The sequence below is a fragment of the Sphingobium cupriresistens LL01 genome, assembly GCF_001046645.1.
Lineage (GTDB): Bacteria > Pseudomonadota > Alphaproteobacteria > Sphingomonadales > Sphingomonadaceae > Sphingobium > Sphingobium cupriresistens.
Genome location: NZ_KQ130435.1, coordinates 177,280 through 231,405, shown reverse-complemented (window position 1 = coordinate 231,405; position 54,126 = coordinate 177,280). Strand labels below are relative to the sequence as shown.

Here is a 54,126-nt window from a genome sequence, read left to right as displayed (position 1 = left end):
AATGCCGAACAGCCGGACGCGGCCGGCGTAACCGTTGGCGGTGGGTTCAAAGATATTGGCGGGCATTGTCAGTCTCCTTGTGATTGGTTGGGTAAGCGCGAAGTCAGTGCGTCGGCGCGCGCCACTCGAAGCGGCCGACGCCTTCCTCATCGGTCCAGAGCGGGACCGCTCGGCCGATGACGAAGCTTGCGGGGATGGGTCCGAAGTAACGGCCGTCCAGGCTGTCGCGGACATCCCAATTCATGAGGAAGATTTCGCCGGGCGCGATGACGCGGCAGCCCTGCCAGGCAGGCAGTTCACGGCCGATCCGGTCGCGCTCCAGCGCCTCGCCCATCTCGATCCCGTCAACCGTGATCGTGCGGCCGGCGCGGCAAACCCGCTGCCCTGGAAGGCCGACGACGCGCTTCAACAACGGCACGCCGCGTCCGACATAGCCGCGCTGCACCATGAAGGCGGCGAGCGGTTCGGGCGGCATGACCGCGACCAGCTCGGGCACCTCGATCCGGTCGGCCGGCTCGACGGTGTAGAAGCCTACCGGCGCGCTGGCCGTGGCGTTCCAAATGAGTTTCGTCGGCGTCTCGATGGCGCTTGCGACGGCAACGCCCATCGCGGCCAGCGCCGTGACGGCGAGATAGCGGCGGCGCGTCACGGGTCGATCCTCCGACGCCCAATCCACGCCGCATGTCGTTCCGGCGTGTAGTCGCTCGGCTCCAGATTGGCGGCTAGGCGGTTGTGCGCGTGTCGCCAGTAGTCCGGCGACACGTCGGCCGGGTCGAGGCCCAGCGCCTCCACGGCGTCGATGACGGCAAGTGCGCGCTGCACTTTCGGCCAGCCGTCCAGGCGTAACAGGATGTCGCCCCCAGGCCGGACGAAGGGCAATGTCTGGAACGGCTCGCCCCGACCGGTGGCCCGCGCGATGTCGATGCGTGAAATGATCGTGCCGTGCTCGCCGGCCGCCCAGCGGACGAAGGCGAAGATGTTGTTCGGCGCGAAGCCGACGACGCTTCGGCGACGGTCGATGATCTGTTCGTAGCTCTTGCGGCCGAAGCGTATCCAGTGCTCGACCTTGCGTTTCTCGAAAGTCAATTCGACAAGCGTGGTGAAGGGCGCGGGTCCGTCCGGCAGCGGACGGTCGTGCGCGCTGCGATGGGCGCGACGGGTCATTGTTCGTCTCCGGTGATGGCTTGGGGGTTGCGCGGGCGCACCGCGTCGAGCGCGGGCGTCATGGTTCGCCTCGCTCGGCGGCACCGGCACCACGCCTCGCGTGTGCGCGCGTCAAAGAAGAAAAGTTAGATTCTCTGTTAGACTCTAAGTTAGCGGTCGGATTGCGCGTTTCAGGCCAAAGCGTTAGCTGGGGTTCATGCGCCTGATCTGCCGATAGGGTTGCGCCTGATGTGCCGATACCCCGTGCGCCTGATGTGCCGATGGCATTCACACCGTTATCAACAGGCACTGTGGACAGGTTTACCGGGCGGATGCGAAGCAGCTCACGGCCGTCTTCCCGCTCGATCTGGAGTCGATAGCCAGGAAGCGGCTGGCGGGCCGCGATGCGGCGCAAGTCGAGCGCGAAATCGGACGGCCGTGCGAGGCTGCCGGATTTCTGATGAAGGTGCGCAAACTCGAACAGCCAGCCATGGCGCTGGCGGCCGGCGTGCTTACGGGCGACGCGGTAAAGCCAACGCTCGATGCCGCCTGTCAGCCGGAAATAGGCCGGGTCGATGGTCAGGACCAACGAGCGGTCGATGACGCTGTTGTAGAACCATTCGGGCAGGACAAATTCCATGCCCTCGACGCGGCCGGCGCGCGTCGTCATTTCCTCCCACTCGTTGATCCATGAAAATTGCCGGCGACGCCAATGCGGGCCGTTGCGGATGGTAGTGGCGATGACGGTCGATTGCAGTCGCGCGAGCGCGGCTTTCAGGAGCAGGTATTGATGGTTTCCGGTCGGCCGCCCGATGGCGCGCAGTAGATGGTAAGGCGTGAAGCGGACGAAGCGTGACGTGGTGAGGCCGTTGTTTTCGGCCGCGACGATCTGCGAGGCCGCCCATATCAGCACGTCGGCGTCCCATATGGTCGCCATGCCGTGCTCGGGCATCCCGAACACCTGCACCTCGACATCGGCGGCTTTGTAGAAAATCGGCTTGGTGCGCGGCGTCTTCGCCAGGGAGAAGAACGGCCGCTCCATCAAATCGCGCTGGTCGCGCGGTGCGGCGTCGCCGGTCGCGACCACGAAGGGGTCGAGTCGGCTGCGTTCGCTGGCGTCGGCCGGCTGCGCGGGGCTATGGTCGTCCTCGCGCAACATTCAGCAATCGCCCAGCTCTTTGGGCGTGAGCGGGCGCGCGGGAAAAACCGTGCCGGCGTTCTTGTCGCGCGTGGATTTGCGGGTGCCGACTGCGCTCCAGGCTTCAAGGTCGCGGACGGTGTAGAGGACGCGGCCGCCAATCTTGCGATAGGTCGGGCCGGTGCCGTATGTGCGATGCTTCTCAAGGGTGCGGACGGACAGGCCGAGAAAGCGCGCGGCTTCCTGTGTGCGAAGCAGGCGCGGCGGCAGGTCCGCATTGCGGCGGATGGCCATAAGATCACCTCTGGTTCGTCGGTTGATGTGGCCGCCGAAAACTTCGGCGGGCTGTGGCGAACCATGGCGAGGGATCGGCGGCGCGTAGCGTGCCGCATTTGCGTCTATGCGCTGACGGCACCCCTGCGGGAGCGACGGCAAGCTGAAAAGACGATGGATTTCAGCGCGTCATTGCCTGTCGCCCTGATTAGGGAAAGACATCCCGGCGCGGTTCGGCTAGACATGGAAGTGGAGCAGACGCGCTGCTCCGGGGCGTCGAAACCCCTGGTTAGCGGTTGGTGCCGGCCGTGACGGCACCGAACTCCTTGACCTTATGGTCGGGGAGCCTGTGGCGTATACAACAGGCTCTCCGAGCTAAAGGCCATAGGGCCGTCTAACCACGGTTTCGAACTCCCCGATCACCAAGAGTCAGAGAGAATCGTTTGCGGGGGCGCACCGCAAACAAACCCTCTCGGACACGGGGAACGGCCATGCGAGTGCCTGTCGAACTCGATCCCGATGTGGACGACGAAGCGCCAGCGGGAAACGACATAACGCCTTATGACGAACGGCATTACGTCACCTATTTGCGCCTTCTCGACGCGAAGGCCGAAGGGGCGGACTGGATGGAAGTCGCGCGAATCGTGCTGCATCGCGATCCGGTCGGCGATGAAGCGCGGACGCGGCAATGCTGGGAAAGCCACCTTGCCCGCGCCCAATGGCTTTCACGCGAAGGCTATCGGCGAATCTTGGAACAGGCGGTCGCGGCCGGACGCTGACCATTGCCGGCACTTCGCTAAGCGGGCCGTTTGATCGGATAGTGCAGCAATAGGCGGTAGCCGCCCCTCATCATTCTCAGGCCGTGCGCGACCAATCGGCGGGCCTGGTTCTTGCGGGGGTCGGCTTCCCAATCCTCCTTGGTCCCGCGAAAGCCAAGCAGGACTTCCGCGATGGTGCGATAGCTTTCGCCTCGCAAGCGGGCGTCGAGCGCGCGCAGGGACAGGATATGAAACTTGCGGAGCTGCGCCGGCATGGTGCGGAAGTCCGCGCCGGGCGCTCGCCCATTGAGGGACCGCCAAAGTCGGCGGGCGGCATGGGCGCGAAGCTCCATGAAAGAATCCATCGGAAGGGATACGGCATAGAAGGCCGCTACGTCGGGCACGGCCTGGGGCAGCCAGAATTGATGCGCGACGCCATCCACATTCCAGATGCCATGCCACCCATCCGCCGCGTGCCGTAGGTCGAGGTCGGACAGGTGCGCCAGCGTCACTATAGGTTCCGTCGCCCCGTCACGGTGCTGCACCGGGGACAAGAGAACCGCTTGCGGCTGGAGACTTGGAATCCAGAACAGGGATTGCCGATCAGGCGGCGTTTCGGGATCGCACGGGAAATCGCAAACCCCAACGCTGCGAGAATCCATCAAGCTGGTCGCCGGCTGGCTCCTTCACCTGGGATATTGTTTGGAAGTCGCGATGATAGTCCTCATGGCGACGAAGATACTCCCAGGCGAAACCGGCGGGGGGAATAGCTTTCGCGTGCCCGTAAGCCGCCGGCGCACGCCAATCAATGCTAAGCATGGCGTCACCTCCCTATGCCGGGCGGCGCAGGGCAACGCCCGGATAGAGAGTTTCCGAAATCGCCAACACTGGATATAGCTGGAGTTATACGGAATGTTGTTCGTGCAGGCCGCACATTTATAGTTATTTTCTTCTTAACAACATTTCTGTGATTTTACTAGTCTGCGAGGTCGTGCGTGTTGCCTTGCCCGCTGGCGCAGGCAAGGCAACCCAAGTCTCACCTGTTGGAAAAAATATGCACCTCGTCACGAGCGGTTTCTATCGTGAAGAACTCGCCGCCCATTTCGGCGTCGCGGGCCATTGCCTCCCAATCGACATAGTAGCGTAGGGCTTCGGGGATCGTGACGCTCTCGGCGGTCAGCTCCTCCATATAGTCCGCAAGGCTGGTGAACTGGCCGTGATAGCAGTCCTGCAAGGTGCTCTCGGCCTGGTCGATGTCGCCTATGAACTGCTCCAGCAATCCAGCGCCTAGCGCGCCATGCTCGGCGATGAAAGCACCCATCCGCGCCACGCTCTCGATGCCGGCATATTCCTTGATAATGACGCCCTCAAAACCTTCATAGTCGTGGATGGCATAATCCTCCGCGCCCTTGATCGGCGAGCGCGCAAGCATCGCGGCAATCTCGTCCCTGATCTCGTCGGCGTCCTGATCCGCGTCGATCCAGGCACCATGCAGATAGCCGTTGTTGTAGGCTGCGAGGCAGGCGACATAGATGCGGGGATTGCTGTCGGTTGCGCTGGTCATGTCTCTGTTCCTTCGGGTGTTGGGTTCAGAGCAGCGAAGCGCCGCTCCTGAACCCTTGCCCGGCGGCGAGCCACGGGTAGCAAGGCGCAGGAGAAGTCTTTGGCACCGTGGAATAAATGGAGGGGACCCGCTTGCGGGGAGCGGGCCGTTTATGCCGCGAAAGGGCAAAGAGTTTTCTTGCGCCGCGCGAGGGCAACGCCCTTAGCAATCTCTCGAAAAAGAAAATCAGCAGGCCGGACTACCATGCGTCCGGTTCTCCATATTTCCAGGCGGTAGGTGTCGAACGACGCGGCGACAGCCGCGCCGACCCGGAGGTGAACGCGCTTCCAAATTGCGCCGTAGTGAGCCGGAGGGTCGCCAGTGACAAAGCCCCGGCGTTTTAGCGCCGGGTCAATTTGATATTACGCCGTTGGATTAGCGAACGGGCGTGGGTCCGCTGGCCGAAGGTGCTGCCAGTCGCAGCAAGGCCGAAATCCCGACAAAGCCGCCACCGATGATGCAGAAGATTTGCCGCCAGATTTCGGACGGGACCGATTCCTTGGTGACGCCGTGGACCAGCGCATAGCCGGCCACGGCAGCGGGTGCAGCGAAGATCAGCGCCACAGCGAGGCGCAGGATCGGGGAGCGTAGCGAGTCAAAGAGAAGCGCCAGGACGCCGAAGGCTGCACCGGCCGCGACCAACCCGACCAAGCCTGCGCCGATCAAGCCGGAGCCGGTCTGATAGGCGAACTGCGCAGCCGTCAATCCGAGCATGAAGGGCAGCGCATAGACCGCGAGCGTATAGGCTGCGACGCAAAGCATTGCGATCAATACAACGCTCATTATCATTACGACGGCCATGGCTCTGCTCCTTTACGACTGGCGCGGTTCGCTCTTTCTTGCTCCTTCGCGTGGCGATGCGCCTATGATGACGGTCCTCGTTTATTCTGTCGACCGTGAACATGGCTTTCTCGCGCAAGCCGGCGAAACAAGCGTGATTAAACAGAAGCGGCCGGAAACCTGCTGAGATTTCAGCAGATTCCGGCCGATTTTCATGGTTCATTTTGGAGGGCTATGGAGTAAACGTAGTGCTCATCGGTATCCCGCACGTCCCGCCAATTTTCTCCCCGAAATCATGAGATTGCAAGCTGTCGTCCTGATTGCGCTCTGGCGTCGTGCGACGCCGGAATGGAGCGATGTCCGCGGGCGACCGCGCCCGATGGCGTTCGGGCGCGTATCACCTGTCCCCGACTACTATCCTTGCCCGTCCCTGCTGCGGCATGGCGCATGGGCCGGGCGATGGGCGCATTTCGCTCTGGCCTGGCGCTGGCCTTCGTCGCCGTCATGCTGGCCCGCGAAGCCAAGGGCCTGCTGATCGGAGAGAGCGCCGACCCGGCCTTGATCGAACAGATGTGGCGCGCGATCGAGCGTAGGCCGGAAATCATGGCGGTCAATCCTGTCAAACCTTCCACACCGCGCCCGACGCCGTCTTCGTCGCGATCAGCGCCGATTTCGAGGATGCGCTGACCATGGGCGCGGGTGAAATATTGATCGAAGCGATCGAAGCGGGACTCAAACGCGCCATGCCGGAACTGACATCCATCTATGACCGGCCGGAAAAACAGTAGAAAGCCGTTCGACCTAACCAAAAAGGGACGGCAGACAGGCATTGCGACGCCAGGTCGCGCAGGCGGCGGTCGCGCGACGCTCAAAATTTTCTGTCGCACGCCTGAGCATTGCTTGCAGGACGCTTCTCTATAAGATCGATAGATAAGACGCATGGGTCGGCGCGGAGCAGTTATGCAGGACAGGCGGGAGCAGGATGGCCAGGTGGCCGACAATATGTTCGGGCGCTGGCGCGCGCGTCTGGCGCAGGCCCTGTTGCGCGAACCGTTGGTCGTGCTGATCGAGGGGCACGCCGACGCGCTGCTCCCATTGTCCGGTCTGGACGACAATGCTGTGCCTTTGCGCGAAACGGTGAATTGACGGATCGATCATTTCGCGATCGCGAAAGACGGCCTAGATCGGCGTCTCATTCCTTTTCGCCCCTTTCCCAGGAGTTAGCATGGCCACCAACCCCCGCGCCGTAACCCGCGCCGTCGACAGCCTGTTTCTGGAGCGCTGGTCGCCGCGCGCTTTCGATTCCTCCGCAATTGCGCAGGACGATCTCGACACCATCTTTGATGCAGCCCGCTGGGCGCCGTCGGCGTTCAACTATCAGCCCTGGCGCTTCCTCTATGCTCATCGCGACAGCGCCGACTGGTCGCGCTTCCTGCGCTTGCTGCTGCCCTTCAACCAGGCCTGGGTGCAAAATGCGGGCGCAATCGTCTTCATTCTGTCCGACACGCTGATGGCGGCGCCGGGGTCGGAGGATTATAAACCCTCGCACAGCCATAGTTTCGATGCGGGCGCGGCCTGGGCGCTGCTGGCGTTGCAGGCGACGCGGCTGGGCTATCACACCCATGGCATGACCGGCGTCGATTTCGACAAGGCGCGCGCCGAACTGGCGGTGCCGGAGCGTTTCCGCATCGAGGCGGCGGTCGCGATCGGCCGGCAGGGCGACAAGGCGGTGCTGCCCGAAGCGTTGCAGGCGCGCGAGGAGCCCAGCGACCGCAAACCGATCGAGGCGTTCGCCCATTCGGGCAATTTCGCGGGCTGACATAGGATATCGCTCGCTCGCCTTGCGGTGAGTGGGGTATTTGAGGCACGATGGCGAAGGGCGTCGCATCGGCGGCGCGCCTTTGTCCCATGAGTGCCTGTCGTCCATGTCCCTGTCCGCAATGATCGCCGAAAGCGCCGTCCCCGCCGTCGTGACGAATCCACGATTGCCCGACAATCCGATCGTCGACTGCAACGACGCCTTCATGGCGCTGACGGGCTATGCCCGCGACGAAATTGTCGGCCGCAATTGCCGTTTCCTGCGGGGGGCGGACACGGACGGTGCGAGCACCGACATGATCCGCGCCGCTATCCGCGACAACCGACCGGCGCTGGTCGAACTGCTCAATTATCGCAAGGACGGCACCCCTTTTCGCAATGCGCTGATGATCGCGCCGATTTTCGGCGCGGACGGGACGCTTAACTATTTTCTGGGATCGCAGATGGCGGTCGAAGCGGCGGCGAGTCAGCGCGCGGACGACGCCATCGCGCTGATCGGCACGCTGACCCAGCGCCAGCGCGCGGTGCTGGTCGGCATGGCGCAAGGGCGCCTGAACAAGCAGATCGCCTATGATCTGGGCCTGACCGAACGCACGGTGAAGATGCACCGGGCCGCGATGCTGCGCGCGCTGAACGTGCGCACCGCGGCGGAGGGCATCAGGCTGGCGATCGAGGCGGGGCTGTAGGATGGCGCGGGCGCATCGCTGATGGTGTTGCTGGGCATTGCGATCATCGTGGCCGGCTTCCTGCTGCGTTTCCATCCGCTGCTGGTGATCCTGGCGTCGGCGATCGTCACAGGCCTTGCCGCGGGCCTCGATCCGGTGGCGATCCTGGCGGCGTTCGGCAAGGCGTTCAACGAGGCGCGCTATGTCAGCATCATCTGGATCGTGCTGCCGGTCGTCGGCCTGCTGGAGGCGCATGGGTTGCAGGAGCGCGCGCGCGGGCTGATCGCGAAGATGCGCGGGGCGACGGTCGGGCGATTCCTGACCTTCTACCTGATCCTGCGGCAGGTGCTGGCTGCGGTCGGGCTGACGTCGGTCGCGGGGCATCCCCAGACTGTGCGCCCGCTGGTCGCGCCGATCGCCGAGGCGGCGGCGGAAACCCAGGCGGGTCAACTGCATGAGGATGAGCGCGAGAAGATTAAGGCCTGGGCCGCGGCGACCGACAATGTCGGGCTGTTCTTTGGCGAGGATATTTTCCTGGCGATCGGTTCCATCCTGCTGATCAAGGGGCTGCTGGAGCAATATGGCATCAGCCTGGAGCCGCTCCAGCTCTCGGTCTGGGCGATCCCGACGGCGATCGCCGCGCTGCTGATCCACGGCTTTCGCCTGTGGCGGCTCGACAAGCGACTGGCCCGCATCCGGGCGGAGCGCGCGCCATGATCACGCTGCACTGGGTCTATGCGCTGGCGGGCGCGGTGTTCGCCGCTTTTGCGCTGCTGGGCGTGGCCGATCGGGGGAACCCGCGCCGCTGGACGACGTCCGCTTTCTGGGCATTGCTCGCGACATCCATGTGGGCGGGCGACGCGCTGGGCGACCTGGGCAATGGCGTGCTGGTGCTGGGCCTGGTCGCGCTGGGCGCACTGGGGCTTGGCCGGGGCGATGGCGTGGTGCCGCCGGAGGTGCGGCAGGCGCGGGCCGATCGCTTCGGCAACCGGTTGTTCGCCATCGCGCTCATCATCCCGGTGACGGCGCTGGCCGGCACCTTCCTGTTCAAGGCCGCGCCCGGCTGGTTCGACCCGAAGCAGGCGACGCTGATCGCGCTGGCGCTGGGGGTGGCTGTAGCGATGACGGCGGGGTGCCTGTGGCTGCGGGCCGGGCCACTGGTGCCGTTGCAGCAGGGGCGGCGGCTGATGGATTGTGTCGGCTGGGCCGCGATCCTGCCGCAGATGCTGGCCAGCCTGGGCGCGGTGTTTGCGCTGGCGGGGGTCGGTGATGTCGTGGGCAGCATCGTGCAACAGGCGATCCCGCAGGGCAGCCTGATCGGTGCGGTGATCGCCTATGGCGTCGGCATGGCTCTGTTCACCATGGTCATGGGCAACGCCTTCGCCGCCTTTCCGGTGATGACTGCGGCGATCGGCATCCCGCTGCTGATCCGCACCTATCATGGCGATCCGGCGATCGTGTGCGCCATCGGGATGTTGGCGGGTTTCTGCGGCACGTTGCTGACGCCGATGGCGGCCAATTTCAACCTGGTCCCCGCCGCGCTGCTGGAACTGAAGGACAAGCATGGCGTCATCAAGCGGCAGGTCGGCACCGCCGTGCCGCTGCTGATCGTCAACATCGCTCTTATCTATTGGCTGGCTTTCCCATGACGCTTCTGACGCCCGATATCGCCGATCGTTTCGCGACTTTGACCCTGTCGCATCTGGGGCGGCGCTACCCCTACAAGATGGACCTGGTGATGGCCGGGCCGGAGGATGCGCGGCCGCCAGAAGAGCATCACCCGATCTTCCATGGCAGTTTCGACTGGCACAGCTGCGTCCATGGCTGGTGGCAGGTGGTGCGTTTGATGCGCCTGTTCCCCGGCATGGCGCAGGCCGGCGCGATCCGGGCGCGGGCCGACGCGATGCTGGTGCGGGACAAGGTTGCGGGGGAGCTGGCCTTTCTGCACCGGCCGCTGAGCGCCGGGTTCGAGCGGCCCTATGGCTGGGCCTGGGCGCTGGCGCTGCACGATGAACTGGCGCGGCATGACGCGCCCTGGGCGGAAGCCTTCGCGCCGCTGGCGGGGGCTTTTGCCGCGCGTTTCCATGCTTTCCTGCCCAAGCTGACCTATCCGCTGCGGGTCGGCACCCATTTCAACATCGCCTTCGCGCTGACGCTGACGCTGGACTGGGCGGAGACGCGCGATCCGGCGCTGGTCTCGCTGATCCGCGACAAGGCGCTGGGCTGGTTCGGGCGGGACCGGGGATGCCAGGCGTGGGAGCCGGGCGGTGACGAATTTCTCTCGCCCGCGCTGTGCGAGGCGCTGCTGATGAGCCGGTTGCTGGACCGCCCGGCCTTTGCCGACTGGTTCCACGGCTTCCTGCCCGACCTGGCGCAGGGCGAACCGGCCACTTTGTTCACGCCCGCCACCGTGTCGGACCGCAGCGACGGCAAGATCGCGCATCTCGACGGTCTGAACCTCAGCCGCGCCTGGTGCTGGCGGGCGATCGCCGCCGCGCTGGGGCCGGACGATGCGGTGGCCCTGTTGGCGCAGGACGCCACGCGGGTGCATGTCGCCGCCAGCCTGCCCCATGTCGCGGGCGATTATATGGGCGAACATTGGCTCGCCACCTTCGCCCTGCTGGCGCTGGAATAGGGGTCAGTTCGTCACGGCATGGACGAACATATAGCCTTCGTTGCGGATGGTGCGGATGACCGGGCCTTTCAGGCCGCAGGCGGACAGTTTGCGGCGCAGGCGGCAAAGCTGGACATCGATCGACCGGTCATAATGGTCGGCGGTCGCGCCATGGACGCGGTCGAGCAGGCGGCTGCGGTCCAGCACCTGGCGCGGATGTTCGACAAAGACGCGCAATAGCTGAAATTCGCCGTCCGAGAGGGACACGGCCGTTCCTTTCGGATCGAATAGCTGGCCGGTGGTCATGTCCACGCGCCAGCCGTCGAACGAGGCGAAGCTGCGTGCGGTAGCGGCGGCGTTCAGGGGCGCGCCCGGCGCCATCCGGCCGCGTAGCGCGGCGCGGATGCGGGCCAGCAGTTCGCGCGGGTTGGCGGGTTTGCACAGGCAATCCTCCGCGCCCAGTTCCAGCGCGGCGATCCGGTCCGCTTCGCCGCAGGCGGCGCTATGGACGATCACCGGCAGGTGGCGCTCGATCGCCAGTTCGTGCAGCAGCGCCGCCCCCTTTTCCGGGGCGATGGCGGGGTCGAGCACCACCAGCGCATAATCATGCTGCGCCAGCGCCGCGCGCATCTGCAACGGGGTTTCCACGCCTACCACGATCAGGCCGTAGCGGGCGAAATTATCGGCCAGCTGGGCGAGCTGGGCGCTGTCGTTATCGACGATGAGAAGGCGACTGTGCGAGATCGTCATGCCCGCAAGGACGCTGCCGCCAGCGCAAAACCGTCCCGTCCTGATTGTCCACGCGCAGTTGCCATTGCAGTCGCGCCGCCAGCAATTGCTCGCCCGGTGCGAAATGGGCGCGCAGCCGGTCGCCCAGCGCAGCGTCCAGCAGGTCGTGCGTCGCCAGCGGACGGCCGAACCGGCCGGACGCATTGGCGCGGCGCAGCAGGCGGCGACTGACGCCGTACCAGCCGGGAATGTCGATCAGCCAGCTTTTGTCGGCGACGGCGCGGCGGGTGAACAGGTTCATCGCCCGCGCCAGCCAGAGCAGCGGGCGGCTGAGCGAAGGGTTGCGCGCGCGCCAGTCGATATGGGCAAGGTCCACGTCCAGCCCGAAGCGCGCGGCATAGGCGGCGGCGAAGCCGCGCGGATCGGCGCGGAAATCCTCATAGCGAAAGACATGGACGCGGTCCGGCCCGAACAGCGCGTCATAATGGGCGATCAGGCGGATCGTGTCGAAATGGTCGAGGCGGAAGCCCGGCGCCTCGTCGCGTTCGGGCGCCACCGGGCTGAGCGAATCGCGGCCGAACAGATAGCGTTTGAGGCCGAAGGTGCCGCCGCCCTTCACATATTGCAGCCAGGCCGACACGATCGCCGACAGCGGATCGCGCACGAAGATGACGATCTGCGCATCGGGCAGGGTGCGGCGGATGCGATCGGCGACATCCTTGCTGAGGTTGCCGGCCAGGCCGCCATTATGCAGCCCGCCGGTCAGATTTTCCTCGCACAAGATCATATCGTCAGGCGCGTCGCCCAGCCGCCGCCGCGCCGCCGTCGGATCGAAATGCAGCGCGCCGGCGTCGAGGAAGGCGGCGCGCACGGTGGCGCGCGGGATGTAGCGACGGTTGCGGATGGCCGGGTAGAAGCTGTCCTGGAACCAGGTCGTGCCGGTCTTGTGATAGCCGATATGGACGATCGCAGCCATCAGGCGGCTTTCGCCAGGGTTGCAGACATGACCACATCCGCATCGCTTTCGCCCAGGCACAGGCGGCAATGCCGGTCCCATGAGAGGCTTTCCGCCGCCCAGGCCCGCGCCCTGTCGCCGATGCGGCGGCACAAGGCCGGATCGGCGACCAGCCGGTCGATCGCGGTGCGGATCGCGTCGATCGACTGGCCATCGACGACGAGGCCGGTCACGCCGTCGCGGACGAATTCGGCCGGACCGCCGTCGCGGCCGACGATGCATACCAGCCCCTGCGCCATGGCGTCGGCGACCGACAGGCCGAATCCCTCGATTTCCGCGCCATCCTCCATCGCGATCTGGGGGTGCAGGAAGATGTCGGCGGCCGCATAGGCGTCGGCCAGGTCGGCGGTCGATACATAGCCGGCCATGGTGACCACGCCGTCGAGGCCGCAATGGCGGATCGTCTCGCGCACCCGCACCGTATCGACGCCGCGGCCGATGATGACATGGCGCAGATGCGCGCCGTCCTGAACACAGCCGGCGACCGCCCGCACGGCGGCGGCGATATTCTTGCGCGCGACGAGGCGGCAGACGGTGAGCAATTGCGCGCCGCCCGCGCCCCGCGCAAAGGCGGTGGGCGCGCGATCGGCCGGCATGACCACGCCGTTCCAGGCGGTGATGGTGCGGGCCGCCAGATGGGGCAGGCGACCCAGCAACAGCGTGCGCGTCACGTCGCTGACCGCGACGATCCGCCGCGCGCGATGCAGCACCAGCCGCAACAGCAGCAGCGCGATTCCGCGTGGCCGCCCGACCTCCCGGCCGTGGACGGTGACGACCAGCGGACGCGGGAAGAGGAGGGCGGGCAGCGCCGCGCGCCAGGTGCAGGCATGGATCAGGGCAGGGCGATCGCCGCCGATCCAGGCGCCGAGCATCGCTCGGAACAGCCGGGCATAGACCGCCAGCATGGCCGCCACGCCGACGTCGATCAGATCGATCCCGTCCTGTCGCACCCGGCGTGGGCCGGCGGAGGATTTGGCGAAGATGGTGACGCGGCGTCCCTGCGCGGCATAGGCGCGGGCGACTTCGCGCGCATAGGTCTGCACGCCGCCCTCATCGGGTGCGTAGACGCGGGCGACGATCCAGAGTGATGCAGGCGAGTCAGACATGGGCGGCCCGCTCCAGCCGGGGGAGGCCATCCAGGGCGGGGCGCGCCACCGACTGGCTGCGCGCGAGATAATGGGTCAGCGCCCGCGCCGCGCGGACGCTGGCGGCGTCGCCAAGAGCGTCGCCAAGCGCGTCGAACGTGCGGGCGACGCCTTGCCGCTGCGCCTCCGCATAGGCGGTGTGGCTGGCGATGGCGTCGGCCGCCGCATCGGCGATGCCCTGCGCCGACTCCAGCACCGGACCGTAACGCCAATGGCCATAGCTGCGGTCCTCCTGCCAATCTGCGCGATGGCCGTTCAGGAACAGGCAGGGGCGGGGGCGGGCGAGATATTCGTAGATCTGGCTGGAGACGTCGCCCAGATAGAGCGAGGCCATGTGGACATAGCGCATGTCGATGCTGGCCCGGCTGCCCAGGTCGATATGGACATGGGGCAGGCGCCCGATATCGGCGAGGCGGCGCTCCATCGCGGCGCGGCGTCGCCGATTGTCGAACAGGCGGATGTGCGGCGCGACGATCAGGTTGAACCGGTCGTCCTGCGCGAACTGGCGGATGACATCCTCCCCCATGGCCGGCCAGGAGGAGAGGCGGGGCGAGAAATGCGGATTGTAGAGAATGACCGGCCGGTCCTGCGCGAACAGGCGCTGGCGGTCGCTTTTGGGACCGGTCAGGTCGAACTTGCTGTAGCCGGTGATGGCGTAATGGCCTTCGCGGATCAGCCCTTCGTCCAGCATCCGCCGCCGCTGCTTTTCGCCGGCCAGCAGGACGAAGTCGAACCGGGCGATGCGCCGGTCATAGCCGACCGCCCGGTCGCCTGCGCCATGGCAGGTGTGGATGAAGCGGGTGCGCGACAGGCCCAGCCGCTTGAGCAGCAATGATGTGCGTTCGGGCAGGACGATCGCGTCATAATGCGCCAGGCGCCGCCGCGCGGCGAGCAAGGCGGGCAGCTTGGGCGGGATCGTGCCGCCGGTCAGACCAGCGAGCGCGTCCAGCCAGCGCCCGCCGCAACGCAGGAAGCGGATCGGCCCGGCGCCGCGGGTGGCGGCGATGTCGCGCGCCAGCGCCAGATGATCGTCGGTCGCGGCCATGACGTCCACGGCGAAGGCGGGGTCGCGCGACAGTTCGATCGCGACCGGCAGGGCGTGGAATAGCTGGTGGATTTGCGCGTTGAAGAAGAAGCACAGCCGTTGTGGCGGGGCCAACGCCGCAGCATCGCTCCGGTCGAACCAGTCGCGTCCCATGATAAACTCCATTCGATCAGACCCGAATGGAGGGATGGCGGACTTTTATCGCGGAGGAATTTCAGCGTGCGTCAGGGCGTGGACGGCTTGCAACATTCGCGCGACGTCACGGCCGGGCAACGTCATGAACGCCGCCCGGCCGCCAGGATTTAGTGGCGCAGCAACTCGTTGATGCCGGTCTTGGACCGCGTCTGGGCATCCACGCGCTTGACGATCACGGCGCAATAGAGGCTGGGGCCGGGCGTGCCGTCGGGCAACGGCTTGCCGGGGAGCGAGCCGGGGACGATCACCGAATAGGGCGGCACTTCGCCCATGAAGACCTCCCCGGTGGCGCGGTCGATGATCTTGGTCGACTGGCCGATGAACACGCCCATCGACAGGACCGACCCCTTGCCGATACGCACGCCTTCGACCACTTCGGATCGCGCGCCGATGAAGCAGTCATCCTCGATGATCACAGGATCGGCCTGGAGCGGTTCCAGCACGCCGCCGATGCCGACGCCGCCCGACAGATGGACATTCTTGCCGATCTGGGCGCAGCTGCCGACCGTCACCCAGGCGTCGACCATCGTGCCTTCATCGACGAACGCGCCGATGTTGACGAAGCTGGGCATCAGGATCGCGTTCTTGGCGATATGCGCGCCGGCGCGGGCGAAGGCGCCGGGCACCGCGCGGAAACCGGCTGCGCGGAACTCCGCCTCGCCCCAGCCCGCGAACTTGCTGGGCACCTTGTCCCACCAGAAACCGCCGCCGGGGCCGTTGTCGATCAGGGCGTTGTCGTTCAGGCGGAAGGAGAGCAGTACCGCCTTTTTGAGCCACTGGTTGACCTGCCAGCCATCGGCGGTGGGTTCGGCGACGCGGCCCTTGCCGCTGTCGAGCAGGGCCAGCGCTGCATTGACGGCGTCGCGGATGGCGCCCTGCGTGGTCAGGCTGACATTGGCGCGGTCTTCCCACGCGGCGTCGATGGTGGCTTGCAGGTCTTGGCTCATGGATGCTCCCCAAGGATGGCGGCCAGAAATGGCGTCAGATGGTTGGTTTCATAATCGATGAAGTCGGGATGATGGTCGTGATTGCCCGCTTCCGAGCCATTATTGACCCAGATGGTGGTCATGCCGATCGCCTTGGCGGGCCGCAGGTTGCGGGCCATGTCTTCGAAAAAGGCGGCGCGGGTGGGATCGACCGCATGGATGCGGCACAGGTCCGCATAGCCCGCGGGGTCAGGCTTGGGCACATATTGGCAGGCGTGGATGTCGTGGATCAATTCGAACGCTTGCGCCAAGCCGAGCTTGTCGAGCACGCGCGCGGCATAGGCGGCGTCGCCATTGGTGAAGATCAGGCGGCGGCCCGGCAGCGCGGCGATCCGGGCGTTGAGCGCAGGATCGACCGCCAGCCGATCCATCGAAATGTCATGGACATAGTCGAGAAATTCGCGCGGTTCGATGCCATGATGGCGCATCAGCCCGGACAGGGTGGTGCCATGATCGATAAAATAGCGTTTCTGGACCGCCCGCGCCTCGACCGGGTCGCAGCCGAGCAACCCCTGGATAAACTCGCCCATCTTCACGTCGATCAGCGCGAACAGGTCCGCTTTCGCCGGGTAGAGCGTATTGTCCAGATCGAAGATCCAGCTGTCGATATGGGCCATATCCGCGCGCATGGCCGCGCCCTAAAGCGGCAAGCGGCGGAGGGCAAGCCACTAACCCTTCTAACCGCAGGGAAGAAGGATATGGAGCTTTGCCGGCGCCGCCGGTCAGGCGGAGTTGGAAGAGGGGAAGGAGGGGTACGCGGCCCCTCTCCGGCTGCGACTAGGCGGCAAAGCCGCCAAGTCTCGCTCCCCTCTCAGGGGAGAGGGTTTCAGCCGCAGGCCAACGATTCACTGTCCTCATAGAAAGCCTGCACCGCAGTCCAGGCGTCCTCCGCCGTTTCGACCCAAGTCAGCAGGTTGAGGTCGCTGTGCGCAATCACGCCTTCGTCCGCCAGCGCCTCGAAATCCACCACCCGGTTCCAGAAATCCTTGCCGAACAGCAAGATGGGGATCGGCTTCATCTTGCCGGTCTGGATCAGGGTCAGCAGTTCGAACATCTCGTCGAACGTGCCGAAGCCGCCGGGGAAGACTGCGAGCGCGCGGGCGCGCAACAGGAAATGCATCTTGCGCAGCGCGAAATAGTGGAATTGGAAGCTCAGCTCCGGCGTCACGAAGCGGTTGGGCGCCTGTTCATGCGGCAGGACGATGTTCATGCCGATCGTGGTCTGGCCGACGTCCTGCGCGCCGCGATTGGCGGCTTCCATGATCGATGGGCCGCCGCCCGAACAGACGACGAAGTGGCGGCATCCTTCCGCATTGACCGGATATTGGGCGGCGATCCGGGCGAGTTTGCGCGCTTCTTCATAATAGCGGGCCTTGGCGCCCAGATTTTCCGCGATCCGCTTCTGCTCCGGGGTCGTGGCGGCGTCGATCCGCGCCTGCGCCTGATCGGGTTCGGGGATGCGTGCCGAGCCGTAGAAGACGAAGGTCGATTCGATCTGCGCCTCGTCCATCAGCAATTGGGGCTTCAATAATTCCAGCTGGAAACGGACCGGGCGCAGGTCTTCGCGCAGCAGAAATTCGCTGTCCTGAAAGGCGAGTCTATAGGCAGCGCTCTGCGTCTGGGGGGTGCCGACCTGCTTCTTCGCGTCATCGGCCTCTTCGCGGGCTGGGCGGAATTTACGTTCTTCAATGTCTTTTTTCGTCATTGGCGCCAACTTAGTGCGCGTCCGCGACAAATCCAAGTCTGCATCGTTCCAATAAAGGCGCGGGGCAGCCACGGTGCGTGTTCCCGTGCAGGCGGGAACACGCAGCCCATTATTCTAACGGCAGAACCCCCCACGCCCGCCCATGTCGAAATGGAAATGGTCGTGATGCGCAGCATTGTAGTCGGGACTGAGGACGGTGTTGAACCGCTTGCAGGCGCTGGCGTGGACGAGCGTCAGGAACTGGCGGGTCTGCCGGTCGCCGTTCCAGTCCTTCTGGATGCTGATGCGCCGGCCATCGCTCAGGATGAAGGCGGACACGTCGATCGCATTGCTGTGCGCATGTTCGGACAATTTGCCGCTGCCCGCGATCGGGCGGCAATTATAGGTGCCGAACGTCTCGATCTTCTCGATCTCCGCGCCGAAGATCACCCGCGCAGCCGGCTGCACGCCATAGCGCGCCCAGGCGGCGAAATTGGCGGCCAGATCGCACGTCATCGCGCCGATGCCGGTTGTCGGCACGCCTATGTCGATCAATTTAACACTGTTCACCGCGCTGCACCCGCCGCCGAAATTGCGGTCGGGCAGGGGGGTGAAAGCCACCGCCTGCGATTGGAGTTTGGCGAAACATTGGCGCGTTTCCAGCGCGGGTTGCGCCGGGGCGCGGGCTGGCGGGGGCTTGGATATGTTCGCTACGCGGCCACGCGGGACCAGGTCGCCGCCACATGCGTTCAGCATGATTGCGCAAAGCACGGCCAGGGCCGCGCCGCGCAAAAATCCCGTTTCTGTCGCCCGCTCTTCCATGAATCAGGTGTTTACCATCGTGAATCTTTACGAAAGTTAACCGCTCGCACCGTTCGTCGCATTTCGACAAACGGCTTGACTCTTTTTTCGCGGCGACTAGTGCCGCCGACGGGCCACGCGGTCCCAACGCCGCGCTGCTCTCTGTAAGGAGACGCTACATGACTGATATGACTGCCGTTGACGCCACCCTTGCGCCTGCCGCAAAGCCCGCAACTCGTCCGGCCCGCCCCTTTTTCTCTTCCGGTCCCTGCGCCAAGCCGCCTGGCTGGAGCGCCGACAAGCTGGCCACCGACTCGCTCGGCCGCTCGCATCGCGCCAAGATCGGCAAGACTCGCCTCGCTTACAGCATCGACCTGATGCGCGAGCTGCTGAACCTGCCCGACACCCACCGCATCGGCATCGTGCCGGGGTCCGACACCGGCGCGTTCGAAATGGCGATGTGGACGATGCTGGGCGCCCGCCCCGTCACCACCATCGCGTGGGAAAGTTTCGGTGAAGGCTGGGTGACCGACGCCGCCAAGCAGTTGAAGCTGGACCCGACCGTCATCCGCGCCGATTATGGCCAGTTGCCCGATCTGAGCGCCGTCGATTTCAGCAACGACGTGCTGTTCACCTGGAACGGCACCACGTCGGGCGTGCGCGTGCCGAATGCGGACTTCATTCCCGCCGATCGCGAGGGCCTGACCTTTGCCGACGCCACCAGCGCGGTGTTCGCCTATGACATCGACTGGGCGAAGATCGACGTCGCCACCTTCTCCTGGCAAAAGGTGCTGGGCGGCGAGGGCGGCCATGGCGTGCTGATCCTTGGCCCGCGCGCGGTCGAACGCCTCGAAACCTACACCCCCGCCTGGCCGCTGCCCAAGGTGTTCCGCCTGGTGTCGAAGGGCAAGCTGGCCGAAGGCGTGTTCAAGGGCGAAACCATCAACACGCCGTCCATGCTGGCGGTTGAAGATGCGATCTTCGCGCTGGAATGGGGCAAGTCGCTGGGCGGTTCGGCCGGCCTGATCGCGCGCAGCGACGCCAATGCCGCCGCGCTGGGCAAGATCGTCGCGGAGCGCGACTGGCTCGGCCATCTCGCCGTCGACGAAGCGTCGCGGTCGAAGACCAGCGTCTGCCTGACCGTCGAAGGCGCCGACGAAGCCTTCATCAAGGCCTTCGCCGCCCTCCTCGAAAAGGAAGGCGCCGCCTTTGACATCGCCGGTTATCGCGATGCCCCGGCCGGCCTGCGCATCTGGTGCGGCGCGACCGTCGAAACGGCGGATATCGAAGCGCTGGGGCCGTGGCTCGACTGGGCCTATGCCCAGACCAAGGCTGCCGCTTAACTCTCATAATTGTCGTCATTCCCGCGAAGGCGGGAGTCCATCTCCAGCCCTATCGATAGGTGCAACGTCGAGAGATGGATCCCCGCCTTCGCGGGGATGACGAATATATTTCCAAAGGAAACACACATGCCCAAAGTCCTTATTTCCGACAAGATGGACCCCCGCGCAGCCGCGATCTTCCGTGAGCGCGGCGTGGAAGTCGACGAAATCACCGGCAAGACGCCCGAAGAACTGATCGCCATCATCGGCGACTATGATGGTCTGGCCATCCGCTCCTCGACCAAGGTGACGAAGGCGATCCTCGACGCCGCCACCAACCTGAAGGTGATCGGCCGCGCCGGCATCGGCGTCGACAATGTCGACATCCCCTATGCCTCGGCCAAGGGCGTGATCGTCATGAACACGCCGTTCGGCAACTCCATCACCACCGCCGAACACGCCATCGCGCTGATGTTCGCACTGGCCCGCCAGTTGCCAGAGGCCAATGCCCAGACGCAGCAGGGCCTGTGGCCCAAGAACGGCTTCATGGGCGTGGAAGTCACCGGCAAGACGCTGGGCCTGATCGGCGCGGGCAATATCGGGTCGATCGTCGCCAGCCGCGCACTGGGCCTCAAGATGAAGGTCGTCGCCTTCGATCCGTTCCTGACGCCCGAACGCGCCATCGAAATGGGCGTGGAAAAGGCCGATCTCGACACGCTGCTGGCGAAAGCCGACTTCATCACCCTGCACACGCCGCTGACCGACCAGACCCGCAACATCCTGAGCAAGGAAAACCTCGCCAAGACCAAGAAGGGCGTGCGCATCATCAACTGCGCGCGTGGCGGGCTGATCGATGAAGCCGCGCTCAAGGAGGCGATGGATTCGGGCCATGTCGCGGGCGCCGCGCTCGACGTGTTCGTGCAGGAACCGGCGAAGGAATCGCCTTTGTTCGGCACGCCCAACTTCATCTGCACCCCGCATCTGGGCGCGTCGACCGACGAAGCGCAGGTCAATGTGGCGCTCCAGGTCGCCGACCAGTTGTCCGACTATCTGCTCGACGGCGGCATCACCAACGCGCTCAACGTCCCCTCGCTCAGCGCCGAAGAAGCCCCCAAGCTCAAGCCCTATATGGCGATCGCCGAAAAGCTGGGCAGCCTGGTCGGCCAGCTGGAAGGCGACGCGATCACCGGCGTTGCGGTGGAAGTCGAAGGCCATGCCGCCGAACTGAACCAGAAGCCGATCACCGCCGCCGTGCTGGCGGGCCTGATGCGCGTCTATTCGGACACGGTGAACATGGTCAACGCGCCTTTCCTGGCCAAGGAACGCGGGCTGGACGTGCGCGAAGTGCGCCACGACCGCGAAGGCGACTACCAGACTTTGGTGCGCGTTACCGTGACCACCGAAAATGGCGAGCGCTCGGTCGCCGGCACGCTGTTCGGCCATGCGTCGCCACGCCTGGTCGAACTGTTCGGCATCAAGGTGGAAGCCGATCTGGACGGCACGATGCTCTATATCGTCAACCAGGACGCGCCGGGCTTCATCGGTCGCCTGGGGAGCAAGCTGGGCGAATCGGATGTCAACATCGGCACCTTCCACCTGGGCCGTCGCAACCAGGGCGGTGAAGCCGTTCTCCTGTTGTCGGTCGACGGCACCGTCACCGAACCGCTGCGCTGGGAAATCTGCAATCTGACCGGCGTGAAGCAGGTCAAGTTGCTGCGGTTTGCTTAAACTCTAAAGACCCTCTCCCCCAGGGGAGAGGGAGTAAAGGTGCCTGCCGTGATTCCGCCCAGCCTCTTGCCCGAAGGCCTATCCGATCGCCTGCCGCCCCAGGCCGAAGCCTCCGCGCGCCTGGCGCGCCGCGTGCTCGATACGGTGGCGACCCATGGCTATGAACGGGTCATGCCGCCGCTTGCGGAGTTTGAGGATACGCTGACCCAGCGTCTCAAATCGATGCGTGCGCAGGATCTGGTCCGCGTGGTCGATCCCGTGTCGCAGCGCAGCCTGGCCTTTCGCCCGGACATGACCGCGCAGGTCGGCCGCATCGCCGCTACGCGGATGGCCGCCGCGCCGCGTCCGCTGCGCCTCTCCTATGCCGGTCCGGTCATCCGCCAGAAGGCCAGCCAGTTGCGCCCCGAACGCGAGAAATTGCAGCTCGGCGCTGAATTGATCGGCAGCGACGGCACGGCCGCCGCGGTGGAGATCGTGAATATCGCGATCGAGGCGCTGACCGCCGCGGGCGTGACCGGCATCACCATCGACTTCACCTTGCCCGACCTGATCGACGCGCTGGCCGCCGGCCCGCTGCCGCTCGGCGCGCAGGAGATAGAGGCGGTCCGCGCCGGGCTGGACGCCAAGGATGCGGGCGCATTGGTCGCCATCAGCCCGGCTGCCGCCGCCTATCTGCCGCTGATCGAAGCGACCGGCCCTTTCCATGCCGCGATGGACCGGCTCGAAGCGTTTAACGCGCAACTGGGCGGCGCGATCGACAGCCGCATCGCGGGTCTGCGCGCCATCGCCAAGCCGATCGGCTGGGACATCACGCTGACACTCGATCCGACCGAACGGCACGGTTTCGAATTTCAGAACTGGTTCGGCTTCTCCATCTTCGCCGAGGGTTTCATTGGCGAGATCGGTCGCGGCGGCAGCTACGCCATCGCGCGAGCGGATGGCGCGGATGAACCGGCTATGGGCTTCTCCCTCTATCCCGACCCGCTGATCGACGCGGGTTTCGGCGGGGAAGCGCCCCGGCGCCTGTTCCTGCCGCTGGGCCATGACGCAGGCCGCGCGAACGCGCTGCGCGCCGAGGGCTGGCAAACCGTCGCGGCGCTGTCCGGCGACGAAGATGGCGCGGCCCAGCGCTGTTCGCACTGGCTGGATGGCGCGGAGCCGTGCGCCTATTGACTTGACTTGACCGGGGTAGCGCGGCTAACGCGCGCCCCGAAACAGGGCGTCATACGCGCCTGCTTGATCCCACCGGCATGCCGAGTCCCGTCGAAGGGCATGGCCGGTCCGCGCGGCGGGCGGAGGACTGTATCTGTGGCAAATGTAACCGTGATCGGCGCTCAGTGGGGCGACGAAGGCAAGGGCAAGATCGTCGACTGGCTGTCGGAGCGCGCCGACGTCGTCGCCCGTTTCCAGGGCGGCCATAATGCCGGCCATACGCTGGTCGTGGGCGAGAAGGTCTATAAGCTCTCGTTGCTGCCGTCGGGCATCGTGCGCGGCACGCTGTCGGTCATCGGCAATGGCGTGGTGCTGGACCCCTGGCATTTCCGCGATGAAGTGGCGAAGCTGAAGGGGCAGGGCGTCACCATCACGCCCGACAATCTCCAGATCGCGGAAACCTGCCCGCTGATCCTGCCCTTCCACCGCGACCTTGATGGCCTGCGCGAAGACGCATCGGGCGCGGGCAAGATCGGCACCACCCGCCGCGGCATCGGCCCGGCTTATGAGGACAAGGTCGGCCGCCGCGCCATCCGCGTCTGCGACCTGGCGCATCTGGACGACCTGGACCTCCAGATCGACCGGCTGACCGCCCATCATGACGCGCTGCGCGCCGGTTTCGGCGAAGCGCCGATCGACCGCGCCGCGCTGATGGCGGAGCTGACCGAGATTGCGGCCTTCATCCTGCCCTTCGTCAAGCCGGTCTGGCTAACGCTCAACAAGGCGAAGGCGGCGGGCAAGCGTATATTGTTCGAAGGCGCGCAGGGCACCTTGCTCGACATCGATCACGGCACCTATCCCTTCGTCACATCGTCCAACACGGTGGCGGGCACGGCGGCGAGCGGCACCGGCCTTGGCCCCAATGCGGCGGGCTTCGTGCTGGGCATCGTCAAGGCCTATACCACCCGCGTGGGTTCCGGCCCGTTCCCGACCGAATTGGAGGATGAAACCGGCCAGCGGCTGGGCGAACGCGGCCATGAATTCGGCACCGTCACCGGCCGTAAGCGCCGCTGCGGCTGGTTCGACGCGGTGCTGGTGCGCCAGTCGATCGCGGTGTCGGGCGTCACCGGCGTCGCGCTCACCAAGCTGGACGTGCTGGACGGCTTCGATGAACTGAAGATCTGCGTCGGCTATCAGATCGGCGACCAGAGGTTCGACTATCTGCCCGCCCATGCGCAGGACCAAGCGAAGGCGCAGCCGATCTATGAAACGATCGAGGGTTGGCACGACACCACCGCCGGCGCGCGCAGTTGGGCCGAACTCCCGGCGCAGGCGGTCAAATATATCCGCCGGATCGAGGAACTGATCGGTTGCCCGGTCACGCTCGTTTCGACCAGTCCTGAGCGCGAGGACACCATCCTCGTGCGCGATCCCTTCGCGGATTAAGAGCGATGGCCGAACAACGCTTCGAGCGTCACAAGCAGGCCTGGACCCAGGACGAGATCCAGAAACTGCACATGTTGGCGAAGAAGGGCATGGGCCTGAAAGCCATCGCCAAGGCGCTGACCCGCACCGAAGAATCGGTCAAGGCGCGCGCCAAGGAAGACAGTGTGAATATCGCCAAGCTGCGGTAGATACATGGTGCTCCCGCGCAGGGGGGCGGTCCTGCCGTCGATTCCGTGCGATAGGGCGGAACTGGGCTCCGGCCTGCGCCGGAGCATTGACTGTCTGGACCCCGCCACACAGCCATGCGAAGACCACGCCTTACCAACAGGGAAGGCTTCGCATGGCGCTCGACATTCTCGTCCTTTATGGCTCCTATCGCCGTGGCCGGCTCGGTATCCGGCTCGCCGACTATCTGGTTCGCGGGTTTGAGGGGCTGGGCCACAAAGCCGAACTGGTCGATGCCAAGGCGGTCGACCTGCCCATGCTGGACCTGCGCTACAGCGATTATCCCGCCGGGGAAGCGCCCGCCGCGATGGCGCAACTGTCGGATCGTCTGTCCGCCGCCGATGCCTTCGTGTTCGTCGCGGGCGAATATAATCGCGGGATGCAGCCGGGCCTCAAAAATCTGGTCGATCATTATCTCAAAGAGTTCGACCGCCGTCCTGCCGCCATCGCCAGCTATTCGATGGGGCGTTTCGCGGGGGTCAACAGCCACGCCGACTGGACGGTGACGCTGGCGGCGATGGGCATGGCCGTGGTGCCGGAGCGGCTGAGCGTCGGCCAGATTGGCCAGGCGCTGGACGAACAGGCCCAGTCGCAGGGCGAGGGTGGCGCGGCGCTGGAGCGCGGCTTTGCCGGGTTCGCCAACAACCTCATCTGGTGGGCGGAGGCGGCTAAGGCCGCGCGCTAAATCGCCGGTCGATCCACACCAGCGCATAGCCCGCGGCGACGAAGCCTGCCGCCATCAGCGTGGCGTTGAGCGCCACCTGGCCGATGCCCAGCTTCGCGACATTGATGAAGGGATAGGCATAGCTTCCCTCCATCATGCCGTGCAGCAGGGCGTAGGGCAGATAGAGCGCGGGAAAAATTGCCCAGACCCAGGGATCGCGCCAGCCAAGCCGTCCCTTGCGCGCAAAGGCGATCCACCAGAGCGGCGTGATCAGGGGCGTGACCTTGTGCAGCAGCGTATCGGCCAACAGCGCGCCACCGCTCAGGGACAGCAGGCCGCGCAGCAGCAGGCCATAGACAATGCCGACAAGCAGGATCGCCAGCAGCATCCCGCCGACCAGCCGGGGTGAAACCCGCACGCTGATCGCGACCGCCGCCAGCGTCCCTGCAACCAGGATATTGGCCAGCACGGTGAAGAAGCGGATCAGCGTCCAGAGCGTTTCACCAACCGACCAGGTCTGCGCCAGGGTGGCGTCGAACTGGACCGCGAGGCCCGCGATCGCGACCAGCGCCACGATCCCGGCGCCCGCTCTTTCCCCGATCCTGCTCATGCCGCTATGCGCTCCCGTCCATCCTCTTCGCCTGCTGCTATCACGGTTGCGGCCACCAGGTCGCCCGTCACGTTCAGGCTGGTGCGGCACATGTCGAGGAAACGATCGACGCCCAGCACCAGCCCGATTCCTTCGGGCGGCACGCCGACCATGCCCAGGATCATCGCGACGACCGGCAGCGATCCGGCGGGCACCCCCGCAGTGCCGACCCCGCCCAATATGCACACCAGCATCACCATCAACTGCTGCGTCAGACTGAGGTCGACGCCGAAAAACTGGGCGAGGAAGAGGACGGTGATGCCTTCGAACATCGCCGTGCCATTCTGGTTGGCGGTCGCGCCGATGGTGAGGACGAAGCGGGCGATGCGGCGCGGCAGGTGCAACTTGTCCTCCGCCACGCGAATGGCGGTGGGCAGGGTGGCGTTGGAGGAGGCGGTGGCGAAGGCCATGACGCTGGCCTCCTGCACCGCCGCGAAGAAGGCGAGGGGGGAACGGCGCGCAAGCAGGGCGATGAGTAGCGGATAAACGACGAACATCTGGATCGCCAATGCCAGCAGCACGACGCCGACATAGGCGGACAGGCGGATCAGCAAGTCCCAGCCGAACTGCGCAGCCAGATTGAACATGAAGCAGGCGATGGCGATCGGGGCGAGGCGGATGACGATGCCGATCAGCCGCATCGTCACGTCGAACAGCCCCTCCATCGCATTGAGCAACATCTTCGACTGTTCGGTCTGCACCAGCACGAGGCCAATGCCGAAGAAGAGCGCAAAGACCATCACCGCCAATATGTCATTATCGGCCATCGCGCCGATAATGTTGTCGGGGATGATCGCGATCAGCGCCTGCATCCCCGTCGGCGTGTCGCCGCTGCGGACGAGAATCGCTTTGGCCCCCGCGCCCGCATCGGCCAGCATCGCCTGCGCCTGGGCGGGATCCACTCCGCCGCCCGGCCGCAGCAGATTGACCAGCAGCAGGCTGATGACGACGGCGATGCCCGATACGATCAGCGTGTAGACAAGCGTGCGCAGGCCGATCCGCCGCAGCGATCGCATCTCGCCCATTTCGGCGATGCCCACGATCAGCGCCGACACCAGCAGCGGGATGATCAGCATGAACAGCAGTCGTAGGAAAATCTGCCCGATCGGCCCGGTGACATAGGTGGTGATGGCATCGACCCAGCGCGCGTCGGGCACCGTCATATAGACGCCCAGGCCCAGGATCAGGCCGATCAGGAAGCCGGCCAGCATCTGCCACTGAAGCGAGAGCGCCGCCGTCTGGCCGCTGCTGTCGGGCGCGTCGCTGGTCACAGGCTTCTCCGTTCGCTTCTCGGTTCAACGAGCCGCGGCGGTACGAGTTGCGTCGGCCGGGATATTTCGTTTCGCTATGGCATCAAGGGAGCATTACCGCGACGCTGGCGTTACCGCAGTCGATTATTTTCGGAGACCTGCATGATCATCGATCCTGTCCCCAGCATGCGCCGGATGGCGTCCGAAGTCTGGAAGCCGCTGACCGCGCTGTTCATATGGGATTGCGCCGTGACACTCACTTATTATGTTCTGCCTTTCAAGGCGCCGTCGCTGCCGCTCACCATTTTTGGTACGGCGCTGGCGCTGTTTCTGGGCTTCCGGTCCAACAGCGCCTATCAACGCTGGTGGGAAGGGCGGGTTCTGTGGGGCGCGATGATCAATGCGTCGCGCAGCCTGGCGCGCGCCACGCGCAATTTCCTGCCCGATCCGGAGGCGCGCGACCTGAAGCGCGAGATCGTGATGCGCCAGATCGCCTATGTGAATGCGCTGCGTTGCCAGTTGCGCCGCCAGCCGATCGGCACGGACGTCACGACCTTCCTGCGAGAAGAGGATAAGGGCAAGGCGCTGGCTCGCGCGAACCCGGCCAACGGCCTGCTCGACAGCACCGGGCGACGGATCGACATCGCCCGGCGCGAAGGGTGGATCGACACGATCCAGCAAACGCAGATGGAGGCGGTGCTGATCGACATCGCCAATGCGCAGGGTGGAATGGAACGCCTGAAAAACACGCCGCTGCCGGTGCAGTATCGTTATCTACCGACCATCTTCACGCATCTTTTCTGTCTGTTCCTGCCGATCGGCCTGGTTGAAACGCTGGGCTTGGCCACGCCGCTCGGCTCCACGGTGGCGGGGCTGATGTTCGTCGCGGTCCTGCGGATCGGCGATGACCTGACCGATCCCTTTGGCGATACCGTGCATGACGTGCCTTTGACGGCGATGTGCCGAACAATCGAGATCGACCTGCTCCAGTCGATCGGCGACCCCGCGCCAGAGCCGGCTAAGCCGGTGCGCGGGGTGCTATGGTGAAGGAGGATCGGGTCCCGCCTGCGCGGGAGCACATGCTATCCTTGATTACTCCTTGTGCCGGTCGTCCACCATGTCGGACGCGAGTTCCAGTCCCGCGCGGCCATGAGCGGCGCCATGCGCCGGCGCCTTGGGATGGGGCACGTCGATCGGCTCCTCGACCTCCAGCATCCCTTCCCATTTGGTGATGACCGACGTGGCGATGGCGTTGCCCAGCACGTTGGTTGCGGTGCGGCCCATGTCCATGAAGTGATCGACCGCCAGGATGAAGGCGATGCCTTCGACCGGCAGGTCGAACTGGCCCAGCGTCGCGGCGACCACCACGAGGCTGGCGCGCGGAACCGCGGCGATGCCCTTGCTGGTGACCATCAGCACGAGCAGGATGGTGATCTGCGTCGCGATCGGCAGGTCGATGCCATAGGCCTGGGCGATGAAGATCGTCGCGAAGGTCGAATACATCATCGACCCGTCGAGGTTGAAGCTGTAGCCCAGGGGCAGCACGAAGCTGTAGATACGGCGCGGGATGCCGAAGCGGTCGAGCTGCTCCAGCATCTTGGGATAGGCGGCTTCGGACGAGGCGGTGGAGAAGGCGATCAGGATCGGTTCGCGGACATAGCGGATCAGCTTGAACATCCGCTTGCCGAGGAAAATCGATCCGGCGCCGAACAGCAGCAGCCACAAGCAGAACAGCGCGATGTAGAATTCGCCGACCAGTTCGCCATAGGTTTTGAGCACGCCCAGCCCCTGCACCGTGACGGACGAGGCCAGCGCGCCGAACACCGCGAACGGGGCTACGCGCATGACATAGCCGGTCACTTGCAGCATCAGTTCGACCATCGCCTCGATCATGGTGACGATCGGCTTGCCCTTGTCGCCGATGGCGGTGAGCGCCACGCCCACGAACAGCGAGAAGACGACGATCTGCAGGATCTGGTTGTCCGCCATCGCCCCGATCATGGAGGTCGGGAAGACATGGAGGATGAAGTCGCGGAAGTTGAGCGCTTCGGTATTGACGCCCGCATCCGCGCCGGAGCGGACCAGGTTGAGGCCCTCGCCCGGTGCGAAGAAGTTGACGAAGATCAGGCCCAGCGTCAGCGAAATCAGGCTGGCGATGATGAACCAGGCGAGCGCCCGCCCGCCGATCCGCCCCAGCGCCGCGCTGTCGCCCATATGGGCGATGCCCGCGACCAGCGTGGAAAAGACTAAAGGCGCGATGATCATCTTGATCAGGTGCAGGAATATGTCGGCCAGAAGGTGGAAATAGCCCGCCACATCCTTTGCCAGCGTTTCGTCGCCGCCGACCCAAAGATTGGCCACGAAGCCCGTGATCACCCCCAGGACCATGCCGATGAGGATGAAGACTGTCAGTCTGTTTCGCATCAAATCCCTTTAGGCTGCCCGTGCGCAGCCCCCGCCTATTGTACGTCTGTCAGGCCGACACCTAACAGGCGCATGGGCCACCCGCAATCGCGGCGCGTCCAGTCGCATCAGGGAAGACGAAGCAGTCGCGCCTTTCCACGCCCTTGGATATACGGGTCAGGGGTAGAGCAGTCCTTCGATCCAACTATCGCCGACCCGTTCGAACAGGCGGCGTTCGTGCAGCCGGTGTTCGCGATCCTGCCAATATTCGATCCGTTCGGGGGTGAGGCGGAAGCCCGACCAATGCGGCGGGCGCGGCACCGGGCCGCCCTCGAACCGGGCGCTGGCCGCCTCGAACCGGTCCATGAAGGTCTGCCGGTCGGGCAGGGGGCGGGACTGGTCTGATGCCCAGGCGCCCAGTTGGCTGTCGCGGCTGCGGGTCGCGAAATAGACGTCGGCGGTGGCGTCGTCTACAGGGCCTACCGCCCCTTCGACACGAATCTGGCGGCGCAGCGATTTCCAGTGGAAGAGCAGCGCGGCGTGGGGATTTTCCAGCAGATCGCCCGCCTTGCGTCCTTCGAAATTGGTGTAGAAGACGAAGCCGTCGGGACCATGGCCCTTGAGCAGCACCATGCGCACGGACGGCCGCCCGCGCGCATCGGCTGTGGCCAGCGCCATGGCGTTGCTATCGTTGATTTCGGTGTCGCGCGCCTGCGCGTACCACTCGTCGAACAGGGCGAAGGGATCGGTCATGGCGCATTCTTACGGGAGGGGAGCAAAAGTGTCGATAAGGGGAAGTCCGGTCGCCCCTTGCGCCATCCCCGGCTTGAATGTGGGCGCGGCATCGTCCACATAGTCGGGAAGTGATGCTTTTGTGCAACAGGTAGAATGATGGCCGATCCCTATTCCCTTTTGGGTGTGACGCGCAGCGCGACCGATGCGGAGATTAAATCCGCCTATCGCAAGCTCGCCAAGGAACTGCACCCCGACAAGAACAAGGATAACCCCAGGGCGGCGGACAAATTTTCCGCCGTGACCAACGCCTATGACCTGCTGTCCGACAAGGATAAGCGCGCCCGTTTCGACCGGGGGGAGATTGACGGCGACGGCAATCCGGCCGCGCCCTTTGGCTATGGCGGCGGGGGCGGCGGCGGTTTTCGCGGCCAGCCGGGCGGCGGCTTCGATCAGGGCGGCGCGGATTTCGGCGATATTTTCGAAGGGCTGTTCGGCGGCGCCGGGCGTCGTGCGGGCGGTGGCGGCGGTTTCGGGCGGCAGGCGCCACCGCCAAAGGGCGCCAATGTCGCCTATCGGCTGGCGGTCCAGTTCACCGACGCGGCCACCCTCGCGCCGCAGCGGATCACTTTGCAGGATGGCAAGACCATCGACCTGAAGCTGCCCGCTGGGGTGGAAAGCGGGACGCAGATGCGCCTGTCGGGCAAGGGGCAGGCCGGGCCGGGCGGGGCGGGCGATGCGATCGTCACGATCGAGGTGAAGCCGCACCCCTTCTTCATCCGCGACGGCGACAATGTGCTGCTGGACCTGCCCATCACGCTCGATGAGGCGGTGAAGGGCGGGAAGGTCAAGGCGCCGACGGTGGACGGCCCGGTGATGCTGGGCGTGGCGGCTGGCGCGACGTCGGGCAAGACGCTGCGGCTGCGCGGCAAGGGCTTTACCGGCAAAAGCGGCCAGCGCGGCGACCAGTTGGTCACGCTCCAGATCGACGTGCCGGCCGACGACCCGGCGATCCAGGCGCTGGTGGAAAGCTGGCAGGACGAACGGCCGGTGCGCGCCCATATGGGCGTATGATGCGTTAGTCCATATATGCCGATGCCATCGCCCCTGTCGCCCGAATCCCGCCGCCAGGTGACGCATGAAGCGCGGGCGCATTTTCATCGGCAAATGGACCGGGTGCGGCCTGGCTCCCATCTGTTCGAGGTGATGAAGCGGGTGGCGGTCGGCACCTATAGCGACGGCTTCATCCATGCCGGCAATCTGGCCTATCTGTCGCTGATGACGCTGTTTCCCTTTTTCATCGTCGCGGCGGCTGTGGCCAGCATCTTTGGCCGCACGCAGGACGGCGTGCAGGCGGTCAACGCCTTTCTCTATACCGTGCCGCGCGGCGTCGCCGATGTGGTGCGCCAGCCGATCAGCGACGTGCTGACCGCGCGCAGCGGTCCTCTGCTGTGGTTGGGCGGCCTGGTCGGGCTGTGGACCGTGGGCAGCCTCATAGAAACGATCCGCGACATTCTCCGCCGCGCCTATGGCACCAAGAGCACCAAGCCTTTCTGGCGCTATCGGCTGGGCGCGATCGGCATCACGCTGGTCAGCGTCTTCGCGCTGATGTTCGCTTTTTCGTTGCAGGTGGCGATCACCGGCCTCGACCAGTTCCTCCACAATATCCTGCCCTGGGCGGACGACGCCATCGGCCTGGTCGCGTCGGCGAAGCTGGTGCCGATGGCGATAACCTGCCTTGCCTTATGGTCGCTGTTCGCGGCCTTGACGCCTACCGCTTACAAGCCGCGCCGTTTCCCCAAATGGCCCGGCGCGGTGGCGACGTCGCTCTGGTGGTATGGGACGGTGCTGCTGTTGCCGCCCACCCTGTCGCTGCTGGGCGGCTATGGCCGGACCTATGGCAGTCTGGCGGGTGTCATGATCACCCTCATTTTTTTCTTTCTCGTCGGGCTTGGCGTGGTAATTGGCGCGGAATTAAATGCGGCGCTGGCGGAATTTCCCGAAGAGGAACTGGACGCGGCGGCGAAGGACCAAGGGAACGGAACGACGATATGAACGGCTTGATGGCAGGAAAGCGCGGGCTCATCATGGGGCTGGCGAACGACAAGTCGCTCGCCTGGGGCATTGCGCAGCAATTGCACGCGCATGGCGCGGAACTGGCCTTTTCCTACCAGGGCGATGCGCTGGCCAAGCGGGTGCGGCCGCTCGCGGAGCAGGTCGGCTCCGATTTCCTGATCGACTGCGACGTCACCGACATGGACAAGCTGGATGCGGCGTTCGCCGAGCTGGAAGCGCGCTGGGGCACGATCGATTTCGTGGTCCACGCGATCGGCTTTTCCGACAAGAACGAGCTGCGCGGCCTCTATGTCGACACCAGCCTGGAGAATTTCCTGCTGACCATGAACGTGTCTGCTTACAGTTTTGTGGCAGTCACGAAGCGCGCGCGCGCTTTGATGCCTAATGGCGGCAGTATCTTGACGCTGAGCTATTATGGCGCGGAAAAGGTCATCCCCCATTATAACGTCATGGGCGTGGCGAAGGCGGCGCTGGAAACCAGCGTCAAATATCTGGCGATGGACCTCGGCCCGGAAAATATCCGCGTCAACGCCATTTCCGCCGGCCCGATCAAGACGCTGGCGGCCAGCGGCATCGGCGATTTCCGCTATATCCTGAAATGGAACGAGTTGAACTCGCCGCTGCGCCGCAACGTCACGATCGAGGATGTCGGCGGCGCGGGCCTGTATCTGTTGTCCGATCTGGCGTCGGGCGTGACCGGCGAAATCCACCATGTCGATGCGGGCTATAACGTCATCGGGATGAAGGCCGAAGACGCGCCGGACATCGCGCTGGATAAGTAAGGTCAAACCCCTCTCCCCTTGGGGGGAGAGGGAGGGGCCCATCGCGAAGCGATGGGCGGGTGAGGGGGATATGAAGCGGCCCGATCCTGAAACACCCGAATCCCTGAAGCAGGGGGCGAAGCTGCGCAACCGACAGTTGGACGGCATCAAGTTTCGCCGACAGGTCTGGCTGGCAGGCTTCATCGCCGATTTCTATGCCGCCGATCTTCGGCTAGTCATCGAAGTTGACGGCGATGACCATGCCGCTAGGGAAGCAGCCGATCAGCAGCGATTCCGGATATTGCAGCGCGAGGGATTTCGGACCATCCGTTTCGCTAATGCGGATATCATGCGCAATATCGAAGGGGTTTTGGAGACAATATCGATGACGGTGCGCCTTGACCCCTCACCTTCCCACTCGGCTGCGCCGAGCGGGCCTCTTCCTGTCCCCCAAGGGGAGAGGAGAATATGAGTTTCAACAGTTTCGGGCGCGTGTTCCGCTTCACCACCTGGGGCGAGAGCCATGGTCCTGCCATCGGTGCGGTCGTGGACGGGTGCCCGCCGGGTTTGCCGCTCAGCGAAAGCGACATCCAGCCATGGCTTGACCTGCGCAAGCCCGGCACGTCCAAATTCACCACCCAGCGTCGCGAAGCGGATGAGGTGCGTATCCTGTCTGGCGTGTTCGAAGGGCGGACCACCGGCACGCCGATCAGCCTGATGATCGAGAATACCGATCAGCGGTCGAAGGATTATTCGGACGTCGCCAAGGCCTATCGCCCCGGCCATGCCGACTATGCCTATGACGCCAAATATGGTTTTCGCGACTATCGCGGCGGCGGGCGCTCCTCGGCGCGCGAGACGGCCAGCCGGGTCGCAGCGGGCGCGGTCGCGCGGGCGGTTATCCCTGAAGTCGATATCTTCGCCTATGTCAGCGAAATCGGCGGCGACGGGATCGACTATGCGAACTTCGATCCCGCGCAGATCGGCCAGAATCCCTTCTTCTGCCCTGATGCGGAAGCGGCCAAGCGCTGGGAAAAGCTGGTCGATGACGCGCGGCTGGACGGCTCCTCGCTCGGCGCGGTGGTCGAATGCATCGCGTCCGGTGTGCCGGCCGGCTGGGGCGCGCCGCTCTACGCCAAGCTCGACGGCGAATTGGCGAGCGCGATGATGAGCATCAATGCGGTCAAGGGCGTCGAGATCGGCGACGGTTTCGCCGCCGCCCGCCTGCGCGGCGAGCAGAATGCGGACCCGATGCGACCGGCTTTGAATGGGGGCAGTGAGGGGCCAGTGTTCCTCGCCAACCACGCGGGCGGCATCGCGGGCGGCATCGCCACCGGCCAGCCGGTCAAGGTCCGTGTCGCCTTCAAGCCTACCAGTTCGATCCTGATCCCGGTCGAAACGGTAACGCGCGAAGGCGCTGCCGCCGACATCATCACCAAGGGCCGCCATGACCCCTGCGTCGGCATTCGCGGCGTGCCGGTGGTCGAAGCGATGATGGCGCTGGTGCTGGCCGACCAGAAGTTGCTGCACCGCGCGCAATGTGGCGAGCGACCGGAATAACCCTAGGACCGTTCGGCGTTATCGATGCGCCGAACCGCGCCGATCCCGCGCCCAATGTCGATTCGATGCGAGACGACTCGCCTCCATTACGATAAGGTGACACTCATCGCCCGCGGGAGGGCGAGCGGCAGAGCGTAAGCCTGGGGAGCGTCATTGCGCGTCAAAGCGTTTTTCGCGAAAAACGCTGAGATTAAAAAGGCGGATTGACGGTCAAAACGTCCCCTGAACGCCGCGACACGGGCCAGCCATGCAACCATGGCTGGCCCATTTCGTTTCACCCGTGCAAGGATACGCGACCACGCGATCCGACGGGGGTTTTATGCATTTCATCCACGCGCTGCTGGGCGTCTATCGCGCGGAAATCGGCCTGCTGATCCTCGCCTGCATGTTCGTCGCTTTCGTGCGCGAACGCTATTCGCCGACGGTTATCGCCGTGGTCGGCGCCTGCGCCTATGGCATATTCGGGATGCTGGACGAAAAGGCGATGTTTTCCGTCTTTTCCAACAGCGCGCCGCTGACGGTGGGGGCCATGTTCGTCCTGTCGGGTGCGCTGGTCCGCACCGGCGTCATCGGTCGTGTCGCCGACCTCATCATGACCCGTGCGGAGCGCCATCCGCGCATCGCTCTGGCCGAAGTCGGGCTGGGCGCGCTGCTGCTGTCAGGCTTCCTCAACAATACGCCCGTGGTCGTGCTGCTGATCCCGATCATGTTCAAACTGGCGCAGGCGACCGGCTATCCGGTCAAGAAATTGTTGATCCCGATGAACGTCGTCGCGGTGCTGGGCGGCTGTCTGACCCTGGTCGGCACCTCCACCAATCTGGTCGTCGCTGGCATCGCCGCCGAACAGGGCATGGACCGGTTCGGGATTTTCGACATTACGCTGTATGGCGCGGCGGGCGCGGCGGCGGGCATCGTGGCGCTGCTCTGCCTGTCCTTCCTGCTGCCCAGCGATCCCCCGTCGATCGCGGGGGAGGATGGCGGCACGGCGGTCCAGGATTATCTGACCGAACTGGTCGTGCCGCAGGATAGCGACGATATCGGGCGCGAGATCGGCGCGCTGGGCCTGTTCGGGCGATCGGTGCAATTGCTCGGCCTCAAGCGGAGCGGCGACATCAGGCGGCAGGGGCTGGAGACGGAGGAATTGCGGTCCGGCGATCATCTGATCGTGCGGGCGGATGGCGCGGCGATCATGACGTTGCGCGAATCGGGCCGGTTCGAACTGGGCGTCGCCGCCGATTCGCGCACCAGCGCGCAGGACGGAACCGTGGTCGAGGCGATGGTCGCGCCCAGTCACCCGTCGATCGGCGAGCGGCTGGGCGACATCCCCTTCCTCCATGCGCTGCGCGTGCGGATCATCGGCATCCATCGCGCGCGCCACCTGCCGGGGCCGGACTTGGCCGAAACGCGGGTTCGCGGCGCTGACCGGTTGCTGGTGGCCGGCGGCGACGACGCGATGCGCTCGCTCAAGGACAATCCGCACCTGATCGGCGTCGATATCAGCCGCACCCGCGCCTTCCGCCCGCGCAAGGCGTGGATCGCGATCGCCGCGATGGCGGGCGCGGTGCTGCTGTCCGCCTTCGATGTGGTCGGCATCGGCATGGCCGCGGTGATCGCCGTGGGCCTGATCCTGGTCACCCGCTGCATCGACCCGGAGGAAGCCTGGGGCGCGATCGACGGCGACACGCTGATCCTGATCTTCGCAATGCTGGCCGTGGGGCTGGCGCTGGAGCAGGCGGGCAGCGTCGCGTTGATGGTTGGCTGGATCACGCCGCTGATGCAGGTCGCGCCGGCCTGGACCCTCATCTTCATCGTCTATTTCGCGTCGCTTATCCTGTCCGAACTGCTCAGCAACAATGCGGTGGCGGCGCTGCTGACGCCGATCACCATTGCGCTGGCGCATCAATTGGGCGTGGACGCGCGCCCGCTCGTGATCGCGCTGATGATCGGCGCTTCGGCCTGTTTCGCGACGCCGATCGGCTATCAGACCAACGCGCTGGTCTATGCCGCGGGCGACTATCGCTTTGCCGACTTCGTGCGGATCGGCGTGCCGATCAACATCGTCGTCGGGCTGGCGGTATGCAGCGCATTGGTCCTTCTGGGCTGAACTGGCCCTGTTATTGACCATTCCGTCGCGCCATGACGGTGGAAATGACAAGGACCAGCCCATGACCAGCCTAGCCTTCACCCAGGTCGACGCCTTTGCCGACGCGCCCTTCACCGGCAATCCCGCCGCGGTGATGCCGCTCGACGCCTGGCTTGACGACGCTGTGCTTCAGGCCATTGCGGCGGAGAACAACCTCTCCGAAACCGCCTTCACCGTGCCGACGCCGGATGATCCGGAGGCGGATTACGCACTGCGCTGGTTCACCCCCACGGTGGAAGTGAAGCTGTGCGGCCACGCCACGCTGGCGAGCGGCCATGTGCTGATGGCCGACGCCATGATCCGTTTCCGCACCCGCCATTCCGGCATCCTGACCGTGACGCGCGACGGCGATGGCTATACGCTGTCGCTCCCCGCCTGGGACATGGCGGCCAAGGCGCTGCCGGACCTGGCGGCAGGCCTTGGCGGCAAACCCATCGAAGCGCATTGGCGCGAGGGCGGCTATAGCCTTTTCCTCTTCCCCGATGCCGCCGTAGTGCGCGCGCTGACGCCGGATTTCGCCGCGCTCAAGCGCCATGGCGACGTCATGCTGATCGCGACGGCGCCGGGCGAGGATAGCGATATCGTCAGTCGCGTGTTCGTGCCGGGCGGCGGCGTTGATGAAGACCCCGTCACCGGATCGGCGCATAGCCTGCTCGTCCCTTTCTGGGCGGCGCGGCTGGGGAAGGCGCAGCTCAGCGCCTATCAGGCGTCGGCGCGGGGCGGGCGGCTGGGCTGCGCTCTGGCGAACGATCGCGTCATCCTGACCGGCCGATGCCGCACCGTGATCGAGGGCCGGTTTTTCCTCTAATCTAAATGAAAGCAGGGGCGGGGCTTCGACAGGCTCAGCCCGAACGGATATAGGGCTAGGACCATCTTCCTACCCCGGAAACAGCCCCATCAACTGCGCCAGGGCGCCGCGCACCGCCGCGCGCTGGTCTTTGTCCGGCGACATGCCGATCCGCACCACCGTCAGCCGCTGCGACGGGGAGATCAATATATATTGCCCATTATGGCCGACGCAGCCGAACAGGCTGTCAGGCGCGCGGCCCGGCATCAGCGCGCTTTCGCTACTGTCCCGGTTGAGCCACAGATGCGCGCCATAGGCCGGATTGCGCGGCGATGGCGTGCGCATGAAGTCGACCCATTTTTCCGGTAAAATCTGATGCCCATTGGGCGATCGGCCGTGGTTGCGCAGCAATTCGCCAAAGCGGCCATAGTCGCGCGCGGTCATGTGCAGGATGCTGCCGCCGATCATCGTGCCCGCCGCATCATATTCGGGGGTCAGGCTGGGCAGCTTGCCCGGCGCCTTCAGCCGCCCGTCGATGAACGTCTGCATGGCCCGCCGCCGGATATCGGGATCGGCGCTGCTGGTCAGCATCCGCGTCATCAGGTCCGACAGAATGACGCTGCTGCCGGTCGAATAGGAAAAGACCGCGCCCGGCGCATGGGCGATCGGCTTGGATTCGGCATAGGCGCGCATGTCCTGCGCCCCCTGGGTGAACAGCATTCGCACCGTGTCGCCGCTGGTGATCGGCTCGCCATCCTCGACATGGTCAAGCCCGGACCGCATTTGCAGCAACTGGCGCAGGGTGATCTTGCCCCGCGGATCGCCCGGCTGGCTCCAGGCCGCGACCGGCACCGGCGAATCGAGCGCCAGCCGCCCGTCCGACACCATCAGCCCGACCAGCACCGCGGTCACGCTCTTGGCGATCGACCAGGATAATAATTTGGTGTCGGGCCTGAAGCCGGGGGCGTAGCGTTCCGCGATCACCTGGCCGTCGCGCATGACCAGCAGGGCGCGCGTCTCGCCCATCGCGTCATCCTCGAACAACGGGTCGATCGCGGCGCGCAGCGCGTCCGCGCCCACGACGGCGTCGCTGGCCACGGCATAGACGGGCGCAGGGGCGGGAGCCGCGCGGACGACCAGCGCCCCGGCGACCACGACGCCCGCGGCGCCCAGCGCCAGTCCAAGGCGCTTTACGATTCGGCTATCGATCGGCATAAGCCGCCGCCCTTACGCAACGGAATCGAAAAGGGCCATGGTGGTTCGTCGGAAATGGTGGTTATCGGGCGGCTTGCTCGTTCTGGCGCTGCTCGCGCTCGTCGCGTGGCAATGGACGACGCTCAGCGCGCGCGCGCGCCTGGGCGCGGCCTATGGCGCGCGGATCGGCTGTTCCTGCCGCTATGTCGAAGGCCGCGCCATGGGCAGTTGCGAGGACGATAAGGAACCGGGCATGGAACTGGTGCGCCTGACCGATGTGCCCGACAGCCGCGCCGTGGAAGCCAGCGTGCCTTTGCTTGCCAGCCGCACCGCGCGGTTCAAGCCGGGCTGGGGCTGTCTGCTCGATCCGGTGGGGTGAGGGGGAGGTTTTTGAGGGTCTGGAAATCGGCTAGGAGCGGACCTTGTTTCCCCTCCCGCTGGCGGGAGGGGCATGGCCGTAAACCACCCATCTTCGCCGTCCAAACCCCTAGCCCCGCCACCCCTCACCCGCTAAGGCCCTCCCATGCGGCCCGACATTCCCACGCTTCTCCACGACATATTCGGTTTCACCGCCTTTCGCGGGGTGCAAGAAGCGGTAGTGGGCCGCGTCATGACGGGCCAGCCGACGCTCGCCATCATGCCGACCGGCGCGGGCAAGTCGCTCTGCTACCAGCTTCCGTCCGCCGCGCTCGACGGCTGCTGCGTCGTCGTCTCGCCGCTGATCGCGCTGATGCACGACCAGTTGCGCGCCGCCAATGCCGTGGGCCTGCGCGCCGCCAGCCTGACCAGCGTGGACGCCGACTGGCGCGAGACGCAGGACCGGCTGCGGGGCGGCGATCTCGACCTGCTCTATGTCGCCCCTGAACGCGCCAGCCAGGAACCGTTCCGCAACCTGCTCCGTGCCGCCAAGGTCGCGCTCTTCGCCATCGACGAAGCCCATTGCGTTTCCGAATGGGGCCATGATTTCCGCCCCGACTATCGTCTGTTGCGCCCGCTGCTCGACGAATTTCCCGATGTCCCGCGCCTCGCCCTCACCGCCACCGCCGATGCGCACACGCGCGAAGACATCCTCGTCCAGCTCGGCATCCCGCGCGACGGCCTCATCATCTCCGGCTTCGATCGGCCCAATATCAGCTACGCCGTCCATCCACGCGACGGCCTGACGCGCCAGCTCGCCGATCTTGTCGCCGCCAATCCCGGTCCCGGCATCGTCTATGCCCAGACCCGCGCCGCGACCGAAAAACTGGCCGAAACGCTGGGGAAGGGCGGCCGCGCCGTCCGCGCCTATCATGCCGGCCTCGATCCGGCGGTGCGCGCACGCAATCAGGCCGCCTTCATCGCCAGCGAGGACATGGTGATGGTCGCCACCGTCGCCTTCGGCATGGGCATCGACAAGCCCGACGTGCGCTTCGTCGCTCATGCCGGCCTGCCCAAGTCGATCGAGGGCTATTATCAGGAATCGGGCCGCGCGGGCCGCGATGGCGAACCGGCGGTCGCGCATCTTTTCTGGGGGGCGGAGGATTTCGCCCGCGCCCGGATGCGCATCGCTGAACTGGAACAAAGCCGCCAGCAGGGCGAGCGCGCGCGCATCGCGGCGCTCGGCGCTTTGGTCGAAACCGCCACCTGTAGGCGCGCGATATTGCTGCGCCATTTCGGTGAAAGCCCGTCCGCCACTTGCGGCAATTGCGACAATTGCCTGACGCCCCCGGCCAGTGTCGACGCGACCGAAATCGCGCGCAAATATCTCTCCGCCGTCTATCGCACCGGGCAGAGCTTTGGCGCGGGCCATATCGAAGCGGTGCTGACCGGCGCGGCGAACGACAAGGTGCGTGAGCGGGGCCATGACAGGATTTCGGTGCATGGCATCGTGGCAGGCGACGACACCGCGCTGCTGCGCCCGGTATCGCGCGCGTTGCTGGTCCGCGACGCGCTGGAGACGACCGAGCATGGCGGGCTGATGCTTGGCCCCAACGCCCGGCCGATCCTGCGCGGCGAGGAAGAGGTGCGCATCCTGATGCCGCCCAAGCGCGAACGCGGCAAGCGCAACGCCCGCAATGGGGCGGAGGCCAATCCGGTCGGCGATCCGCTGTTCGACGCGCTGCGCGCCTGCCGCCGCGAACTGGCGCAGGAGTCGGGCGTGCCGCCCTATGTCATCTTCCACGATTCGACCCTGCGCGAAATGGCCGAACAGCGCCCGTCCAGCATCCGCGCGATGAGTCGCATCAGCGGCATCGGCCAGAAGAAGCTCGACGCTTGGGGCGACGCCTTCCTCAGCGCGATCCGACCCTATCTCTGAACCAAATTTCTTGAAAGCGACAAGTTGAGCGCTCATGGCTCACCCAAAGGAGACGCATATCATGTTCCGCAAGCTGACCGACCGCATTCTCGTATCCCCGCAGATCAGCGTCGATCAGGTCGGCGAAGCCAAGGCGCAGGGCGTCACACTCATCATCAACAACCGCCCCGACGACGAGGAGCCGGGCCAGGTCAACGGCGCTGAGATCGAGGCCGCGGCAAAGGCCGCGGGCATCGCCTATCTCGCCGTGCCGGTCGCCCATGGCGGTTTCGCTCCGTGGCAGCTCGACGGCATGGCGCAGGCGCTGGAACAGGCGGGAGACGGCAAGCTGCTGGCCTATTGCCGCTCCGGCACCCGCAGCACGCTGCTCTGGGCGCTGACCCGCGCCCGCGTCGGCGACAATGGCGACGTGCTGGCGGCGCAGGCCGCGGCGGCGGGCTATGACATCGCTCCCGTCCGCCAGATCATGGACGCCCTGGCGCCGCAATAATCGCGCGCGTCACCACAGTACGCCGTCGACCGGCTCCAGCGGCGGCGGGGCAGGCAGGCCGATCGCCTGATTGAGGTCGGCCTCGATCGTGGTGGTGATGCTGGTGAGCGGCAGGTCATGCACGTCGTTGCCGAAGGGATCGACCAGATCGTCGCCGATCTGCAACACCGCCAGGAACATGAAGCCCGCCGCCGCCGACCCGATGGGCGTCGCCATCCCCAGCGTCTCCACCAGCCCGACCGGCAACAATATGCAGAAAAGGCGGGTGAAATATTTGGGAAAGGCGCGATATTGCGCGGGCAGCGGGGTGTTCTTGATCCGCTCCATTCCGCCCTGCGCGTTGGACATGTCCACCAGCAGGGCCTCGATCCGGCTCTGCTGGATGGTGTCGATCCAGCCGCGCCGCACCGCATCCATCACCTGGCGGTCGGACCCGTCCAACATGCCATTGGCCGGATTGCGGCGATCCAGTTCGGGCAGCGGATCGTCCCCCAGTACCCGCCGCATGTCGGGCGCGGGATCTTCCCGCCGCAACTGGCGGCGCAGGGCATGGACATAGGCGACATGGCGCTTCACCAGCACCGTCGCCATCGCCCGCCCTTCGGCCGTGTCGGGCAGATAGGCCAGCACCACGCGCGCGAAGCTGCGCGACACATTGACCATCGCGCCCCACAGGATGCGGCCTTCCCACCAGCGCTGATAGGCGCTGTTGACGCGGAACCCCAGCACCAGCGCCAGCGCCGTGCCGAATATGGTCAGCGGCAGCGCAGGCGCGCGGAAGGGCGAGATATAATAGAAGATGGTGACCGCCAGATCCCAGAAGAACAGCGCGATCAGCGCGCTCCAGGCTTTCTCGAAACTCTGGCGGATGCGGGGGGAGCGTCCAACGATCATGACGTGTCTCTACAGGGCGTCGCCGCGCTCATCGTCCAGTTTTAGCCAGGCATGGCGCAGCGCCAGGCTGCCGACGATGCCCACCACTTTCAGCGTCGCGGAATGGATGGTCGGCGTGGTGTCGACCAGCGCGAAGCCGAGGCAGATCAACCCCAGCAGCATGGCGGCATAGATGGGCAGCGCTTCGATGTCGTTCCAGGCGATTGGCGGATCGGCCTTGGGGTGGCGCAGGCTCAGCATCGACATGGGCGGATACTCCGTGGTGAATTGCGGGAAACGCCTGTAAAATGATGCGCTGCAAAAGCCGTGGTCAACCGTCTGCATCGGACGCAAGCCAAGGTTGCATCACCTGAAGTTCAGCAAGAAAGCGTTACAGAAACGGGCGCAGCCAGAGATGCAGCAATGAAAGCATACTGTCCTGCAACATCAGGTCTATTGCGTCGCAGCATCGCCTCCCTAGCTTCAAGGAATGCCCGATCGCTTTGCCGAAATCGAATCCTTCGTGAAGATCGCCGAATCCGGCACGCTGTCCGAAGCGGCGCGTCGCCTGGGACTCTCGCTCGCGGCGACCAGTCGTCGCCTGTCGCAACTGGAGGCGCGGCTGGGGGTGATGCTGATCCGTCGCAACAGCCGCCACCTGTCGCTGACCGAGGAAGGGTCGCTGCTCTACGACCGGGCGGGGCGGGCGCTAAGTGCGATCGACGATGTGGAAACCGACGTCATGCGCCGCGCGACGGAGGCGACCGGGCTGCTGCGCGTCGTGACGACGATCGGCGCAGCGCGGATGCGTCTCGCGCCGCTGTTCCGCCATTATGCGGCCTTGCATCCCGATGTCGCGATCCATCTGGAAACCGCCGCGCAGGCGACAAACATCGTCGAAACCGGCCATGACATCGCCATCTGTTTCGATCCGCCGCCCGATTCCGCCCTTACCATGAAGCGGCTGACCGACAATCCGCGACTGCTGTGCGCCGCGCCCGCCTATCTCAACCGGCGCGGGCATCCTGGCGCCGTCGGCGACCTGTCGGTCCATGACAATATCGTGGTGGGCGAGGCGCAGCAGGAGCTATGGCGCTCCGTCGTCGGCAGCGGCAATGGGCCACGGGTGACCCTCAGCACCAATGATGGCGACATGGCGCGCGCCTGGGCGCTGGACGGCGCGGGCATCGTCATCAAGTCGCTCTGGGAAGTGGCGGATGATCTGGATGCGGGCCGGTTGCAGCAATTGCTGCCGGATGTCGCGCTGCCCGCCGCCTCGATCGTCGCGCTCTATGTGCCGGGGCAGGGGGAGACGGCCAAGGTCCGCTCCTGCCTCGACTTCCTGTCCCGCCACCTCAAGAAAGGGTGGCCCGTCTCGCCCGCCGACAGGGCTACACCCGCCTGAACGGGAAGGGCGCCACGGTGCGCTCATAGCTGTGCAGGTCGAGCGCGCGCGTGACCGGCGGCAGCGCGCGGTCGGGGCAGGCGCGGCGCTCGCATAATGGACATGTCGGGCCGACCCCTGTCGCCGCGTCGCGCTCCACGTCGATGCCGTCGGCGTGGACGATCTTGCCCGCATGTTTCGCCTCGCACCCCAGGGCGATCACCGACCGGCCACGCGCTGCGCCGGGCGGCAGGCCGACCGCCAGCGTCAGGAAGCGCTTGCCGTCCAGAGTCTCGATCAACTGCGGTGCGACCCGATCCGCCTCCTGCGCGCCATGCGCGTCCCAGCGCGGGCAGGTGCCGCCATAGCGGGCGAAGGGCCAAGCCTCGCCATCGAACCGCTTGGATATGATCCCGGCCCGGTCGACCTTCGCCATGAAGAAGGGGATGCCCCGCGCGCCGGTGCGATTGAGGCTGGTCAGGCGATGCGCCAGTTGCTCGGTCGACACCCCGAACCTGTCGCGCAACAGGGGCAGGTCGTGCCGGCTCTGCTCGGCCGCCTGCCGGAAACGGTCATAGGGCATGATGAGCGCCGCGGCGGCATAGTTGGTGAGCGCCATGCTGGCCAAACGGCGGCTGTCCTCATCCGGCGGCGCGGCGCGGGCTATCTGGGCGGCGATCGCGTCCGCCAGTTCCTGCGCGCACAGATGATAGGCGATGGCGAACAGGCGGCCTGACATGGGCAGTCGCTCGTTCAGCATCACCCGCCGCCGGTGCATGTCATAATGGCGCAATGTCCCGTCCAACACATCGCCACGCACTACCAGGCACGCCATGCCGTGCCGATCCTTTAACCGCGCACGCAATTCCGCCTGCAGTAAATTGGGATCGTCAGGCAGGGCTATGGCGATCTCCTCCGCTCCCGCATCGATCTCGGCGAAATGATTGCCCGCCCGCGCGATCATCTCGCGCAGCCAGTCGACCGGCGCGACCAGCGGTGTGGGCGCTCTGTCGCCGCGGGCCAGCGCCTCGCCCGGCATCCGCCGCAGGTCACTCAGCGCGCGATAGAAGCGGGCGATCGCCTCGCTGACGCCGGGATAATTTTCCGCGACCTCCAGCACCTCGTCACGGGCGATGCCAATGTCGCGCACCAGCGCGTCGGACAGGATTTCATTTAGTTCGCCGGGGCCGCCCTCCTGCGCCTGGGTCGTGAAATCGCGAATATCGATGTCATAGGTATTGGCCAGACGCAGCAGCATCTGCGCGGTCAGCGGGCGCTGGTTGCGTTCCAGATGGTTGAGGTAACTGGGGGATACGCCCAGTTCCTCCGCCATTTGCGTCTGGTTCAGCCCCAATTCGCGGCGGAGCACGCGCAGCTTGGGGCCAAGATAGAGTTTGCGGTCGGTCATCTCTGCCATTTGGTCATAATGTCATAAAATGACAATATGACCAAATCAGTTTATGACTTGCGGCCACTCATCGGCCTTATAAAATGCGATTCACCTGTCTAACTCGGTGTTCATCAGCCCAACGGGCGCAGCGCGAAGGACCAGGATATGACCACCGACACGATCGAACAGACCCGCGAGCCGACCCGTTCGCGCGCCGTTTTCAGCCAGGAGGATTTCGGCCTCATCCGCACCGCCATCGCCCATTATCTGCGCGAGGTTCAGGATCAGCCGGAATCGGTCAAATATGCCAATCTATACCATCGCCTCGGCCGGGTCGCGTAACCAGCCGCACCGGCGAAACGACAAAGGGCGCGGGATCATTCCCGCGCCCTTTTGCCTGTCTACTGAACACGCCTCGTCAAAAAAACCGGGTGAGCCAGTAGAATAGCGCCCCGATCGCCGCGCTGGCGGGCAGGGTGACGACCCAGGCGACGATGATGCTCGACGCCACGTTCCACCGCACCGCCGACAACCGCCGCGACGCGCCCACGCCAACGATCGCGCCGGTGATGGTGTGGGTGGTCGACACCGGAATGCCCAGATGGGTTGCCATGAACAAAGTGATCGCGCCGCCGGTTTCCGCGCAAAAGCCCTGGGCCGGGGTCAGGCGCGTGATCTTCGATCCCATGGTGTGGACGATCTTCCACCCGCCCAACAAAGTGCCCAGGCCCATCGCCGCCTGGCAGCTCAGCACCACCCACAGCGGGACATGGAAACCGCCGGTCAGCATCCCCTGCGAATAGAGCAGGACGGCGATGATCCCCATCGTCTTCTGCGCGTCATTGCCGCCATGTCCCAGCGAATAGAGCGAGGCGGAGACGAGTTGCAGCTTGCGGAACACGCCATCCGCGCCCTGCGGCGTGAAACGGCGGAAAACCCAGCTAATGATCAAAACCAGCATCAGCGCCAGGAACAGGCCGACGGCGGGCGAGATCACGATAGCCGCGCTGGTCTTGAACACCCCGCTCCACACCACTGCGCCCAGCCCCGCCTTGGCGGTGCCCGCGCCCAGCAGCCCGCCGATCAGCGCATGGCTGGACGAGGACGGGATGCCCAGCCCCCAGGTGATGAGGTTCCAGGCGATCGCCCCCATCAACGCGCCGAAAATGACCTGCGGGTCGATGATGCTGGCGTCCACGATCCCCTTGCCCACCGTTTCGGCCACATGCAGCCCGAAGAAGAGGAAGGCGATGAAGTTGAAGAAGGCGGCCCAGGCGACCGCATATTGCGGCTTCAATACGCGGGTCGATACGATGGTCGCGATCGAGTTAGCGGCGTCGTGCAGGCCGTTCAGGAAATCGAACAGCAGGGCGACACCGATCAGCGCGATCAGCAGGGGGAGGGCGATGGGGTCCATGAAACTGTTGCGTGATCAGGCGTGGTCTATGACCAGGCCGGAAATCTCGTTGGCGACATCCTCGAACCGGTCGGTCACTTTTTCCAGATGGCTGTAAATCTCGTTGCCGACGATGAAGTCCATAGTGTTGCCCGCCTGGGCTTGTTGAAACAGCGCCTTCAGCCCGGCTTCGTGCAATATGTCGGCATGACCCTCCAGCTTCACCAGCCGCTCGGTCAAATCGTGCAACCGCGTGGAATTCAGGTTGAGCGAGCGCAGCAGCGGCATCGCCTCCGCGGTGATGCGCGCGCATTCCACGATCAGCGCGCTCATATCCTGCATCTGCGGCGCGAAGGTCTTGACCTCATACAGCGCGATCGCCTTTGCGGTCTGGTTCATCTGGTCGATCGCGTCGTCCATCACGCCGATCAGGCCGGTGATGGCGCTGCGGTCGAACGGGGTGACGAAGATGCGGCGGACATCCTGCAGCACGTCGCGGATGATGTCGTCCGCCTCATGCTCGCGGTCGGAAATTTCCTTGATATGCGCCGCCATGTCGGGGCCGCCCTTCAACAGCTTGGCCAGCGCGTCGGCGCCAAACACCAGGGTGGCGGCATGATCCTCGAATTGTTCGAAGAACCGCCCCTGCTTGGGCATCAGCGCGTGAAACCAGCGGAGCATTCCAGTCCTTTCATTCTGTCTGTCGCGGATCGCCAGCAGCAGCCGCAGGAACCAGCCCGGATCGGCGGGCGGTTCGCGGAAGGCCGCGATGATCGATTGCAGGTCGGGTTCGTCGACCGCTTTTGCGGCTTCGGCGACGGGGAACCAGCGCAGCTCCCTTTGGCCCTGTTCGGGCCATTGCGTCAGGTGGCCGGTGACCGCAAGCGGAAAAACCTCGACCGTGGCCTCGCGCGACCCGCCCTTGCGCTTGCGCTTGTCATAGCTGTAGCGGCCCAGCGGCGCGGGGCAGGCGATGCCGTGGATGCCGGCTTCTTCATAGGCTTCCAGTTCGGCGGCGCGGTGCCCGGCCAGCCCCTTGATGCGATTGCCCTTGGGGATCACCCAGCGTCGCGTCTCGCGCGATGTGATCAGCAGGATTTGCATCGATCCGTCGGCGGCGGTGCTATAGGGCAAGGCGGCGATCTGGCGCATCAGCCGACCCTCCTTGGGGTCATGCCCTGCTCAATACTTTTGCCCACCGCGCGTTCCATGCGCGCCTTGTAACGATATTGTCACATTTCGCAATCGGCCCTGGCGCGACATGCGCAGGGGCCGATGCAATTGGGCCGATTGGTGGGTCAGATAGACAGGCGCGCGGTCACGCGGATGTCACGGCCGGGCAGCGGCGCATAATCTTTGAGGAAACTCGCCGCGCGGCGCGCTTCGACATCGAAGATATTGTTCGCCGACAGCGTCAGCGTGGTGCGGTCATTGCCCTTCAGCGGCTTCCAAGACACCGACGCATTGACCAGCGTGAAACCGTCCGTGTCGGTTTCGCGAACAGCGGTGCGGTTCTGGGCGAAACTATGCTCCACCTCGCCGCGCAGGCTCAGCCGGTCGCCCTGCGCTTCCAGCCCGGCCAGCAGGCGCAGCGGGGGAATACGTGGCGCTGGGCCATTGCCCTTGATCGTGGCGCGAACATAGTCGGCCACGCCGTCCAGATTGATCGCATAGCCGCCGACCTGCGCCAGTTTAACTGTGGTTTCCGCCTCGAAGCCCAGATAGCGGGCGTCCGCCTGATTATATTGATAGCAGGGGAATTCCAGTGCCGCGCCGCCATTCACCGCCATGCAGGCGCTGTCGTCGACCAGCGCGTCGTAGATATAGCCGCTGAACCAGTTGTGATAGGCGGACAGGGCTATGGTGTAGCCCTCGCCCTGTCCGCGCAGCGTGCCTTCGACGCCCCAGCTTTTTTCCTTGCCGAAATTGGGATTGCCCACTTCGAACGCCTGCGTGCCGGCATGATTACCGCGCGCGAACAGCTCTTCGGCCGACGGCGCGCGCTCGGTACGCGACAGGTTCAGGCCCAGCCGCCAGCCCGGCGCGAGTTCATGGCTCGCGCCGATCGACCCGGACACGGTGTCGAAGCTGCGGTCATAGGAGGGGTTGAACAGCGTCGCGTCGGCGTCCGCGCTGACGTCGGTATGTTCAAAGCGCCCGCCGACCTCGACCCGCGTCGATCCCAGGTCGATCGATTGCAGCGTGAAAATGCCCAACTGGTCCGTCTGGTTGCGCGGCAGGAATTTCTCTTCGCCCACGACATAGAATTTGCGGGTGAAAAATTGCGCGCCGACTGCGCCGTCCCATCCGCCGCGCTTGGCCTGGACCAGTTCCAGCCGCGATTCCATCGACTGATTGTAGAAGGTCGTGCCGACCTCGCCCGTATCCTCGATCTCCTGATGCTGGTAATCGGCGAAACCCGCGCGGAACCGGATCGATTCCAGCAGGCTGCCATTGACCGGCAATTCCGCGCGCATATCGACACGGTCCTGCTTCATGTGCAGGCGTACCTGCTCCGCCTCGTCGCCCGCTTCCGTCGCATAACGCACCGGCACGCCATAGAAATTGTCGGTATGCGCGACCGAAAAGCCCAGATTGCCGCCATCGGTGATCAGCGCCGCGCCGCCCGCAACCTCCCATGTCTCGGCCGCGCTGTTAGGCAGCTTGCCGCGCAGGGTCGACAGCCCTTCGATCTCCGGATCGCCGCTCGCCGCGGCCTGCGCGCGCAGCGCCGGGGTCAGGATATAGCTGCCTGTGTCGAGATTGCCGGTCTTGGTATAGCTGCCGTCGAAATGGACGACGAACTTGTCGCTTAGAGGGACTTCGATTTCGCCCGATCCGGTGCGCTCGTTCGACGCGCTGCCATAGGTGCCGATCGCGTCGATATGGACCGGCTCGTCGGGCACGCGGCGCGGGATGCGGCTGTCGATCACATTGACCACGCCGCCGATCGCCGACGATCCGTAGAGCAGCGCCGCGGGGCCGCGCAGCACTTCGATCCGGTCGGCGGTCAGCGGGTTGATCGCCACGGCATGGTCGACCGAGGTGTTGGACACGTCGAAACTGCCGATGCCGTCGGTCAGGATGCGCACCCGCTCCCCCTGAAAGCCGCGCAGCACCGGGCGCGACGCATTGGGGCCGAAGGAGGTGGCCGACACGCCCGGCTGGCGCGCCAGCGTCTCGCCGATGGTGGAGCGCAGTTCGCGCGTCAGCTTCTGCCCGGTGATGACCGACGTGCCCGACAAAATGTCGCCCTGCTTGCGCGGAATGATCGCGGTGACAACGATATTGGCCTGCGCGTCATGATAGGCCCCTTGGTCGCTGGCGTCGCCTGCGTCCGGGGTCGGCGTGGTCTGGGCAAGAGCGGGCATGGCAAGGCACAGCGCGGTAACGGCGCAGCCTGCGCGCAGCATCGGAAAGCGGGACATGAGGATCAACCCTTTGGTTCTGGTCTATGTGATCCTGTATCTAGGATGATACATCATATCAAGATCGTCTCGCCGCATTTTTGCTGCGACGCGACATTATTACGCTTGATTAGAGGAAGAGAAATTCCGCCAACGCCTCGACCGCGGGCTTTTCCGCCGCGCGCGGCGCTATAGCCTGGCGAATCTCGACCGCGGGCAGGGGAATGTCCAGCGCCAGCCGCTTGATCCCGCTCATCCGGCCCAGGTCGCGGGCCAATGTCCCGAACGCTGCGAAACAGCCCGCGCCATCGCGCAATGCGGCGATGATCTCGAACATATTGTCGCTTTCCAGCAGCGGCATCACGTTGCGCACCCGGCCCTTGGCCAACGCCGCATCGATGATGTCGCGCATCCCGCTGCGCGTTTCCAGCGACAGCATCGGCGTCATGGACAGGTCGGCGCGGCTCACGCTGTCGGCCCGTGCCAGGGGATGGCCGCTATCGGCATAGAGGTTGAGCGGCTCCGACCAGCCATAGCGGGACTTGAGGTCGGCCGGCTCCTCCAGCGCGTAGAAATAGGCGATGTCCGCCCGCCGATCGGCCAGCGCCACCGCCGCGTCCTGCGCGGTGTGGACGTGCAGGTCCAGCGTGATCGCGATATCCTCGTTCGCCGCTTCGAACGCGGCCAGCGCATCCTGAAAATGGCCGAAGACGGGCGGCGGCGCGGCCAAGGTGATGACCTGGCGGGGCGGACCATCCGGCACAGCCGGTGACGGGATAAAGGGCGCGGCCGGTTGGAGCAGCGATGGCGGGATGGGTGCGGGGGCCGCCGCCGGCTTTTCCACTGGCGCGGGCCGATCTTCGCTCAGCAGCGTCATCGCTTGCGCCGTTTTGCGCCCCGCCGGCGTCAGCCGCGCTTCGCCATTCAGATCCTCGAACAGGCGATAGCCCAGCCGCATCTCCAGCGACGCCAGGTCGCGCAGCACCTGCTCCACCCCGACGCCCAGCGCATCGGCGCAGCGCGCGACGCCGCCCGCCGCCACCATCTGCGCGAATATGTCCAATTGGCGCAGGGAAGGGCTGTCCATCGCCTGGTGATAGAGGAAATATCGCAGGGGGTTAAGGACGATCTTCGCAACGTCATGCAATGGACTGTTGACGAGCGCCACCTGATGATGGCAGGGCGACCGCCTGCCGGGCGGGTATAGCTCAATGGTAGAGCACTAGCCTTCCAAGCTCTGCATAATCCAGCGTCTCCGGGCACTCCGGTGTAAAACGGCGAAAATTCCTGGCCTTTCTGATCAATAGCTTACGGCCGGCCTGTAAACCACGCCGCCCGATTTCCAACCGGGTTCTGCGATCGGACAGATGCGCGCCATTGCCACCGTCGCGAGCTGGGCAGCGGCGCGGGCATTGTCGCAAGTCACGACATTATGCGCGCACCCGGTGAGCAGGAGGAGGGTGATGGGGAGGAGACGGGTCATCACTTCGGCTCCGGCGCGGGCGGATCAGAGGCAGGCGCGTTCGCCAGGCTCTGGCCCATCCGATCGACGCTGCGCTGGGTGCCGCGCTCCTTGATCGTGCTGATGATGCCCTGAAGCACCAGCAGGCACGCCGCGACGTCCCAGCCGGTGACGCCCTTGTCGATCACCTTGCCGAGCAGCCATATGACGCCGATCGCGATCAGCGCGAAAAGCAGGTTATCGCCGGCATGGTCCGACGGCTTCGGGATGGAGGGCAGTTTCATACCCGCCCCGCATACAATTCAGCTTCGGCGGCCCGGCGGCGTATCAGGCCGTTGGACACCTTGCCATCATTCTTGTTCCAGCGGGCAAACTCAGCCCGCGCGCCCGCGAAGTCGCCCGCGCGATGCTTCTTCAGGAGAGTGCTGCCACCCAAACCGGCTGCACCTTCGCCGACATTATAGGCGAACGACACCAGCGCATCGAACTGCGCTTGCGTGGTCGGATAGCCCGCGACCAGCTTGTTCACCGCCGCGACGAAACGCTTCTGATCGCGCAGCCAGAGGCGATCAGCCTTCCCTCGCGTCCAGACGGCGCCCAGTTTGATCGGCTTGCCATCCTCATCGACAGTCGTCCCCCAGCCGTTGGTGACGGGGAGTCCGTTCTTGCTGTCAGGATCGGGATAGGCGACCAGGCGCAGGCTCTCGAAGCTGTGGATCAGCGCTGCGCCGGCCGCGCCGATCTGCCAGTCTCCCTTTGCCAGCGGCGGCTGCCCGATTACAGCATTGATCGCGTCAACGTCTGCCTGCGTCAGTGCAGCGCCCTTGCGCTCGCGGATCAGGTCGAAAAGGCCCTTGTCAGTCACCGCAGCCTCCCTTGCTTTAACTGCAACTGGTTGGCGCGCTCATGGCGCCAGTGCCGCGTCGTGCGGCCGATGAAATAAAGCAGCACCCCAATCGAGAAGAGCGTGGTCGCCCAGCCGTCGAAGGGGCTGCGCTGCCCATTCCAGATGACGGTCACCGTCAGCATGGAGCAGCCTGCCGCGACACTCATGCCGGCGCGCTCCCAGCCGTTGAACAGGCCCGGAAAGCGGACCAGCTTCCAGACGAGGATAAGCGTGATCGCCACCCTCGCCAGCGAGTTGAGGATGTCCCAGACGATCATTGCGCGTCTCCTGCGCCGATAAGCCGCTCCAGACGTTGGATGAGCCAAGGGAGCAGGACGTGCGCCCCGATGGCGAACAGATAGGTCAGGGCCACCGTGCCGCGCGCGTCGCTCTCATCCACACCGATGAACTGGTGAGCGGCCCAGGGTGTGACGAAGATGGCGAAGGTGGCGCCCATCAGGACGGTCATTGCCATCTTCGCCTTGGTCATGGTCCGCCAGCGCCGGGCACCGAGCGACGACACCGCACCGGCCAGCGCGGCCAGCGGGATGTAGAGATACCGCACCAGCAGGTCTTCATGGTTCATTGGAGGCGCTCCTGGCTGCATGACGGGATCATCGCCAACCGTCAGACAGTAAGGCCGTAGACCGCCGCCAACGATTCGATCAGCGCGTTGCGACGCGTGTTCGCCGCTGCGTTGGCATCGGTCGAATACATTTCGGCGTCGCGGACGATAGTGGCCGCTTCGATCATGCCGCTGAAGTGATGTTCAGGCGTGCCGGTGCCCGGCCGGCCGCCGACATAGAAGCCAGGCGCGTTGGCATCGTTTTTCAAATTTTCGACCATGGTGCCTAGCAGCGTCTTGCCGAGGAAGGCCGCCAGCCGCGTCCGGGCGGCATCATAGTGGACGGTCAGCAGCGACCGCTGACTATGGGGTATGGCGCCGAGCAGATTGAAGCCCCCGGCCGCCCCATGGCGCCAACGCAGATCCAACGGCGTATCGGCCGCCGCCTGCGCCAGCCAGCTCGTGAGATATTCGCCATTGGGATTTTCATAGGCCAGCGCGCGGATGCTAGTGACGCCGCCGTTCGCTGGGTTGATGACAAAGCACGCGGTATAGGTGGGGGGCAGGACATAGGTCGGCAGCGCCAGGCGCTGACCATTGCCCACATCGGCAAAGACGAAACCGATATTGTCCTTCGTGCCGCCCGACGGGCCGCGGGTGATGCCGCCGTCGACGGAACCCGCGACGCCATTGACCCGCTCGCGCAGTGCGGTGGTGGACCCCGAAACGAGGGCCTTGCCGTCCAGCCACAAATCAAGATCAGGAAAGTTGACCAAGTCGATTTCGGCCTGGGTGATGTCGAGATACTGACCTCCTTTTGCACCTGAGGAACGGGTGATGAGGCTGTTGCCGCGGGTAGGGGTAAGTGTCATGATGAAGTCCTTTGGTTAGGCGGAAACGGAGACGTTGAGTTCTTGTTGCTGCGCCCAAAGGAACAGCGGCCGGCCGGTCGTGTGCGACCAGTATCGTCGGAGCGAGCGGATGCAGGAGCGCAGGCCGTAGAGGCGACCCATGCCGTCGCGGTTGGCCAGCGCGGGATATTTCTTAGCGCCGTGGCACGCGATCGAGACAACCTCCCCCGCGCCGGTCGCACCCGACACGCGAAAGGTGATGATGTTGCCATCGACCTTGACCGCGCTGACGGTGCGTGACGCGGTGCTGTCGCGATAGCTGATCCCGAAATTGCCCGGATCGGCGACGCCCTTGGTATCGGTCGTTACCACCTCCGACATGGTGACGGTCACCAGCGTGCCGGTGCGGCGTGCGGATACCATGCGAGGCGTGCGCGACTGGCTGGAAGTCGCAAACTCCCAGAGCAGATGGCCGCTAAGCTCATCGATATGACGATGGCCCTGCGCCCGGTGATGGACGGTGGCGACATCATCCATCGACGTCCAGTAGAGCGGCAGCGCGACCGCCTGGTTGGATTGGACCGCCGCCCATTCCGAGATTGCCAGTGCAGGCGGGTGCACCAGTCCGGTGTCTTGATCGAC

Annotated in this window: 63 protein-coding genes and 1 pseudogene (2 of these 64 cut by a window edge); 28 read left to right on the top strand and 36 right to left on the bottom strand. The window is 65.2% G+C overall.

Features of this window, described 5'->3' with window-relative positions:
- The 5 genes in view from V473_RS14110 to V473_RS14090 are tightly spaced (at most 58 nt apart) and all read right to left on the bottom strand, a layout consistent with a single transcriptional unit that may run on beyond the window.
- A protein-coding gene (locus V473_RS14110; protein WP_030540323.1) for a DUF736 domain-containing protein crosses the window boundary here: on the bottom strand, positions 1-66 show its start. The gene continues 267 nt to the left of window position 1, outside the view; only the first 66 of its 333 coding nucleotides appear in the window; it begins with the start codon at positions 64-66; its stop codon lies beyond the left edge, outside the window.
- A 37-nt stretch (positions 67-103) separates the two neighbouring features.
- Positions 104-649, bottom strand: a complete 546-nt coding sequence (locus tag V473_RS14105; protein WP_030540322.1) for a S26 family signal peptidase — start codon at positions 647-649, stop codon at positions 104-106.
- On the bottom strand, positions 646-1,164 hold the full coding sequence (locus tag V473_RS14100; protein WP_030540321.1) for a DUF2840 domain-containing protein: 519 nt from the start codon (positions 1,162-1,164) through the stop codon (positions 646-648). Before V473_RS14100 ends, V473_RS14105 begins: the two co-directional genes overlap by 4 nt.
- Positions 1,165-1,222: 58 nt before the next feature.
- Positions 1,223-2,302: a replication initiator protein A gene (locus V473_RS14095; RefSeq protein ID WP_030540320.1), complete on the bottom strand. Its 1,080-nt coding sequence runs from the start codon at positions 2,300-2,302 to the stop codon at positions 1,223-1,225.
- Positions 2,303-2,575: a helix-turn-helix transcriptional regulator gene (locus V473_RS14090; RefSeq protein ID WP_003052294.1), complete on the bottom strand. Its 273-nt coding sequence runs from the start codon at positions 2,573-2,575 to the stop codon at positions 2,303-2,305.
- A 470-nt stretch (positions 2,576-3,045) separates the two neighbouring features.
- On the opposite strand from V473_RS14090, the gene V473_RS14085 reads away from it, so the two are divergent.
- Positions 3,046-3,333 carry a DNA -binding domain-containing protein gene (locus tag V473_RS14085; protein ID WP_030540319.1) on the top strand — a complete coding sequence of 96 codons (288 nt, stop codon included), beginning with the start codon at positions 3,046-3,048 and terminating at the stop codon, positions 3,331-3,333.
- Between the two features lie 17 nt (positions 3,334-3,350).
- Here the strand turns inward: V473_RS14085 and V473_RS14080 are convergent, their stop codons facing one another.
- The 4 genes from V473_RS14080 to V473_RS14070 form a co-directional block, all read right to left on the bottom strand.
- Positions 3,351-3,824, bottom strand: a complete 474-nt coding sequence (locus V473_RS14080) for a DUF2285 domain-containing protein (RefSeq protein ID WP_237751575.1) — start codon at positions 3,822-3,824, stop codon at positions 3,351-3,353.
- Between the two features lie 91 nt (positions 3,825-3,915).
- The gene (locus tag V473_RS24625; RefSeq protein ID WP_081856739.1) at positions 3,916-4,131 is read right to left on the bottom strand and encodes a transcriptional regulator domain-containing protein; all 216 of its coding nucleotides are present in this window, start codon (positions 4,129-4,131) and stop codon (positions 3,916-3,918) included.
- 217 nt (positions 4,132-4,348) lie between these two features.
- The gene (locus V473_RS14075; protein WP_066606227.1) at positions 4,349-4,876 is read right to left on the bottom strand and encodes an antirestriction protein ArdA; all 528 of its coding nucleotides are present in this window, start codon (positions 4,874-4,876) and stop codon (positions 4,349-4,351) included.
- Between the two features lie 414 nt (positions 4,877-5,290).
- Entirely contained in the window at positions 5,291-5,716 is a 426-nt protein-coding gene (locus V473_RS14070) for a hypothetical protein (RefSeq protein ID WP_003043905.1), read from the bottom strand.
- Here V473_RS14070 and V473_RS24135 point away from each other — a divergent pair.
- From V473_RS24135 to V473_RS14035, 8 genes and pseudogenes are all read left to right on the top strand, one after another.
- Positions 5,715-5,882, top strand: coding sequence for a hypothetical protein (locus tag V473_RS24135; RefSeq protein WP_156029209.1), 168 nt, complete (start codon positions 5,715-5,717; stop codon positions 5,880-5,882). The genes V473_RS14070 and V473_RS24135 overlap by 2 nt on opposite strands.
- A 290-nt stretch (positions 5,883-6,172) precedes the next feature.
- Positions 6,173-6,483: pseudogene (locus V473_RS14065) on the top strand (cation diffusion facilitator family transporter); the annotation flags it as partial.
- A 172-nt stretch (positions 6,484-6,655) separates the two neighbouring features.
- Positions 6,656-6,841 (top strand): hypothetical protein, encoded by a 186-nt coding sequence (locus V473_RS14060; RefSeq protein WP_066606223.1) that lies wholly within the window; start codon positions 6,656-6,658, stop codon positions 6,839-6,841.
- 79 nt (positions 6,842-6,920) lie between these two features.
- Positions 6,921-7,514, top strand: coding sequence for a nitroreductase family protein (locus V473_RS14055; protein ID WP_066606217.1), 594 nt, complete (start codon positions 6,921-6,923; stop codon positions 7,512-7,514).
- 106 nt (positions 7,515-7,620) lie between these two features.
- Positions 7,621-8,199: a PAS domain-containing protein gene (locus V473_RS14050; RefSeq protein WP_066606215.1), complete on the top strand. Its 579-nt coding sequence runs from the start codon at positions 7,621-7,623 to the stop codon at positions 8,197-8,199.
- An 18-nt stretch (positions 8,200-8,217) separates the two neighbouring features.
- Positions 8,218-8,895 (top strand): DUF969 domain-containing protein, encoded by a 678-nt coding sequence (locus tag V473_RS14045; protein ID WP_066606213.1) that lies wholly within the window; start codon positions 8,218-8,220, stop codon positions 8,893-8,895.
- A complete protein-coding gene (locus tag V473_RS14040) occupies positions 8,892-9,827 on the top strand; it encodes a DUF979 domain-containing protein (protein WP_066606210.1) in 936 nt (311 codons plus the stop codon). Before V473_RS14045 ends, V473_RS14040 begins: the two co-directional genes overlap by 4 nt.
- Entirely contained in the window at positions 9,824-10,813 is a 990-nt protein-coding gene (locus V473_RS14035) for a DUF2891 domain-containing protein (protein ID WP_066606208.1), read from the top strand. Before V473_RS14040 ends, V473_RS14035 begins: the two co-directional genes overlap by 4 nt.
- 3 nt (positions 10,814-10,816) lie before the next feature.
- Here V473_RS14035 and V473_RS14030 read toward each other — a convergent pair whose 3' ends face one another.
- From V473_RS14030 to V473_RS13995, 8 genes are all read right to left on the bottom strand, one after another.
- On the bottom strand, positions 10,817-11,542 hold the full coding sequence (locus V473_RS14030) for a winged helix-turn-helix domain-containing protein (protein WP_244884425.1): 726 nt from the start codon (positions 11,540-11,542) through the stop codon (positions 10,817-10,819).
- Complete coding sequence (locus tag V473_RS14025) at positions 11,505-12,497, bottom strand: sulfotransferase (RefSeq protein ID WP_148648413.1); 993 nt, start codon at positions 12,495-12,497, stop codon at positions 11,505-11,507. Before V473_RS14025 ends, V473_RS14030 begins: the two co-directional genes overlap by 38 nt.
- On the bottom strand, positions 12,497-13,642 hold the full coding sequence (locus tag V473_RS14020) for a glycosyltransferase family 4 protein (RefSeq protein WP_066606207.1): 1,146 nt from the start codon (positions 13,640-13,642) through the stop codon (positions 12,497-12,499). The genes V473_RS14025 and V473_RS14020 overlap by 1 nt, the downstream gene beginning before the upstream one ends.
- Positions 13,635-14,879, bottom strand: coding sequence for a glycosyl transferase (locus V473_RS14015; protein WP_066607417.1), 1,245 nt, complete (start codon positions 14,877-14,879; stop codon positions 13,635-13,637). The genes V473_RS14020 and V473_RS14015 overlap by 8 nt, the downstream gene beginning before the upstream one ends.
- A gap of 149 nt (positions 14,880-15,028) precedes the next feature.
- Positions 15,029-15,868, bottom strand: coding sequence for a 2,3,4,5-tetrahydropyridine-2,6-dicarboxylate N-succinyltransferase (dapD, locus tag V473_RS14010; RefSeq protein ID WP_066606204.1), 840 nt, complete (start codon positions 15,866-15,868; stop codon positions 15,029-15,031).
- Entirely contained in the window at positions 15,865-16,536 is a 672-nt protein-coding gene (locus V473_RS14005; protein ID WP_066606201.1) for a pyrimidine 5'-nucleotidase, read from the bottom strand. Before V473_RS14005 ends, dapD begins: the two co-directional genes overlap by 4 nt.
- A gap of 197 nt (positions 16,537-16,733) precedes the next feature.
- Entirely contained in the window at positions 16,734-17,612 is an 879-nt protein-coding gene (locus V473_RS14000) for an LOG family protein (RefSeq protein WP_066606194.1), read from the bottom strand.
- 114 nt (positions 17,613-17,726) lie between these two features.
- Complete coding sequence (locus tag V473_RS13995) at positions 17,727-18,413, bottom strand: extensin family protein (protein WP_066606191.1); 687 nt, start codon at positions 18,411-18,413, stop codon at positions 17,727-17,729.
- A gap of 158 nt (positions 18,414-18,571) precedes the next feature.
- Here V473_RS13995 and V473_RS13990 point away from each other — a divergent pair, with 158 nt between their 5' ends.
- The 6 genes from V473_RS13990 (at position 18,572) to V473_RS13965 (ending at position 24,950) form a co-directional block, all read left to right on the top strand.
- Positions 18,572-19,735: a phosphoserine transaminase gene (locus V473_RS13990; protein ID WP_066606188.1), complete on the top strand. Its 1,164-nt coding sequence runs from the start codon at positions 18,572-18,574 to the stop codon at positions 19,733-19,735.
- Between the two features lie 126 nt (positions 19,736-19,861).
- Complete coding sequence (gene serA / locus V473_RS13985; RefSeq protein ID WP_066606185.1) at positions 19,862-21,442, top strand: phosphoglycerate dehydrogenase; 1,581 nt, start codon at positions 19,862-19,864, stop codon at positions 21,440-21,442.
- Positions 21,443-21,481: 39 nt separating this feature from the next.
- A complete protein-coding gene (locus V473_RS13980; RefSeq protein WP_201785526.1) occupies positions 21,482-22,615 on the top strand; it encodes an ATP phosphoribosyltransferase regulatory subunit in 1,134 nt (377 codons plus the stop codon).
- Between the two features lie 135 nt (positions 22,616-22,750).
- Positions 22,751-24,040 carry an adenylosuccinate synthase gene (locus V473_RS13975; RefSeq protein ID WP_066606179.1) on the top strand — a complete coding sequence of 430 codons (1,290 nt, stop codon included), beginning with the start codon at positions 22,751-22,753 and terminating at the stop codon, positions 24,038-24,040.
- 5 nt (positions 24,041-24,045) lie between these two features.
- Complete coding sequence (locus V473_RS13970; RefSeq protein WP_066606172.1) at positions 24,046-24,228, top strand: hypothetical protein; 183 nt, start codon at positions 24,046-24,048, stop codon at positions 24,226-24,228.
- A 152-nt stretch (positions 24,229-24,380) separates the two neighbouring features.
- Positions 24,381-24,950: an NADPH-dependent FMN reductase gene (locus tag V473_RS13965; RefSeq protein WP_066606170.1), complete on the top strand. Its 570-nt coding sequence runs from the start codon at positions 24,381-24,383 to the stop codon at positions 24,948-24,950.
- Here the strand turns inward: V473_RS13965 and V473_RS13960 are convergent.
- Together V473_RS13960 and V473_RS13955 are read right to left on the bottom strand one after the other, a co-directional pair.
- Positions 24,934-25,539, bottom strand: coding sequence for a Pr6Pr family membrane protein (locus V473_RS13960; protein ID WP_066606168.1), 606 nt, complete (start codon positions 25,537-25,539; stop codon positions 24,934-24,936). The genes V473_RS13965 and V473_RS13960 overlap by 17 nt on opposite strands.
- On the bottom strand, positions 25,536-26,789 hold the full coding sequence (locus tag V473_RS13955; protein WP_082679168.1) for a dicarboxylate/amino acid:cation symporter: 1,254 nt from the start codon (positions 26,787-26,789) through the stop codon (positions 25,536-25,538). The genes V473_RS13960 and V473_RS13955 overlap by 4 nt, the downstream gene beginning before the upstream one ends.
- 201 nt (positions 26,790-26,990) lie before the next feature.
- Here V473_RS13955 and V473_RS13950 point away from each other — a divergent pair, with 201 nt between their 5' ends.
- Positions 26,991-27,875: a bestrophin family protein gene (locus tag V473_RS13950; RefSeq protein ID WP_066606162.1), complete on the top strand. Its 885-nt coding sequence runs from the start codon at positions 26,991-26,993 to the stop codon at positions 27,873-27,875.
- Between the two features lie 45 nt (positions 27,876-27,920).
- On the opposite strand, the gene V473_RS13945 is transcribed toward V473_RS13950, so the two are convergent.
- Together V473_RS13945 and pdxH are read right to left on the bottom strand one after the other, a co-directional pair.
- A complete protein-coding gene (locus V473_RS13945; protein ID WP_066606159.1) occupies positions 27,921-29,252 on the bottom strand; it encodes a dicarboxylate/amino acid:cation symporter in 1,332 nt (443 codons plus the stop codon).
- 156 nt (positions 29,253-29,408) lie between these two features.
- Positions 29,409-29,984, bottom strand: coding sequence for a pyridoxamine 5'-phosphate oxidase (gene pdxH / locus V473_RS13940; RefSeq protein WP_066606153.1), 576 nt, complete (start codon positions 29,982-29,984; stop codon positions 29,409-29,411).
- 138 nt (positions 29,985-30,122) lie between these two features.
- On the opposite strand from pdxH, the gene V473_RS13935 reads away from it, so the two are divergent.
- The 7 genes from V473_RS13935 to V473_RS13905 all read left to right on the top strand — a co-directional run bounded on the left by V473_RS13935 (position 30,123) and on the right by V473_RS13905 (position 37,311).
- Positions 30,123-31,037: a DnaJ C-terminal domain-containing protein gene (locus V473_RS13935; protein ID WP_066607414.1), complete on the top strand. Its 915-nt coding sequence runs from the start codon at positions 30,123-30,125 to the stop codon at positions 31,035-31,037.
- 15 nt (positions 31,038-31,052) lie between these two features.
- Entirely contained in the window at positions 31,053-32,018 is a 966-nt protein-coding gene (locus tag V473_RS13930) for a YihY/virulence factor BrkB family protein (RefSeq protein ID WP_066606150.1), read from the top strand.
- Complete coding sequence (fabI, locus tag V473_RS13925; protein ID WP_066606147.1) at positions 32,015-32,821, top strand: enoyl-ACP reductase FabI; 807 nt, start codon at positions 32,015-32,017, stop codon at positions 32,819-32,821. The genes V473_RS13930 and fabI overlap by 4 nt, the downstream gene beginning before the upstream one ends.
- A 70-nt stretch (positions 32,822-32,891) precedes the next feature.
- The gene (locus V473_RS13920; RefSeq protein ID WP_066606140.1) at positions 32,892-33,272 is read left to right on the top strand and encodes an endonuclease domain-containing protein; all 381 of its coding nucleotides are present in this window, start codon (positions 32,892-32,894) and stop codon (positions 33,270-33,272) included.
- Positions 33,269-34,360, top strand: coding sequence for a chorismate synthase (gene aroC / locus V473_RS13915; protein WP_066606138.1), 1,092 nt, complete (start codon positions 33,269-33,271; stop codon positions 34,358-34,360). Before V473_RS13920 ends, aroC begins: the two co-directional genes overlap by 4 nt.
- Before the next feature lie 319 nt (positions 34,361-34,679).
- A complete protein-coding gene (locus V473_RS13910) occupies positions 34,680-36,464 on the top strand; it encodes an SLC13 family permease (RefSeq protein ID WP_066606136.1) in 1,785 nt (594 codons plus the stop codon).
- A gap of 61 nt (positions 36,465-36,525) precedes the next feature.
- Positions 36,526-37,311, top strand: a complete 786-nt coding sequence (locus V473_RS13905) for a PhzF family phenazine biosynthesis protein (RefSeq protein ID WP_066607408.1) — start codon at positions 36,526-36,528, stop codon at positions 37,309-37,311.
- A 69-nt stretch (positions 37,312-37,380) separates the two neighbouring features.
- Here the strand turns inward: V473_RS13905 and V473_RS13900 are convergent, their stop codons facing one another.
- Complete coding sequence (locus tag V473_RS13900; protein WP_066606134.1) at positions 37,381-38,505, bottom strand: serine hydrolase domain-containing protein; 1,125 nt, start codon at positions 38,503-38,505, stop codon at positions 37,381-37,383.
- A 37-nt stretch (positions 38,506-38,542) separates the two neighbouring features.
- On the opposite strand from V473_RS13900, the gene V473_RS13895 reads away from it, so the two are divergent.
- The 3 genes from V473_RS13895 (at position 38,543) to V473_RS13885 (ending at position 41,270) form a co-directional block, all read left to right on the top strand.
- On the top strand, positions 38,543-38,863 hold the full coding sequence (locus tag V473_RS13895) for a hypothetical protein (protein WP_066606133.1): 321 nt from the start codon (positions 38,543-38,545) through the stop codon (positions 38,861-38,863).
- Positions 38,864-39,007: 144 nt separating this feature from the next.
- Positions 39,008-40,780, top strand: a complete 1,773-nt coding sequence (recQ, locus tag V473_RS13890; protein WP_066606125.1) for a DNA helicase RecQ — start codon at positions 39,008-39,010, stop codon at positions 40,778-40,780.
- Positions 40,781-40,841: 61 nt separating this feature from the next.
- Positions 40,842-41,270 carry a protein tyrosine phosphatase family protein gene (locus V473_RS13885; RefSeq protein ID WP_066606123.1) on the top strand — a complete coding sequence of 143 codons (429 nt, stop codon included), beginning with the start codon at positions 40,842-40,844 and terminating at the stop codon, positions 41,268-41,270.
- Between the two features lie 9 nt (positions 41,271-41,279).
- On the opposite strand, the gene V473_RS13880 is transcribed toward V473_RS13885, so the two are convergent.
- Together V473_RS13880 and V473_RS13875 are read right to left on the bottom strand one after the other, a co-directional pair.
- Complete coding sequence (locus V473_RS13880) at positions 41,280-42,164, bottom strand: bestrophin family protein (RefSeq protein WP_066606120.1); 885 nt, start codon at positions 42,162-42,164, stop codon at positions 41,280-41,282.
- A 9-nt stretch (positions 42,165-42,173) separates the two neighbouring features.
- Positions 42,174-42,410, bottom strand: a complete 237-nt coding sequence (locus V473_RS13875) for a hypothetical protein (RefSeq protein ID WP_066606118.1) — start codon at positions 42,408-42,410, stop codon at positions 42,174-42,176.
- Positions 42,411-42,633: 223 nt separating this feature from the next.
- Between V473_RS13875 and V473_RS13870 the strand changes: the two genes are divergently transcribed.
- On the top strand, positions 42,634-43,548 hold the full coding sequence (locus tag V473_RS13870) for a LysR family transcriptional regulator (RefSeq protein ID WP_066606115.1): 915 nt from the start codon (positions 42,634-42,636) through the stop codon (positions 43,546-43,548).
- Here the strand turns inward: V473_RS13870 and V473_RS13865 are convergent.
- Positions 43,535-44,944, bottom strand: a complete 1,410-nt coding sequence (locus tag V473_RS13865) for a helix-turn-helix domain-containing protein (RefSeq protein ID WP_066606112.1) — start codon at positions 44,942-44,944, stop codon at positions 43,535-43,537. The genes V473_RS13870 and V473_RS13865 overlap by 14 nt on opposite strands.
- A gap of 138 nt (positions 44,945-45,082) precedes the next feature.
- Between V473_RS13865 and V473_RS24130 the strand changes: the two genes are divergently transcribed.
- On the top strand, positions 45,083-45,259 hold the full coding sequence (locus tag V473_RS24130; protein ID WP_165363573.1) for a hypothetical protein: 177 nt from the start codon (positions 45,083-45,085) through the stop codon (positions 45,257-45,259).
- A gap of 76 nt (positions 45,260-45,335) precedes the next feature.
- Here the strand turns inward: V473_RS24130 and V473_RS13860 are convergent, their stop codons facing one another.
- The 11 genes from V473_RS13860 to V473_RS13810 all read right to left on the bottom strand — a co-directional run.
- Positions 45,336-46,334: an inorganic phosphate transporter gene (locus tag V473_RS13860; RefSeq protein ID WP_066606108.1), complete on the bottom strand. Its 999-nt coding sequence runs from the start codon at positions 46,332-46,334 to the stop codon at positions 45,336-45,338.
- A 15-nt stretch (positions 46,335-46,349) separates the two neighbouring features.
- Positions 46,350-47,465: a DUF47 family protein gene (locus V473_RS13855; RefSeq protein WP_066606105.1), complete on the bottom strand. Its 1,116-nt coding sequence runs from the start codon at positions 47,463-47,465 to the stop codon at positions 46,350-46,352.
- Between the two features lie 146 nt (positions 47,466-47,611).
- Positions 47,612-49,741 carry a TonB-dependent receptor gene (locus V473_RS13850; protein ID WP_066607404.1) on the bottom strand — a complete coding sequence of 710 codons (2,130 nt, stop codon included), beginning with the start codon at positions 49,739-49,741 and terminating at the stop codon, positions 47,612-47,614.
- A 109-nt stretch (positions 49,742-49,850) separates the two neighbouring features.
- The gene (locus V473_RS13845) at positions 49,851-50,807 is read right to left on the bottom strand and encodes a LysR family transcriptional regulator (protein ID WP_066607402.1); all 957 of its coding nucleotides are present in this window, start codon (positions 50,805-50,807) and stop codon (positions 49,851-49,853) included.
- Positions 50,808-51,020: 213 nt separating this feature from the next.
- The gene (locus V473_RS13840) at positions 51,021-51,203 is read right to left on the bottom strand and encodes a hypothetical protein (RefSeq protein WP_066606103.1); all 183 of its coding nucleotides are present in this window, start codon (positions 51,201-51,203) and stop codon (positions 51,021-51,023) included.
- Positions 51,203-51,466, bottom strand: coding sequence for a hypothetical protein (locus tag V473_RS13835; protein ID WP_066606095.1), 264 nt, complete (start codon positions 51,464-51,466; stop codon positions 51,203-51,205). Before V473_RS13835 ends, V473_RS13840 begins: the two co-directional genes overlap by 1 nt.
- A complete protein-coding gene (locus V473_RS13830; protein ID WP_244884424.1) occupies positions 51,463-52,047 on the bottom strand; it encodes a lysozyme in 585 nt (194 codons plus the stop codon). The genes V473_RS13835 and V473_RS13830 overlap by 4 nt, the downstream gene beginning before the upstream one ends.
- Entirely contained in the window at positions 52,044-52,346 is a 303-nt protein-coding gene (locus tag V473_RS13825; protein WP_066606093.1) for a hypothetical protein, read from the bottom strand. Before V473_RS13825 ends, V473_RS13830 begins: the two co-directional genes overlap by 4 nt.
- On the bottom strand, positions 52,343-52,654 hold the full coding sequence (locus V473_RS13820; RefSeq protein WP_066606091.1) for a hypothetical protein: 312 nt from the start codon (positions 52,652-52,654) through the stop codon (positions 52,343-52,345). Before V473_RS13820 ends, V473_RS13825 begins: the two co-directional genes overlap by 4 nt.
- 41 nt (positions 52,655-52,695) lie before the next feature.
- Positions 52,696-53,505 carry a hypothetical protein gene (locus tag V473_RS13815; protein ID WP_148648412.1) on the bottom strand — a complete coding sequence of 270 codons (810 nt, stop codon included), beginning with the start codon at positions 53,503-53,505 and terminating at the stop codon, positions 52,696-52,698.
- 15 nt (positions 53,506-53,520) lie between these two features.
- On the bottom strand, positions 53,521-54,126 hold the 3' end of the coding sequence (locus V473_RS13810) for a hypothetical protein (protein WP_066606083.1). It continues 1,641 nt past the right edge of the window; 606 of the gene's 2,247 nt are visible here — the last part of the coding sequence; the start codon falls outside the window, past its right edge — the gene reads right to left on this strand; it ends in the stop codon at positions 53,521-53,523.

Excerpts from the sequence above, each read along its gene's own strand:
- V473_RS14100 (WP_030540321.1), bottom strand. The coding sequence starts at position 1,164 with ATGACCCGTCGCGCCCATCGCAGCGCGCACGACCGTCCGCTGCCGGAC.
- V473_RS14095 (WP_030540320.1), bottom strand. The coding sequence starts at position 2,302 with ATGTTGCGCGAGGACGACCATAGCCCCGCGCAGCCGGCCGACGCCAGC.
- V473_RS14090 (WP_003052294.1), bottom strand. The coding sequence starts at position 2,575 with ATGGCCATCCGCCGCAATGCGGACCTGCCGCCGCGCCTGCTTCGCACA.
- V473_RS14085 (WP_030540319.1), top strand. The coding sequence starts at position 3,046 with ATGCGAGTGCCTGTCGAACTCGATCCCGATGTGGACGACGAAGCGCCA.
- V473_RS24625 (WP_081856739.1), bottom strand. The coding sequence starts at position 4,131 with ATGCTTAGCATTGATTGGCGTGCGCCGGCGGCTTACGGGCACGCGAAA.
- V473_RS14075 (WP_066606227.1), bottom strand. The coding sequence starts at position 4,876 with ATGACCAGCGCAACCGACAGCAATCCCCGCATCTATGTCGCCTGCCTC.
- V473_RS24135 (WP_156029209.1), top strand. The coding sequence starts at position 5,715 with ATGGCTCTGCTCCTTTACGACTGGCGCGGTTCGCTCTTTCTTGCTCCT.
- V473_RS14070 (WP_003043905.1), bottom strand. The coding sequence starts at position 5,716 with ATGGCCGTCGTAATGATAATGAGCGTTGTATTGATCGCAATGCTTTGC.
- V473_RS14060 (WP_066606223.1), top strand. The coding sequence starts at position 6,656 with ATGCAGGACAGGCGGGAGCAGGATGGCCAGGTGGCCGACAATATGTTC.
- V473_RS14055 (WP_066606217.1), top strand. The coding sequence starts at position 6,921 with ATGGCCACCAACCCCCGCGCCGTAACCCGCGCCGTCGACAGCCTGTTT.
- V473_RS14050 (WP_066606215.1), top strand. The coding sequence starts at position 7,621 with ATGTCCCTGTCCGCAATGATCGCCGAAAGCGCCGTCCCCGCCGTCGTG.
- V473_RS14040 (WP_066606210.1), top strand. The coding sequence starts at position 8,892 with ATGATCACGCTGCACTGGGTCTATGCGCTGGCGGGCGCGGTGTTCGCC.
- V473_RS14035 (WP_066606208.1), top strand. The coding sequence starts at position 9,824 with ATGACGCTTCTGACGCCCGATATCGCCGATCGTTTCGCGACTTTGACC.
- V473_RS14030 (WP_244884425.1), bottom strand. The coding sequence starts at position 11,542 with ATGACGATCTCGCACAGTCGCCTTCTCATCGTCGATAACGACAGCGCC.
- V473_RS14025 (WP_148648413.1), bottom strand. The coding sequence starts at position 12,497 with ATGGCTGCGATCGTCCATATCGGCTATCACAAGACCGGCACGACCTGG.
- V473_RS14020 (WP_066606207.1), bottom strand. The coding sequence starts at position 13,642 with ATGTCTGACTCGCCTGCATCACTCTGGATCGTCGCCCGCGTCTACGCA.
- V473_RS14015 (WP_066607417.1), bottom strand. The coding sequence starts at position 14,879 with ATGGGACGCGACTGGTTCGACCGGAGCGATGCTGCGGCGTTGGCCCCG.
- dapD (WP_066606204.1), bottom strand. The coding sequence starts at position 15,868 with ATGAGCCAAGACCTGCAAGCCACCATCGACGCCGCGTGGGAAGACCGC.
- V473_RS14005 (WP_066606201.1), bottom strand. The coding sequence starts at position 16,536 with ATGCGCGCGGATATGGCCCATATCGACAGCTGGATCTTCGATCTGGAC.
- V473_RS14000 (WP_066606194.1), bottom strand. The coding sequence starts at position 17,612 with ATGACGAAAAAAGACATTGAAGAACGTAAATTCCGCCCAGCCCGCGAA.
- V473_RS13995 (WP_066606191.1), bottom strand. The coding sequence starts at position 18,413 with ATGGAAGAGCGGGCGACAGAAACGGGATTTTTGCGCGGCGCGGCCCTG.
- V473_RS13990 (WP_066606188.1), top strand. The coding sequence starts at position 18,572 with ATGACTGATATGACTGCCGTTGACGCCACCCTTGCGCCTGCCGCAAAG.
- serA (WP_066606185.1), top strand. The coding sequence starts at position 19,862 with ATGCCCAAAGTCCTTATTTCCGACAAGATGGACCCCCGCGCAGCCGCG.
- V473_RS13970 (WP_066606172.1), top strand. The coding sequence starts at position 24,046 with ATGGCCGAACAACGCTTCGAGCGTCACAAGCAGGCCTGGACCCAGGAC.
- V473_RS13965 (WP_066606170.1), top strand. The coding sequence starts at position 24,381 with ATGGCGCTCGACATTCTCGTCCTTTATGGCTCCTATCGCCGTGGCCGG.
- V473_RS13960 (WP_066606168.1), bottom strand. The coding sequence starts at position 25,539 with ATGAGCAGGATCGGGGAAAGAGCGGGCGCCGGGATCGTGGCGCTGGTC.
- V473_RS13955 (WP_082679168.1), bottom strand. The coding sequence starts at position 26,789 with ATGCTGGCCGGCTTCCTGATCGGCCTGATCCTGGGCCTGGGCGTCTAT.
- V473_RS13950 (WP_066606162.1), top strand. The coding sequence starts at position 26,991 with ATGATCATCGATCCTGTCCCCAGCATGCGCCGGATGGCGTCCGAAGTC.
- V473_RS13945 (WP_066606159.1), bottom strand. The coding sequence starts at position 29,252 with ATGCGAAACAGACTGACAGTCTTCATCCTCATCGGCATGGTCCTGGGG.
- pdxH (WP_066606153.1), bottom strand. The coding sequence starts at position 29,984 with ATGACCGATCCCTTCGCCCTGTTCGACGAGTGGTACGCGCAGGCGCGC.
- V473_RS13935 (WP_066607414.1), top strand. The coding sequence starts at position 30,123 with ATGGCCGATCCCTATTCCCTTTTGGGTGTGACGCGCAGCGCGACCGAT.
- V473_RS13930 (WP_066606150.1), top strand. The coding sequence starts at position 31,053 with ATGCCGATGCCATCGCCCCTGTCGCCCGAATCCCGCCGCCAGGTGACG.
- fabI (WP_066606147.1), top strand. The coding sequence starts at position 32,015 with ATGAACGGCTTGATGGCAGGAAAGCGCGGGCTCATCATGGGGCTGGCG.
- V473_RS13920 (WP_066606140.1), top strand. The coding sequence starts at position 32,892 with ATGAAGCGGCCCGATCCTGAAACACCCGAATCCCTGAAGCAGGGGGCG.
- aroC (WP_066606138.1), top strand. The coding sequence starts at position 33,269 with ATGAGTTTCAACAGTTTCGGGCGCGTGTTCCGCTTCACCACCTGGGGC.
- V473_RS13910 (WP_066606136.1), top strand. The coding sequence starts at position 34,680 with ATGCATTTCATCCACGCGCTGCTGGGCGTCTATCGCGCGGAAATCGGC.
- V473_RS13905 (WP_066607408.1), top strand. The coding sequence starts at position 36,526 with ATGACCAGCCTAGCCTTCACCCAGGTCGACGCCTTTGCCGACGCGCCC.
- V473_RS13900 (WP_066606134.1), bottom strand. The coding sequence starts at position 38,505 with ATGCCGATCGATAGCCGAATCGTAAAGCGCCTTGGACTGGCGCTGGGC.
- V473_RS13895 (WP_066606133.1), top strand. The coding sequence starts at position 38,543 with ATGGTGGTTCGTCGGAAATGGTGGTTATCGGGCGGCTTGCTCGTTCTG.
- recQ (WP_066606125.1), top strand. The coding sequence starts at position 39,008 with ATGCGGCCCGACATTCCCACGCTTCTCCACGACATATTCGGTTTCACC.
- V473_RS13885 (WP_066606123.1), top strand. The coding sequence starts at position 40,842 with ATGTTCCGCAAGCTGACCGACCGCATTCTCGTATCCCCGCAGATCAGC.
- V473_RS13880 (WP_066606120.1), bottom strand. The coding sequence starts at position 42,164 with ATGATCGTTGGACGCTCCCCCCGCATCCGCCAGAGTTTCGAGAAAGCC.
- V473_RS13875 (WP_066606118.1), bottom strand. The coding sequence starts at position 42,410 with ATGTCGATGCTGAGCCTGCGCCACCCCAAGGCCGATCCGCCAATCGCC.
- V473_RS13870 (WP_066606115.1), top strand. The coding sequence starts at position 42,634 with ATGCCCGATCGCTTTGCCGAAATCGAATCCTTCGTGAAGATCGCCGAA.
- V473_RS13865 (WP_066606112.1), bottom strand. The coding sequence starts at position 44,944 with ATGGCAGAGATGACCGACCGCAAACTCTATCTTGGCCCCAAGCTGCGC.
- V473_RS24130 (WP_165363573.1), top strand. The coding sequence starts at position 45,083 with ATGACCACCGACACGATCGAACAGACCCGCGAGCCGACCCGTTCGCGC.
- V473_RS13860 (WP_066606108.1), bottom strand. The coding sequence starts at position 46,334 with ATGGACCCCATCGCCCTCCCCCTGCTGATCGCGCTGATCGGTGTCGCC.
- V473_RS13855 (WP_066606105.1), bottom strand. The coding sequence starts at position 47,465 with ATGCGCCAGATCGCCGCCTTGCCCTATAGCACCGCCGCCGACGGATCG.
- V473_RS13850 (WP_066607404.1), bottom strand. The coding sequence starts at position 49,741 with ATGTCCCGCTTTCCGATGCTGCGCGCAGGCTGCGCCGTTACCGCGCTG.
- V473_RS13845 (WP_066607402.1), bottom strand. The coding sequence starts at position 50,807 with ATGGACAGCCCTTCCCTGCGCCAATTGGACATATTCGCGCAGATGGTG.
- V473_RS13840 (WP_066606103.1), bottom strand. The coding sequence starts at position 51,203 with ATGACCCGTCTCCTCCCCATCACCCTCCTCCTGCTCACCGGGTGCGCG.
- V473_RS13835 (WP_066606095.1), bottom strand. The coding sequence starts at position 51,466 with ATGAAACTGCCCTCCATCCCGAAGCCGTCGGACCATGCCGGCGATAAC.
- V473_RS13825 (WP_066606093.1), bottom strand. The coding sequence starts at position 52,346 with ATGATCGTCTGGGACATCCTCAACTCGCTGGCGAGGGTGGCGATCACG.
- V473_RS13820 (WP_066606091.1), bottom strand. The coding sequence starts at position 52,654 with ATGAACCATGAAGACCTGCTGGTGCGGTATCTCTACATCCCGCTGGCC.
- V473_RS13815 (WP_148648412.1), bottom strand. The coding sequence starts at position 53,505 with ATGACACTTACCCCTACCCGCGGCAACAGCCTCATCACCCGTTCCTCA.